The 55,714-nt window shown below is 72.1% G+C and carries 46 protein-coding genes, 5 pseudogenes and 1 riboswitch (1 of these 52 cut by a window edge); of the genes and pseudogenes, 23 read left to right on the top strand and 28 right to left on the bottom strand.

Annotated features, from left to right (window positions below):
- Positions 1-112 precede the first annotated feature (112 nt).
- Complete coding sequence (locus tag ACFVFR_RS18175) at positions 113-1,198, bottom strand: ribonucleotide-diphosphate reductase subunit beta (RefSeq protein ID WP_383702682.1); 1,086 nt, start codon at positions 1,196-1,198, stop codon at positions 113-115.
- Positions 1,189-3,672: a ribonucleoside-diphosphate reductase subunit alpha gene (locus tag ACFVFR_RS18180; protein WP_383702683.1), complete on the bottom strand. Its 2,484-nt coding sequence runs from the start codon at positions 3,670-3,672 to the stop codon at positions 1,189-1,191. Before ACFVFR_RS18180 ends, ACFVFR_RS18175 begins: the two co-directional genes overlap by 10 nt.
- 157 nt (positions 3,673-3,829) lie before the next feature.
- A riboswitch (cobalamin riboswitch) is annotated at positions 3,830-3,969 on the bottom strand.
- 278 nt (positions 3,970-4,247) lie between these two features.
- Here ACFVFR_RS18180 and ACFVFR_RS18185 point away from each other — a divergent pair.
- A complete protein-coding gene (locus ACFVFR_RS18185) occupies positions 4,248-5,753 on the top strand; it encodes a TolB family protein (protein WP_383702685.1) in 1,506 nt (501 codons plus the stop codon).
- A gap of 194 nt (positions 5,754-5,947) precedes the next feature.
- On the opposite strand, the gene ACFVFR_RS18190 is transcribed toward ACFVFR_RS18185, so the two are convergent.
- Both ACFVFR_RS18190 and ACFVFR_RS18195 read right to left on the bottom strand, forming a co-directional pair.
- Positions 5,948-6,160, bottom strand: coding sequence for a YbdD/YjiX family protein (locus ACFVFR_RS18190; RefSeq protein ID WP_383702688.1), 213 nt, complete (start codon positions 6,158-6,160; stop codon positions 5,948-5,950).
- A 99-nt stretch (positions 6,161-6,259) separates the two neighbouring features.
- The gene (locus tag ACFVFR_RS18195) at positions 6,260-8,422 is read right to left on the bottom strand and encodes a carbon starvation CstA family protein (RefSeq protein WP_383702691.1); all 2,163 of its coding nucleotides are present in this window, start codon (positions 8,420-8,422) and stop codon (positions 6,260-6,262) included.
- A 1,075-nt stretch (positions 8,423-9,497) separates the two neighbouring features.
- Between ACFVFR_RS18195 and ACFVFR_RS18200 the strand changes: the two genes are divergently transcribed.
- On the top strand, positions 9,498-10,289 hold the full coding sequence (locus ACFVFR_RS18200) for a PIG-L family deacetylase (RefSeq protein WP_383702693.1): 792 nt from the start codon (positions 9,498-9,500) through the stop codon (positions 10,287-10,289).
- A 94-nt stretch (positions 10,290-10,383) separates the two neighbouring features.
- On the opposite strand, the gene ACFVFR_RS18205 is transcribed toward ACFVFR_RS18200, so the two are convergent.
- Positions 10,384-11,178 carry a GntR family transcriptional regulator gene (locus ACFVFR_RS18205; protein ID WP_383702892.1) on the bottom strand — a complete coding sequence of 265 codons (795 nt, stop codon included), beginning with the start codon at positions 11,176-11,178 and terminating at the stop codon, positions 10,384-10,386.
- Between the two features lie 282 nt (positions 11,179-11,460).
- Between ACFVFR_RS18205 and ACFVFR_RS18210 the strand changes: the two genes are divergently transcribed.
- The 4 genes from ACFVFR_RS18210 to ACFVFR_RS18225 all read left to right on the top strand — a co-directional run bounded on the left by ACFVFR_RS18210 (position 11,461) and on the right by ACFVFR_RS18225 (position 16,286).
- Positions 11,461-12,732, top strand: a complete 1,272-nt coding sequence (locus ACFVFR_RS18210; protein WP_383702695.1) for an extracellular solute-binding protein — start codon at positions 11,461-11,463, stop codon at positions 12,730-12,732.
- Between the two features lie 105 nt (positions 12,733-12,837).
- Positions 12,838-13,827, top strand: a complete 990-nt coding sequence (locus tag ACFVFR_RS18215) for a carbohydrate ABC transporter permease (protein ID WP_383702697.1) — start codon at positions 12,838-12,840, stop codon at positions 13,825-13,827.
- Positions 13,824-14,654 (top strand): carbohydrate ABC transporter permease, encoded by an 831-nt coding sequence (locus tag ACFVFR_RS18220; protein WP_383702699.1) that lies wholly within the window; start codon positions 13,824-13,826, stop codon positions 14,652-14,654. The genes ACFVFR_RS18215 and ACFVFR_RS18220 overlap by 4 nt, the downstream gene beginning before the upstream one ends.
- Positions 14,655-14,693: 39 nt before the next feature.
- The gene (locus tag ACFVFR_RS18225; protein ID WP_383702701.1) at positions 14,694-16,286 is read left to right on the top strand and encodes a glycoside hydrolase family 3 protein; all 1,593 of its coding nucleotides are present in this window, start codon (positions 14,694-14,696) and stop codon (positions 16,284-16,286) included.
- A gap of 555 nt (positions 16,287-16,841) precedes the next feature.
- Here the strand turns inward: ACFVFR_RS18225 and ACFVFR_RS18230 are convergent.
- Complete coding sequence (locus tag ACFVFR_RS18230; protein WP_383702703.1) at positions 16,842-17,597, bottom strand: SDR family oxidoreductase; 756 nt, start codon at positions 17,595-17,597, stop codon at positions 16,842-16,844.
- Positions 17,598-17,677: 80 nt separating this feature from the next.
- Between ACFVFR_RS18230 and ACFVFR_RS18235 the strand changes: the two genes are divergently transcribed.
- Together ACFVFR_RS18235 and ACFVFR_RS18240 are read left to right on the top strand one after the other, a co-directional pair.
- A complete protein-coding gene (locus ACFVFR_RS18235; RefSeq protein ID WP_383702705.1) occupies positions 17,678-18,322 on the top strand; it encodes a TetR/AcrR family transcriptional regulator in 645 nt (214 codons plus the stop codon).
- A gap of 371 nt (positions 18,323-18,693) precedes the next feature.
- A complete protein-coding gene (locus tag ACFVFR_RS18240; protein WP_383702894.1) occupies positions 18,694-20,163 on the top strand; it encodes a sensor histidine kinase in 1,470 nt (489 codons plus the stop codon).
- A 677-nt stretch (positions 20,164-20,840) separates the two neighbouring features.
- Here the strand turns inward: ACFVFR_RS18240 and ACFVFR_RS18245 are convergent.
- Both ACFVFR_RS18245 and ACFVFR_RS18250 read right to left on the bottom strand, forming a co-directional pair.
- Entirely contained in the window at positions 20,841-21,098 is a 258-nt protein-coding gene (locus ACFVFR_RS18245; protein WP_003953983.1) for a WhiB family transcriptional regulator, read from the bottom strand.
- A gap of 316 nt (positions 21,099-21,414) precedes the next feature.
- A complete protein-coding gene (locus tag ACFVFR_RS18250; protein ID WP_383702707.1) occupies positions 21,415-22,383 on the bottom strand; it encodes a diacylglycerol/lipid kinase family protein in 969 nt (322 codons plus the stop codon).
- Positions 22,384-22,512: 129 nt separating this feature from the next.
- Between ACFVFR_RS18250 and ACFVFR_RS18255 the strand changes: the two genes are divergently transcribed.
- Positions 22,513-23,130 carry a hypothetical protein gene (locus tag ACFVFR_RS18255; protein WP_383702709.1) on the top strand — a complete coding sequence of 206 codons (618 nt, stop codon included), beginning with the start codon at positions 22,513-22,515 and terminating at the stop codon, positions 23,128-23,130.
- 196 nt (positions 23,131-23,326) lie between these two features.
- On the opposite strand, the gene ACFVFR_RS18260 is transcribed toward ACFVFR_RS18255, so the two are convergent.
- The 4 genes from ACFVFR_RS18260 to ACFVFR_RS18275 form a co-directional block, all read right to left on the bottom strand.
- Positions 23,327-24,208, bottom strand: coding sequence for an RNA polymerase sigma factor SigF (locus ACFVFR_RS18260; protein WP_383702896.1), 882 nt, complete (start codon positions 24,206-24,208; stop codon positions 23,327-23,329).
- A gap of 40 nt (positions 24,209-24,248) precedes the next feature.
- The gene (locus ACFVFR_RS18265) at positions 24,249-24,662 is read right to left on the bottom strand and encodes an anti-sigma regulatory factor (protein WP_277320042.1); all 414 of its coding nucleotides are present in this window, start codon (positions 24,660-24,662) and stop codon (positions 24,249-24,251) included.
- Positions 24,663-25,022: 360 nt separating this feature from the next.
- Positions 25,023-25,544, bottom strand: coding sequence for a GNAT family N-acetyltransferase (locus tag ACFVFR_RS18270; protein WP_383702712.1), 522 nt, complete (start codon positions 25,542-25,544; stop codon positions 25,023-25,025).
- A 113-nt stretch (positions 25,545-25,657) separates the two neighbouring features.
- Positions 25,658-25,918, bottom strand: coding sequence for a UBP-type zinc finger domain-containing protein (locus tag ACFVFR_RS18275; RefSeq protein WP_383702714.1), 261 nt, complete (start codon positions 25,916-25,918; stop codon positions 25,658-25,660).
- A 265-nt stretch (positions 25,919-26,183) separates the two neighbouring features.
- Between ACFVFR_RS18275 and ACFVFR_RS18280 the strand changes: the two genes are divergently transcribed.
- Positions 26,184-27,782 (top strand): Na+/H+ antiporter, encoded by a 1,599-nt coding sequence (locus ACFVFR_RS18280; RefSeq protein ID WP_383702716.1) that lies wholly within the window; start codon positions 26,184-26,186, stop codon positions 27,780-27,782.
- A gap of 73 nt (positions 27,783-27,855) precedes the next feature.
- On the opposite strand, the gene ACFVFR_RS18285 is transcribed toward ACFVFR_RS18280, so the two are convergent.
- Both ACFVFR_RS18285 and ACFVFR_RS18290 read right to left on the bottom strand, forming a co-directional pair.
- The gene (locus ACFVFR_RS18285) at positions 27,856-28,827 is read right to left on the bottom strand and encodes a 1-aminocyclopropane-1-carboxylate deaminase/D-cysteine desulfhydrase (RefSeq protein ID WP_383702898.1); all 972 of its coding nucleotides are present in this window, start codon (positions 28,825-28,827) and stop codon (positions 27,856-27,858) included.
- Positions 28,828-29,232: 405 nt separating this feature from the next.
- Positions 29,233-29,823, bottom strand: coding sequence for an N-acetylmuramoyl-L-alanine amidase (locus ACFVFR_RS18290; protein WP_383702718.1), 591 nt, complete (start codon positions 29,821-29,823; stop codon positions 29,233-29,235).
- 355 nt (positions 29,824-30,178) lie between these two features.
- Between ACFVFR_RS18290 and ACFVFR_RS18295 the strand changes: the two genes are divergently transcribed.
- On the top strand, positions 30,179-31,090 hold the full coding sequence (locus ACFVFR_RS18295; RefSeq protein ID WP_383702720.1) for a glutaminase: 912 nt from the start codon (positions 30,179-30,181) through the stop codon (positions 31,088-31,090).
- 55 nt (positions 31,091-31,145) lie between these two features.
- On the opposite strand, the gene ACFVFR_RS18300 is transcribed toward ACFVFR_RS18295, so the two are convergent.
- The 3 genes from ACFVFR_RS18300 to ACFVFR_RS18310 form a co-directional block, all read right to left on the bottom strand.
- Positions 31,146-32,084, bottom strand: a complete 939-nt coding sequence (locus ACFVFR_RS18300; RefSeq protein ID WP_383702722.1) for a beta-ketoacyl-ACP synthase III — start codon at positions 32,082-32,084, stop codon at positions 31,146-31,148.
- A gap of 258 nt (positions 32,085-32,342) precedes the next feature.
- A complete protein-coding gene (locus ACFVFR_RS18305) occupies positions 32,343-32,639 on the bottom strand; it encodes a hypothetical protein (protein WP_383702724.1) in 297 nt (98 codons plus the stop codon).
- Positions 32,640-32,910: 271 nt separating this feature from the next.
- Entirely contained in the window at positions 32,911-34,098 is a 1,188-nt protein-coding gene (locus ACFVFR_RS18310; protein WP_383702726.1) for a magnesium and cobalt transport protein CorA, read from the bottom strand.
- 236 nt (positions 34,099-34,334) lie between these two features.
- On the opposite strand from ACFVFR_RS18310, the gene ACFVFR_RS18315 reads away from it, so the two are divergent.
- Positions 34,335-34,703 (top strand): hypothetical protein, encoded by a 369-nt coding sequence (locus tag ACFVFR_RS18315; RefSeq protein WP_383702728.1) that lies wholly within the window; start codon positions 34,335-34,337, stop codon positions 34,701-34,703.
- A 93-nt stretch (positions 34,704-34,796) separates the two neighbouring features.
- On the opposite strand, the gene ACFVFR_RS18320 is transcribed toward ACFVFR_RS18315, so the two are convergent.
- A complete protein-coding gene (locus ACFVFR_RS18320; protein WP_383702730.1) occupies positions 34,797-35,405 on the bottom strand; it encodes an NADPH-dependent FMN reductase in 609 nt (202 codons plus the stop codon).
- A 124-nt stretch (positions 35,406-35,529) separates the two neighbouring features.
- Here ACFVFR_RS18320 and ACFVFR_RS18325 point away from each other — a divergent pair, with 124 nt between their 5' ends.
- Positions 35,530-36,168 (top strand): TetR/AcrR family transcriptional regulator, encoded by a 639-nt coding sequence (locus ACFVFR_RS18325; protein ID WP_383702732.1) that lies wholly within the window; start codon positions 35,530-35,532, stop codon positions 36,166-36,168.
- A gap of 282 nt (positions 36,169-36,450) precedes the next feature.
- On the opposite strand, the gene ACFVFR_RS18330 is transcribed toward ACFVFR_RS18325, so the two are convergent.
- Positions 36,451-37,677 carry a DNA sulfur modification protein DndB gene (locus tag ACFVFR_RS18330; protein WP_383702734.1) on the bottom strand — a complete coding sequence of 409 codons (1,227 nt, stop codon included), beginning with the start codon at positions 37,675-37,677 and terminating at the stop codon, positions 36,451-36,453.
- 525 nt (positions 37,678-38,202) lie between these two features.
- On the opposite strand from ACFVFR_RS18330, the pseudogene ACFVFR_RS18335 reads away from it, so the two are divergent.
- From ACFVFR_RS18335 to ACFVFR_RS18350, 4 genes and pseudogenes are all read left to right on the top strand, one after another.
- Positions 38,203-38,385, top strand: a pseudogene (locus tag ACFVFR_RS18335) (hypothetical protein); the annotation flags it as partial.
- Between the two features lie 75 nt (positions 38,386-38,460).
- Positions 38,461-39,372, top strand: a complete 912-nt coding sequence (locus ACFVFR_RS18340) for a phosphotransferase family protein (RefSeq protein ID WP_383702736.1) — start codon at positions 38,461-38,463, stop codon at positions 39,370-39,372.
- A gap of 1 nt (position 39,373) precedes the next feature.
- The gene (locus ACFVFR_RS18345; RefSeq protein ID WP_383702738.1) at positions 39,374-40,102 is read left to right on the top strand and encodes a class I SAM-dependent methyltransferase; all 729 of its coding nucleotides are present in this window, start codon (positions 39,374-39,376) and stop codon (positions 40,100-40,102) included.
- 35 nt (positions 40,103-40,137) lie between these two features.
- Positions 40,138-40,662, top strand: a pseudogene (locus ACFVFR_RS18350) (HAD domain-containing protein); the annotation flags it as partial.
- A gap of 270 nt (positions 40,663-40,932) precedes the next feature.
- Here ACFVFR_RS18350 and sodN read toward each other — a convergent pair.
- Positions 40,933-41,328, bottom strand: coding sequence for a superoxide dismutase, Ni (sodN, locus tag ACFVFR_RS18355; RefSeq protein ID WP_383702740.1), 396 nt, complete (start codon positions 41,326-41,328; stop codon positions 40,933-40,935).
- 142 nt (positions 41,329-41,470) lie between these two features.
- Between sodN and sodX the strand changes: the two genes are divergently transcribed.
- Positions 41,471-41,980: a nickel-type superoxide dismutase maturation protease gene (gene sodX, locus ACFVFR_RS18360; protein WP_383702742.1), complete on the top strand. Its 510-nt coding sequence runs from the start codon at positions 41,471-41,473 to the stop codon at positions 41,978-41,980.
- Between the two features lie 44 nt (positions 41,981-42,024).
- Here the strand turns inward: sodX and ACFVFR_RS18365 are convergent.
- A pseudogene (locus tag ACFVFR_RS18365) lies at positions 42,025-42,513 on the bottom strand (CGNR zinc finger domain-containing protein); the annotation flags it as partial.
- A gap of 98 nt (positions 42,514-42,611) precedes the next feature.
- Between ACFVFR_RS18365 and ACFVFR_RS18370 the strand changes: the two are divergent.
- Positions 42,612-43,397 carry a class I SAM-dependent methyltransferase gene (locus ACFVFR_RS18370; protein WP_383702744.1) on the top strand — a complete coding sequence of 262 codons (786 nt, stop codon included), beginning with the start codon at positions 42,612-42,614 and terminating at the stop codon, positions 43,395-43,397.
- Between the two features lie 354 nt (positions 43,398-43,751).
- On the opposite strand, the gene ACFVFR_RS18375 is transcribed toward ACFVFR_RS18370, so the two are convergent.
- Genes ACFVFR_RS18375 through ACFVFR_RS18385 form a run of 3 tightly spaced genes read right to left on the bottom strand, consistent with a single transcriptional unit; the run spans position 43,752 to position 46,457 of the window.
- Entirely contained in the window at positions 43,752-44,504 is a 753-nt protein-coding gene (locus tag ACFVFR_RS18375) for an amino acid ABC transporter ATP-binding protein (protein WP_383702900.1), read from the bottom strand.
- Between the two features lie 5 nt (positions 44,505-44,509).
- A complete protein-coding gene (locus ACFVFR_RS18380) occupies positions 44,510-45,460 on the bottom strand; it encodes an amino acid ABC transporter permease (protein WP_383702746.1) in 951 nt (316 codons plus the stop codon).
- A 40-nt stretch (positions 45,461-45,500) separates the two neighbouring features.
- Positions 45,501-46,457, bottom strand: a complete 957-nt coding sequence (locus ACFVFR_RS18385) for an ABC transporter substrate-binding protein (RefSeq protein ID WP_383702748.1) — start codon at positions 46,455-46,457, stop codon at positions 45,501-45,503.
- 527 nt (positions 46,458-46,984) lie between these two features.
- Here ACFVFR_RS18385 and ACFVFR_RS18390 point away from each other — a divergent pair.
- Entirely contained in the window at positions 46,985-48,193 is a 1,209-nt protein-coding gene (locus tag ACFVFR_RS18390; protein ID WP_383702750.1) for an NADP-dependent malic enzyme, read from the top strand.
- Positions 48,194-48,289: 96 nt separating this feature from the next.
- On the opposite strand, the gene ACFVFR_RS18395 is transcribed toward ACFVFR_RS18390, so the two are convergent.
- Positions 48,290-49,675 (bottom strand): hypothetical protein, encoded by a 1,386-nt coding sequence (locus ACFVFR_RS18395; protein WP_383702752.1) that lies wholly within the window; start codon positions 49,673-49,675, stop codon positions 48,290-48,292.
- A gap of 223 nt (positions 49,676-49,898) precedes the next feature.
- Here ACFVFR_RS18395 and ACFVFR_RS18400 point away from each other — a divergent pair, with 223 nt between their 5' ends.
- Entirely contained in the window at positions 49,899-50,861 is a 963-nt protein-coding gene (locus ACFVFR_RS18400) for a zinc-binding dehydrogenase (protein ID WP_383702754.1), read from the top strand.
- Between the two features lie 151 nt (positions 50,862-51,012).
- On the opposite strand, the gene ACFVFR_RS18405 is transcribed toward ACFVFR_RS18400, so the two are convergent.
- The 3 genes and pseudogenes from ACFVFR_RS18405 to ACFVFR_RS18415 form a co-directional block, all read right to left on the bottom strand.
- Positions 51,013-52,134, bottom strand: coding sequence for a hypothetical protein (locus ACFVFR_RS18405; RefSeq protein WP_383702756.1), 1,122 nt, complete (start codon positions 52,132-52,134; stop codon positions 51,013-51,015).
- A gap of 501 nt (positions 52,135-52,635) precedes the next feature.
- A pseudogene (locus ACFVFR_RS18410) lies at positions 52,636-52,887 on the bottom strand (CGNR zinc finger domain-containing protein); the annotation flags it as partial.
- Between the two features lie 195 nt (positions 52,888-53,082).
- Positions 53,083-53,400 (bottom strand): annotated as a pseudogene (locus ACFVFR_RS18415) (ABATE domain-containing protein); the annotation flags it as partial.
- A gap of 266 nt (positions 53,401-53,666) precedes the next feature.
- Between ACFVFR_RS18415 and ACFVFR_RS18420 the strand changes: the two are divergent.
- Complete coding sequence (locus tag ACFVFR_RS18420) at positions 53,667-55,073, top strand: MFS transporter (RefSeq protein ID WP_383702758.1); 1,407 nt, start codon at positions 53,667-53,669, stop codon at positions 55,071-55,073.
- 222 nt (positions 55,074-55,295) lie between these two features.
- Positions 55,296-55,714 carry the 5' portion of a hypothetical protein gene (locus ACFVFR_RS18425; RefSeq protein WP_383702760.1) on the top strand. The gene runs 55 nt beyond the window's last position, so the window shows 419 of its 474 coding nt (coding positions 1-419); its start codon is at positions 55,296-55,298; its stop codon lies beyond the right edge, outside the window.

Genomic DNA, 55,714 nt, shown 5'->3' on the forward strand with positions numbered 1-55,714 from the left:
CCGGTACGCGACCGGTGGGCGGCGGCCCGCTGACGTGGTGCCCCGGGTGGGGCGGGCCCGTGACTCACCGCGCCCGCCCCGCCCGTGGCCGGGGACGGTCAGAGATCGAGGCTCAGAACTCGTCGTCGAAGGAGACCGAGCCCTCCACGGCGACCTGGTACGCCGAGGGGCGCCGCTCGAAGAAGTTGGTCAGCTCCTGGACGTTCTGCAACTCCATGAAGGAGAACGGGTTCTCCGTGCCGTAGCGGACCGGCAGGCCGAGGCGCAGCAGCCGCTGGTCGGCGACGCACTCCAGGTAGGCGCGCATGGACTCGGTGTTCATGCCGGGCAGCCCCTCGCCGCACAGGTCGCGCGCGAACTGCAGCTCGGCCTCGACGGCCTCCTCCAGCATCGCCGTGACCTGGCGGCCCATCTCCTCGTCGAAGAGGTCGGGCTCCTCCGCGCGGACCGTGTCCACCACCGAGAACGCGAACTCCATGTGCATGGACTCGTCGCGGAAGACCCAGTTGGTGCCGGTCGCCAGGCCGTGCAGCAGCCCGCGCGAGCGGAACCAGTACACGTAGGCGAACGCCCCGTAGAAGAAGAGCCCCTCGATGCAGGCCGCGAAGCAGATCAGGTTGAGCAGGAAGCGACGCCGGTCGGCCTTGGTCTCCAGCCGGTCGAGCTTCTCCACCTCGTCGATCCACCGGAAGCAGAACTGCGCCTTCTCGCGGATGGAGGGGATGTTCTCGACGGCGTCGAAGGCCGCGGCGCGGTCCTCCGGGTCGGGGAGGTAGGTGTCCAGCAGCGTCAGGTAGAACTGGACGTGCACGGCCTCCTCGAACAACTGCCGCGACAGGTACAGCCGCGCCTCGGGCGAGTTGATGTGCTTGTACAGCGTGAGCACGAGGTTGTTGGCCACGATGGAGTCACCCGTGGCGAAGAAGGCGACCAGCCGGCCGATCATGTGCTGCTCGCCCGGCGAGAGCTTGGCCAGGTCGGCGACGTCGGAGTTGAGGTCCACCTCCTCGACGGTCCAGGTGTTCTTGATCGCGTCGCGGTAGCGGTCGTAGAACTCCGGGTAGCGCATCGGCCGAAGGGTCAGTTCGAAGCCCGGGTCGAGCAGGTTCTTCCGCTGCCTGACCGCCTCGTCGGCGGGTCGGGCGGCGTCAGGGGTGGCGCTGGTGGCCGGGGTGGTGGCCGGGCTGGTCACTGGCATGCCTCGCAGGATTCGGGGTTCTCGAGAGAGCAGGCGACCGCGTCGGCTTCGGCGGGCGTCTGCTGGGCGGGTACGGGGGCACTGGCCGCCGCCTCGCCACCGCGCGCCGACTGGGCGATGCGGGTGGCCGGGCGCGAGCGCAGGTAGTACGTGGTCTTGATGCCGCGCTTCCAGGCGTACGCGTACATCGAGCTGAGCTTGCCGATGGTGGGCGAGGCCATGAAGAGGTTGAGCGACTGGCTCTGGTCCAGGTACGGCGTGCGGTCGGCCGCCATGTCGATCAGGGCGCGCTGCGGGACCTCCCAGGCCGTGCGGTACAGGTCGCGCACCTCCTGGGGGACCCAGCCGAAGTCCTGGATCGAACCGTTGGCCTCGCGCAGCGCGTCGCGGGACTGCGCGTCCCACACGCCCAGCTTCTTCAGGTCCTCCACCAGATAGCCGTTGACCTGGAGGAACTCGCCGCTGAGCGTCTCGCGCTTGAAGAGGTTGGAGACCTGCGGCTCGATGCACTCGTACACGCCGGCGATCGAGGCGATGGTCGCGGTCGGCGCGATGGCCAGCAGCAGCGAGTTGCGCATGCCGGTCCTCGCGATCCGCGCGCGCAGCGCGTCCCAGCGCTCGGGCCAGTGCGCGGCGGCGCTCGGGTAGTGGTCCGGGTGCAGCACGCCGCGCGCGGTGCGGGTCGCCTCCCAGGCCGGGTGCGGGCCGACGGGGGCCTGCCCGTCGGCGCCCCCGCCCGGGCGCTCGGCCAGGTCGGCGGAGGCCTCGTACGCCGCGAGCATGATCCGCTCGGACAGTCGGGTGGACAGCTCGGCGGCGCGCGGCGAGTCGAACGGCAGCCGCAGCCGGAAGAAGACGTCCTGCAGGCCCATGACGCCCAGGCCCACCGGCCGCCAGCGGGCGTTGGAGGTGCCGGCCTGCTCGGTCGGGTAGAAGTTGATGTCCACCACGCGGTCGAGGAAGGTGACCGCGGTGTGCACCGTGCTGTCCAGCTTCGCCCAGTCGACGGCGTCCAGCGGGTCGGCCAGGGACGCGGGGTCCACGTCCTCGCGCAGGTGCGCGGCGAGGTTGACCGAGCCGAGGTTGCACACCGCCGTCTCGCCGTCGTCGGTGACCTCAAGGATCTCGGTGCACAGGTTGGACGAGTGGATGACCGCGCCGGGCTCGGCGGTCTGGTTGGCGGTGCGGTTGGCGGCGTCCTTGAAGGTCATCCAGCCGTTGCCGGTCTGCGCGAGGGTGCGCATCATCCGCGCGTACAGTGTCCGGGCGGGCACCGTCTTGCTGGCTCTGCCCGCGGCCTCGGCGGCCCGGTAGGCGGCGTCGAACTCCTCGCCCCACAGGTCCACCAGGTCCGGCGCGTCGGCCGGGGAGAACAGCGACCAGTCCTCGTCCGCCTCGACGCGGCGCATGAACTCGTCCGGAATCCAGTGCGCGAGGTTCAGGTTGTGCGTACGCCGCGCCTCCTCGCCGGTGTTGTCCCGCAGTTCGAGGAACTCCTCGATGTCCGCGTGCCAGGTCTCCAGGTAGACGCAGGCCGCGCCCTTGCGCCGGCCGCCCTGGTTGACCGCGGCGACCGAGGCGTCCAGCGTGCGCAGGAAGGGGACGATGCCGTTGGAGTGGCCGTTGGTGCCACGGATCAGCGAACCACGGGACCGGATGCGCGAGTACGACAGGCCGATGCCGCCGGCGTGCTTGGACAGCCGCGCGACCTGGTGGTACCGGTCGTAGATCGAGTCCAGCTCGTCCAGCGGCGAGTCCAGCAGGTAGCAGGAGGACATCTGCGGGTGCCGGGTGCCGGAGTTGAAGAGCGTGGGCGAGCTGGGCAGGTACGCCAGCGAACTGGTCAGCCGGTACAGCTCGCTGACGTCGGCCAGCGCCCGCGCGGACCCCGCCTCGGCCAGACCACAGGCCACCCGCAGCAGGAAGTGCTGCGGGGTCTCGATGACCTGGCGGGTGATCGGGTGGCGCAGCAGGTAGCGGCTGTGCAGGGTCCGCAGGCCGAAGTAGCCGAAGCGGTCGTCGGCGCGACCCACGCCGTGCCCGTGCTGGGGCGCGTTCGTCCTCTTCAGCAGCGCGTCCAGGGCCGCGGCGTGGGCCCGGACGAAGTCCGCCGTCTCGTCCGCGATCAGCCCCTCGCGGTGCCCGACGGCCACCGACGTGGAGAAGGACACCGCGCCCTGCCCGGCGGCCTCCTCCGCGATGGCCCGGGTCAGCAGCCGCGCGGCCAGCCGCGAGTACTGCGGTTCCTCGGCGATCAGACCGGCCGCCGCCTCGGTCGCGAGCGACCGCAACTCCGCCTCGTCAGAACCGGGATGGCGGCCCCGCAACGCGGCGGCGGCGACCTTTCCGGGGTCGGTGGCGGGCAGGTCGGCGGTGAGGTCGGTCAGGACGCGCAACAGCGCGGTACCGGCTCCCTCGACCGCTGACTCTGAGACGGACTCGCGTGAAACGGGGTCCGCTGGCGCGATGGTCACGTGTGGCTCTCCCTCGCTCGGCAGGGGGCCACGCGGGAGAGGCGGAAGGCGCGCACGGGCGGGCCGCGACCTGAAGGTCGGGCCTGTCACGCGGCGTCCACCGGCCCAACCCGCGGGGCCCGGACGTTTGCGACGCCCAGGGCCGGCAAGCGTGTCCGGCCGTGGGCGCGCTGTCGGCAGGTCCTCGGACTAGCGGCGCGCAAAACGGCACACGTACACCGTTGCGGGACAGTTCCGGATTCGCACCGGATTCCCCTGCGGCGACAGCGAGCACGAGCATACATCTTGTGTCGGCAGCCGCGTGTCCCCCCACATCTTGTGTCGCGGGCGAGGAAAAGCCGTACGGATGTGCTAACCGATCGAGGGGTGTGCGGGCCCGTCGAGCCTGTCATGAAGGGCCGGACGGCTCGGCCGCGCACCCGGGGATTGGTGGCTTGTCACAGTCCCCGGCGTGTTGACGCCCCTCGCGACGCGGAGTTGGGTGCGGCGCACGCCGCCCGTGGACGGCGACGGACATCACCAGTCGAAGGGGTGGGAAACGGATGCGGAGCATCAGGCGAAGAACACGGCGCGCGGTGGCGGGTGCGCTGGGTGCCTGGCTGGCCGTCGGACTGCTGCCGGGCGCGGCGGCGGCCGTCGGACCCGGTGGCGCGGAGCGTGGCGCGGCCGGACGGACCGGCGTGGAGCGTGCCGTCGGGAAGCGCGGCGGCGGCGAACGTGTCGGTGCGGCCGGGCGGGTCGGTGGGGGACGGGAGGCCGGGCGGTTCGCCGCGGGGCGGACGGAGCGGGTCGGCCTGGCCCACGACGGCGCCCAGTTGAACCGCGACGCGCACGGCTACGCCCTGCGCGCCGACGGCCGGTCGCTGATCTTCACGACCGAGGCCGACCACGTGGTGCCCGGCGACACCGACGGCCGCGCGGACACCTTCGTACGCGACCTCGACAGCGGCCACGTCGAGCGGCTGGACCTCATCGGCTCCCAGTGGGAGGTCGTCGAACTGTCGGCCAGCGCGGACGGCAGGTTCCTGGCCTTCGCGGCCCGGCGCACCGAGGCCCCGCCGGACGAACTGCCCGAGGAGGACCTGTTCCTGCACGACCGCCACACCCACCGCACCGAGCCGCTGCTGCCGACCAGTCCGGACCCCGGCAAGGGCCTGCAGATGGTGGAGATCAGCGCCAACGGTCGCACCGTGGTGTTCCAGTCCGTCCGTCCCGACCTGGTGCCCGGCGACACCAACGGAGTCGCCGACATCTTCGCGTACGACCGCTGGCAGGGGAGCGTGCGGCGGGCCAACGTCTACAGCGACGGCACGCAGGCGCCGCGCGCGGCCACCCAGCCGGTGGTCAGCGGGGACGGGCGGCGCGTCGGGTTCATCTCCCGCACCCCGGTGGGCGACCCGCGTCCGGGCCCGGCGCGCGGGCCGGCGGCGCCGTCGGCGACCCCGCAGGCGTCGGGATCGGCGAAGCCCCCGGAGTCGGTGGAGCCCCCGGGGCCCTCGGGGTCGCGTAAGCCGCGCTTCGAACCGCTGTACGTCCACGACCTGGACACCGGGAGGACCGTGGCCGCCAGCACGACATCCGATGGCACGGACGTCGGCGCCACGCGGGGCTCGCTCAGCGCGGACGGCCGCTTCGCGCTCTTCGCCTCGCGCTCGCACCTGGTGGTGCCGGGCGATGCCAACGGCGTCCACGACCTGTTCCTGCGCGACCTGGAGCGCGGCACGACCGAGCGCGTCAGCCTCACGCCCGGGGGCGGCGAGGCGAACGGGGAGAGCGTCTACGGCGTCCTGAGCCCCGACGGCCGCACGCTGCTGTTCACCTCCGACGCGAGCAACCTGGTCCCGGGGGACACCAACGAGGTGGCCGACCTCTTCGCCCGCGACCTGCGGACCGGCGCGGTCGAGCGGCTCACCATACGCGCCGACGGCACCCAGTCGAGCACGGCGCCGGAGGAGTACGCCGGCGCCGTGCTGACCGACGCCGAGGCGCGTCAGGTGGTCTTCGTCTCCGCCGACGACCACCTGGTGCCCGGCGACACGAACGCGGTCAGTGACCTGTTCGCCCGCCACCGGGGCGACTGAGGCCCGCGGAGGCCGGGCGCCCCGACCGGGTCGGCCGGATCGGGCGCCCGGCCATGGCGCGGGCGCGGCGGGTGGGGTGTGGCGTGCCCGGTGGGGCTGGTGGTGCGGCCGGTGTGGCTGGTGGTGTGGTGGGCCCGGTAGGTCGGCGTGCCGGGTGGGGCGGTGCGCTCGGTGGGGCGGCGTGCCCGGTGGGCTCAGCAGCAGCGGAAGCCGCTGCGGGGGTCCGCCTCGCGTTCGTCCATCCGCCGCCGCTCGAACTCGGCGCGGCTGGCGGGCTCGGTGTCGGGATGTTGGCTTCGGGTGTGCGCGACGTACCGGTCGTACGTCCCCTCGCCGGTGAACTCGCGTACGTAGTGGCGCACGCGGCGGCCCCAGTGCGCGGCCCGGCTCGTGGTGCGGGTGATCATCGCGATCGGTTCCCTTCGCGGAGGTGGTGGGAAAGGGGGCGGAGGGTGCCGGGGGCGGCGGTGTCCGGCTGGGGCGCCGCCCCCGGCGCGCGGGCTCCGCTACGAGGAGCGGTCCGCCTCCGGTGTGCGGTCGGGCCCGCCGCTCGCGGCGGCCGCCTCGGCCAGCTCGCGCTTCTCCTCGCGGGTGGGTACGAGGCCGGCCGGCGCGACGATCCGCGACTCCACGTACGGCGCCTCGTGCAGTCGGGCGGTCTCCGGGTGACGGATGGCGCGCACGCAGGTGCGGGCCGCGTCCAGGAGGACGATCACCACGAGGACGGCCAGCAGCGCGGAGAGCACGCCGTCCACCGTCGAGTTGGTGACGACGGTGTGCATCTCGTCCATGTTCTTCGCGGGCGGCAGGACCTTGTCCGCGTCGATGGCGTCCTGGTAGCGGTCGCGCTGGCTGAAGAAGCCCACCCGCGGGTCGTCCGAGAAGATCTTCTGCCAGCTCGCGGTCAGGGTCACCACCACGTCCCACACCAGCGGAACCGCCGTCACCCAGGCCCACTTGAGCCGCCCAGACTTGACCAGCAGCGTGGTGCACACCGCCAACGCCACGGCGGCCAGCAGCTGGTTGGCGATGCCGAAGATCGGGAAGAGCTGGTTGACGCCGCCCAGCGGGTCGTGGACGCCCACCCACAGGAAGTAGCCCCACAGGGCGACCACGAGGGCGCTGCACAGCCAGATGCCGGGCTTCCAACTCACGTCACGGAAGGGCTTGTACACGTTGCCCAACATGTCCTGGAGCATGAACCGCCCGACCCGGGTGCCCGCGTCCAGGGCGGTCAGGATGAACAGCGCCTCGAACATGATCGCGAAGTGGTACCAGAACGCCCGCATGCTGTCGCCGCCGAACACGTCGGAGAAGATCTCCGACACCCCCACGGCCAGGGTGGGCGCGCCACCGGTCCGCGAGAGCAGCGAACTCTCCTCCACGGCCTTGGCCGCGGCGGCGAGTTGGTCGGGCGAGATGCTGTACCCGAGCCCGGCGACCGCGTCCGACGCGGACCGCACGCTGTCACCGACCACGCCCGCCGGCGCGTTCATCGCGAAGAACAGGCCCGGGTCGATGATGGACGCCGCCACCATCGCCATGACGGCCACGAACGACTCCATCAGCATGGCGCCGTAGCCGATCATCCGGACCTGGGTCTCCTTCTCGATCATCTTCGGCGTGGTGCCGGAGGCGATGAGTGCGTGGAACCCGGAGAGCGCACCGCAGGCGATGGTGATGAACACGAAGGGGAACAGCGACCCGGCGAACACCGGCCCGTCGCCGCGCCCCGCGAAGTCGGTGACCGCGTCCATCTTGAGCGTCGGCAGCGTGCACACGACCCCGACGGCGAGCAGGCCGATGGTGCCGATCTTCATGAAGGTGGACAGGTAGTCGCGCGGCGCCAGCAGCATCCACACCGGCAGCACCGACGCGATGAACCCGTACGCCACCATCCAGAGCACCAGCGTGCTGTGGTCCAGGGTGAACGCGTCGGCCCACGAGGACTCGGCGACCCAGTTGCCGCCGACGATGGCCAGCAGCAGCAGGACGAGGCCGATGAGTGAGACCTCGGTGACCCGGCCGGGCCGCAGCACGCGCAGGTAGAAGCCCATGCCCAGCGCGATGGGGATGGTCATCGCGATGGAGAAGGTGCCCCAGGGCGACTCGGCCAGCGCGTTGACCACGATCAGGGCCAGCACCGCGAGCAGGATGATCATGATGATGAACACGGACAGCAGCGCCGCCGCGCCGCCGATCGGACCGATCTCCTCGCGCGCCATCTGTCCGAGCGACTTGCCGTCCCGGCGGGTGGAGAAGAACAGCGTCACCATGTCCTGCACGGCGCCCGCGAAGATCACGCCGACCACGATCCAGATGGTGCCCGGCAGGTATCCCATCTGCGCGGCCAACACCGGGCCGACCAGCGGGCCCGCGCCCGCGATCGCGGCGAAGTGGTGTCCGAGCAGCACTCGGCGGTCGGTCGGGTGGAAGTCGACGCCGTCGTTGCGCCGCTCGGCCGGGGTGGCCCGCGTCTTGTCGGCGCGCAGCACCTTGGTGGCGATGAAACGCGAGTAGAAGCGGTACGCGATGGCGTACGAGCCCAGCGCCGCCATCACCAGCCAGGCGGCGGAGACCTCCTCGCCCCGGGACAGGGCGAGCACGGCCCAGCCGAGGGCGCCGGCGAGCGCGACGGCCGTCCATATGAGGACGGAGCGGGGGGACACGGCTCTTCTCGTGGGTGTGCTCACCGGGTGTGCCCTCCGTCGATCCGAGTCGAGGCCGCCGCGCGTGCGGCGCCCGTCGGCGTGGTGGCCGTCAGCGTGGTCGCGGGGGCGGCGGGCGCGGGGGCGGTGGCCGGCCGCGCCGCCGGGCTCGTCGCCGCCCCGTCGGCCCAGGTCAGAGGTCGTGGCCGGCGGGCCACGAGGGTGGCGCGGCCGGTTGGCTGGTCGCCTGGTGTGGTCTGGACCAATTTCTCGCGAGCTCGTACGATCGCCTTCATCTGGTTCAACTCCGCTTCCCCACGCCTGCGATGGGACCCGACCGTGCTCGACATCGTGGTGGTACTGCGGGCTGAGGATGTCCCTCGTGGCGTCCGTTCCGTCCGCAACCGGAACGCACAGACGCCTCTCGTCCTCACCGACACCGGATCATCCTTCCCTGTGGCCTCACACGTCACGCGTGCACCAGATGCGGCGGTCCGGACCCGAACCACGCGCCCTCTGGAGCCCGCCGGACCGTCCTCTCCGTTCGCTCGTGCCGCACGCGCCGGGCGGCAGGCGGAAATCCTCGCGCGGTTGACCATGAGATGGGAAGCCTTGGCCCGCCCCCACTCCGGGACCGGCGGCCGACACTCCGGCGCCCGGCCCGCGACGCCGGCAGACGCCGGGTGTGGCGCGATACCTGGCCGAAAAGCAGCCGTCGGGCCGACGCGGTCTTGCCTTGTCGGAGTGGTGCGTGCAAGGCGTCGCGTGGCGGGGGAGGTGGTCGGGTCCGGCCACCGCGGGCCGCGAACCGACCACTCTTGACCAACCCTTTGCCCTGTCCGGCGGCCGATGACCGACGATCGATCCAGCGCCGCGGCAGCTCGCGGGGGTCGCGAGGCGTGCGCGGCAGGGGCCACCCCCGTGTCGCGCGACCCGTCGCCGCGTACCGGAGGGAACGGGTCCGCGCCACCCAGTGGACCCCCGCCGTTCCGCTGCCGCCGCGCGTGACGTATCACGGTGTCGTGCACCCCCGCGCGGCCCCGCCCGCCGACGATGCCGCCCGCGGCGCGTTCCCCCGAGAAAGGACCGCACGCCCATGCCCGAGACCGCCCCGACCGCATCGACGTCCGCCACGCCCCCGCCCGGCGCGCCGCCGTGGGGCACCGTCGTGATCTCTCCGCACTTCGACGACGCCGTGCTGTCGCTGGCGGCCGTGCTCCCCCAGCTACGTGGCCCGGTCGTGGTCGTCACGGCCTACGGCGGGGCGCCCGGACCCGAGGCCACCGTCTCGGAATGGGACGACATGTGCGGGTTCACCACGCCGCACGAGGCCCACGCGGCCCGCGTGGTCGAGGACGCGCAGGCCCTTGCCCTGGTCGGGGTCGCGCAGGTCACGCTGCCGCACCCGGACGGCCCGTACGGTGGCGCGGACCAGCTCGGCCACCTCGACCAGTGGTTGCGCGACCTTCCGCTGGACACCGAGGTACTCGCCCCGATGGGCACCCGGCAGGCCCACCACGCGCTGGTACGCGAGCAGGTGTTGGCCACCCGTGCCGCGCAGGGCGCCGCGACGCCGCTGATCTACGCCGACCTGCCCTACACCGGACACACCCCGGGCTGGCACACCGACGGGGCCGAGGCGGCGCTCGCGGCGGAGCCCGAGCGCGGCGAGTCCTACCGTGACCTGGCCGAACGCTTCCGCCTCAGCCCGCGCTGGGAGGTGCGGCTGGACGACGAACAGTGGGCCGCCAAGCGCCTGGCCGTGCAGTGCTACGGCTCCCAGCTCGCTCCGCTCGGCGTCGGTCACGGGCTGTTCCTGTCCCGGACGGGGCCGCTGCGCACCGAGCGGGTGTGGGCCCTGGAACCCCGCACGGCGCCCGCCGCGTAGCGGGGGCACGGTGGCGAGTGGGCGCCCGGACGCGGGGCGGGCCCCGACGGCGCCGGCCGGCCCGAGCCCGCTGGTCGGGCTCGGGCGCGGGCGGTCAGTCCGTGGGGCGACGCAGGCGGGCGACGAACTTGTACCGGTCGCCCCGGTAGACCGAGCGCACCCATTCCACGGGCTCACCGTTGTCATCCAGCGAGTGGCGGGAGAGCATCAGCATGGGCAGCCCGACGTCCGTGCCGAGCAGCCCCGCCTCGCGCGGGGTGGCCAGCGAGGTCTCGATGGTCTCCTCGGCCTCGGCCAGGCGCACGTCGTAGACCTCGGCCAGCGCGGTGTACAGCGAGGCGTACTTGACCAGGCTGCGCCGCAGGGCCGGGAAGCGCTTGGCGGACAGATGCGTCGTCTCGATGGCCATCGGCTCGCCGCTGGCCAGCCGCAGGCGTTCGATACGCAGCACCCGACCGCCGGTGGTGATGTCGAGCAGTCCGGCGAGCCGGTCGTCGGCCGTGACGTAGCCGATGTCCAGGAGCTGGGACGTGGGTTCCAGTCCCTGGGCCTTCATGTCCTCGGTGTAGGAGGTCAGTTGCAGCGCCTGCGAGACCTTGGGCTTGGCGACGAAGGTGCCCTTGCCCTGGATGCGCTCGAGTCGCCCCTCGACGACCAGCTCCTGCAGCGCCTGGCGCACCGTCGTGCGGGAGGTGTCGAACTCGGCGGCCAGGGTGCGCTCGGGCGGCACCGGCGTGCCCGGGGGCATGGTTTCGGTCATTTCCAGCAAGTGGCGCTTGAGTCGGTAATACTTGGGGACGCGCGCGGTGCGCGTACCGCTCGCGGTCGTCCCGTTCCCGTTGCCCAGTGCGCCGCCGGCGCTCTGGGCGGTGCCCCCGTCGGTCCCCATGGCGTGACGTCCCGACTCCGATCCTGTTGCCGTCACCGGCTCCTCCGTTACTTCGGCTGGAGGTACGGGGGGTCTCCCCGGACAACGCAGCGCGGCTCACATCGTGGCATGGGTGGGCCCCGGGGCACCCTCATCAACGTGCCAGCGGGCCCCAGGTGTCGGTCCGATAACGGACCTGACAGCGACTCTTATACACCCTTGACACCCCTAAAGGTCTAGGCCAAGCTGCGGGAACTGGTCTAAACCATTAAAGACCAATTCCGGTTCTTTGAGGAGAGTGCTGTGAAGCGTGGGCTCATAGCGGCGACGGGTGTCGCGGCCATGTTGGTGAGCGTCGCGGCCTGTGGGTCTGACAGCGACGACAACAAAGGCTCCGGCAAGGACGGCTGGAAGGGCGAGACCCTGACCGTCTGGGCCATGGACGGTTCCACACCTGACGGGTGGACCAAAGATGTGACGGCTGCCTTCGAAAAGAAGACCGGAGCCAAGCTGAAGTTTGAGGTTCAGCAGTGGAACGGAATTCAGCAGAAGATAACCACGGCACTCTCTGAGTCGAATCCGCCGGACGTCATCGAGCTCGGCAACACCCAGACGCCTGCCTACGCGCAGACCGAGGGCCTGGCCGACCTGTCGGACCTGAAGAAGGAGATCGGGGGCGACTGGACGGAGAACCTCAACAAGTCCTCCGTCTTCGACGGCAAGCAGTACGCCGCGCCGTGGTTCGGCGTCAGCCGCGTCGTCCTCTACAACAAGAAGATCTGGGACGAAGCCGGCATCAAGGAAACGCCGAAGACGCGCACCGAGTTCTTCAAGGCGCTTGACACCATCGAAAAGAAGACCGACGCCGAGCCTATCTACATGCCCGGCCAGAACTGGTACTTCTTCGACGGTCTCACCATTGGCACCGGCGCCGAACTGGTGAAGAAGGACGGCGACAAGTACGTCTCCAACCTGGCCGACCCGAAGGTCGGTAAGGCCATGGACATCTACAAGCAGTACGCCGCCTTTAGCGACGCCCCCAAGGACAAGGACGAGGCCACTCCGCAGCAGGCCGAGGTCTTCGCCCAGGGCAAGACCGGCGCCTTCATCGGCATGGGCTGGGAGGCGGCCACCGCCATCAAGGCGAACCCGAAGATCGAAAAGGACATCGGCTACTTCACCGTCCCGGGTGAGACCGCCGACAAGCCCGAGGGCGTCTTCCTCGGTGGCTCCAACCTCGCCGTCGCCGCGGGCAGCGAGAAGCAGGAGCTGGCGAAGGAATTCCTGCGCATCGCACTCTCCGACCAGCACGAGGGCCAGCTCGCCAAGGAAGGCGGCGTGATCCCGAACAAGGACTCGCTGCAGAGCCAGCTCAAGGGCAACCCGGCCGCCGAGGCCATGGCGCCGGCGACCGTCGGTGGCACGACCCCGCTGATTCCCGAGTGGGCCTCGGTCGAGAACACGCCGAACCCGATCAAGACGTACATGACCGCCGTGCTCAACGGCAAGTCGCACGAGGAAGCCGCCAAGTCCGTCGAGGGCGAGCTCAACAAGCGGCTTGGCCAGGCTCTCTAGTCGCTGACCGCTAGCCGCTAGATAACACGCGCACGCTGCCGGGGGTGGTGAGACACCACCCCCGGCAGCGCATCGAGTACGTCCGGCCAGGAAGAGAAGACGAGCATGTCAGTGCAGACCGAACGTGCGGAGGCGGCACCGGGAACTGCCGTCCGCAAGAGCGGAGGACCGCCGCACGGCGGACCCGACGCGAAACGGAAGGGGATCAGAGGCAATCTCCTGCCGTACGTGCTGCTCCTTCCCGCGCTAGCCGTGACCCTGGTGTTCCTGGGCTGGCCGATGGTGAAGAACGGCCTTCTGTCCCTGCAGAACATCAACCGACGGCAGTTGATCCTCCGGCTCACCGAGTGGACCGGGATCGACAACTACGAAGCGACTCTCAAGAGCGAAGAGTTCTGGCGCGTCGTCGGCCGCTCGATCGTCTTCACCGCAGTCAACGTCATCCTGATCATGGTGGTCAGCACGCTGATCGGCCTGCTGCTCGCCCGGCTCGGCAAGAAGATGCGGCTGACGCTCCAGATCGGTCTGGTGCTGACGTGGGCCATGCCCATCATCGCCGCGACCACCGTGTACCAGTGGCTGTTCGCCTCCCGCTTCGGCGTCGTGAACTGGGTGCTGGACAAGCTGGGTTGGCACTCCATGGCGGACTACAACTGGATCGGCTCCCAGTTCTCCGCCTTCTTCGTCATCTCCCTGCTGATCGTCTGGCAGTCCGTGCCGTTCGTGGCCCTGAGCCTGTACGCCGCGACCACCACCATCCCCAGCGAGCTCTACGAGGCCGCCTCGCTGGACGGCGCGGGTGCCTGGAAGAGCTTCACCGCGGTGACCTTCCCCTTCATCAAGCCGTTCCTCTTCGCCACGACGTTCCTTGAGGTCATCTGGGTCTTCAAGGCACTGCCCCAGATCTACGCCATCAGCGGCGGCGCGCCCGACCGGCTCACCGAGACCCTCCCGGTGTACGCCTTCGTCGAGGGCGTCGGAAACCAGCACTTCGGCATGGGCGCGGCGATCTCGCTGCTCACCATCCTGGTCCTGCTGGCCCTCACGTCGTACTACCTCCGCATTGTCCTGAAGCAAGAGAGGGACGAGCTGTGAAGCGTTCACTCCTCGGCCGTATCTGGCCCAACGCGACGGCGATCGTCCTGTTCATCGGGTTCGTCTTCCCCGTGTACTGGATGTTCAACACGGCTCTGAAGCCGACCGGCGACATCCTCACCGAGGACCCGGTCTGGTTCCCGACCTCGCTGACGTTCGAGCACTTCAAGACGGCTGTCAACGCGGACAACTTCTGGACCCTGGTCGGCAACTCCCTCACGGTCACCTGTCTGGCCGTGGGCCTGTCCCTGCTGATCGCGCTGTGCGCCTCGTTCGCCATCGCGCGCATGCGGTTCAAGGGCCGGCGCGGCGTCATCCTGGTCTTCATGATCGCCCAGATGGCCCCCTGGGAGGTCATGGTCATCGCGATCTACATGCTGGTGCGCGATGCTGACATGCTCAACAGCCTGGTCCCCCTCACCCTCTTCTACATGGTCATGGTGCTGCCCCTGACCATCCTCACGCTACGGAACTACATCGCGGCGGTACCCAAGGAACTGGAGGAGTCCGCCATGGTCGACGGCTGCTCCCGGTCCCAGGCGTTCCGCAAGGTGATCTTCCCGCTGCTCGCCCCGGGACTGATGGCCACCTCGCTGTTCGGCTTCATCACCGCCTGGAACGAGTTCCCGATGGTGCTGATCCTCAACAAGGAGGAGCACGCCCAGACGCTGCCCGTGTGGCTCTACAGCTTCCAGAGCAACTTCGGCAACGACTGGGGCGCCACCATGGCCGCCGCCTCGCTGTTCGCCCTCCCGATCCTGATCCTCTTCCTCTTCCTCCAGCGCCGGGCCGTCGGTGGCCTGACCTCCGGCGCGGTCAAGGGATAACGGGACAACGCGCCTCCACCGCAAGGGACACACCGCACGATGAGCACCACCACCTCCGCCTCCGCCCGCACCGACTCCCTGACCCGGGACGCCCTCGCCGTCCTCCAGCCGGGGTTCAGGGGCACCACCACCGCCCCCGACTGGCTGCTCCGCACGATCGACGAGGGGCTGGCGTCCGTCGCCCTGTTCGGCCGGAACATCCAACGGCCCGAGCAGGTCGCCGCGCTCACCGAACAGCTGCGGGCGGAACGCGGAGACCTTCTGGTGGCCATCGACGAGGAGGGTGGCGACGTCACCCGCCTCGAGGTGAACGAGGGCTCCTCCTTCCCCGGCAACCTGGCGCTCGGCGCGGTCGACGACCCGGATCTCACCCGGGCCGTCGCCCGCGAGATCGGTCGTCGCCTCGCCGAGTGCGGCGTCAACCTCAACTGGGCGCCCTCCGCCGACGTCAACGCCAACCCCGACAACCCGGTCATCGGCGTCCGCTCCTTCGGCGCCGACCCGAAGCTCGTGGCCCGGCACACGGCGGCCTACGTCGAAGGCATGCAGGCGGCCGGCGTGGCCACCAGCGTCAAGCACTTCCCCGGACACGGCGACACCGCCGTGGACTCCCACCACGACCTGCCGCGCATCGACGCCGACCTGACCGTCCTGGCCGACCGCGACCTGGTGCCCTTCCGGGCCGCCGTGGCCGCCGGCACCCAAGCCGTGATGAGCGCGCACATCCTGGTGCCCGCCCTCGACCCCAACCGCCCCGCCACCCTCAGCCCCCAGGCTCTCCACGGCCTGCTGCGCCGCCCCGTGGCCGACGGCGGGTTCGGCTTCGACGGGCTGATCATCAGCGACGCCATCGAGATGAAGGCCATCTCCGCGGCGTACGGCGTGGAGCGCGGCACCGTACTCGCCCTTGCCGCCGGCGTGGATGCCATCTGCGTCGGAGGCGGGCTGGCCGACGAGGAAACCGTGCGACGACTGCGCGATGCCCTCGTCCAGGCCGTGCGCTCCGGCGAGCTGAAGGAGGAGCGGCTCGCCGACGCGGCGGCCCGGGTCCGCGCCCTGGGTGACTGGGCCCGTCTGGGCACCCAGGGCGCGGGGTCGGCGGCGACCCCCGCCGGCCGGGCGTCCGCTCCCGTACCGGCCGCCCCCGAGGTGGGACTCGCCGCCGCCCGCCGCGCGGTCCGCCTGACCGTCGGCGAGCAGGGTGGCGAACGGGGTTACGCCCCCCTCACCCGCCCCGCCTACGTCGCCGCCTTCACCCCGATGGCGAGCATCGCGGTGGGCGACGACACCCCGTGGGGTGTCGCGGCCGAACTGGCCCGACTGCTCCCCGGCACCGAGACCGAGACCCTGAACAACGCCCGGGTGACCGAGGACGGCGTCCGCGAGACGGTCGCGCGGGTGTGCGCGGCGGCGGGGGACCGCCCCGTCGTCGCCGTCGTCCGCGACGTCCACCGGCACGCGTGGATGACCGAGGCCCTGGCCGCCCTGGTCGCCGCACGCCCCGACACCGTCGTCGTCGAGATGGGCGTGCCCCAGGCAGCACCTATCGGCGCGCTGCACATCGCCACCCACGGCGCCGCCCGAGTCTGCGGGCGGGCCGCCGCGGAGGCCATCACCGGCGAAGCCCGGTAGCCCCCCAGCACCCGACGACCCGGCCCGGCGACACGACCGGCCCGGGCCGTCGGCGTTCAAACCCCCACCGACACCCCGCACCCGGCCGCACCCGCCGCACCCGCACCCGCCGCACGCGACCGCACCTCGCCGCACCTGTCGTACACGTCGCGCCGCCGCTCATGCCGGCCGCACGCGCCCGAGCCCCACCCCACACGCCGTGCCCGCCGAGCGCGACCGCACCCCCACGCGAGCACACCCGCGTGCGACCACACCCCCACGCGACCGCACCCGCGCGCGACCGCATGCCGCCGCGCCCGCCGAAGGTGATGGCCCCCCGCCGTACGCGCCCCCACCCTCGTCACCTCCTGGGCGCCATGCCGCGCCGCCCGCTCGCATGAGCCCCGCTCGCCGGCGTGCGCCGTGGTGACCAGTCGATACGGCCCGAGCGGTCGGGTCGGCGTGCGGCCGGGCGCCCGGCCGTCCCCACCCGGGCGCGTGCCGCCCGCGACGCCGTACGGCCTCCGCGCCGTACGCCCTCGCCACGGGCGACCCGCGAGACCGCCGGTTCCGGACCTACAGCAGCGCACCCCCTGTCGCGTCGATCCACTGACCGGTCACCCAACGGCTGTCGGAGGATGCGAGGAAGGCCACGATGCCGGCCACGTCGTCAGCCTTGGCCACGCGGTTGAACGGGGACTCCTCGGCGACGGCCTGCCACACCTGAGGGTCGTCCCGCAACCAGTCCGCGTTCATGTCGGTGTCCACCACGCCCGGTGCGACCGCGTTCACCGTTATGCCGCGCGGGGCCAGCTCCTTGGCGAGGGTCAGGGTCAGCACGTCGATGGCCCCCTTGGTCATCGAGTAGGAGATCAGGCTCGGTGTCGCGCTGCCTCGCGTGAGCCCCGTGGAGATGTTGACGACCCGCCCCCCGTCGCGCAGTCGCTCGATCCCCAGCTGGGTGATGAAGAACGGTGCCTTGGCGTTGACCGCGAAGACGTGGTCGAACGACTCCGGCGTCACCGCCGCGATCGGCTTGTCGGCCTCGACGATGCCCGCGTTGTTCACCAGGATGTCCAGGCCCTCCGCCTGTTCGTCGAAGGCGGCCCACAGGGCCTGTGCGTCTCCCGGCACGCCCAACTCGGCACGCAGCGCGAACGCCCGCCCGCCCGCCGCCTCGATGGCCGCCACCGTCTCCTTGGCCGCCGTCTCGTTGTGGCCGTAGTGCACCGCGACCCTGGCGCCGTCTCGCGCCAGCCGCTCGGCGATCTCCCGTCCGATGCCCCGGCTACCGCCGGTGACCAGCGCTGTCTTGCCATCGAGCGCGCCCATGGCTACGCCCCCCTCTTTCTTTAGGAGTTGCTACAGAAAGACCGTAGCACATTGCTTAGCGACCGCTATAGAATGGCCGCATGGCTACCACGAACGAGGGATGCGACGAGGCGGTGAAGCGCGGAAGGCCCCGTTCCTTCGACCGGGACGCGGCGCTGCGGGCCGCGACCATAGAGTTCTGGGACCGTGGCTTCGAGGCGGTCTCCATCGCCGACCTGACCCGGGCCATGGGCGTCAAGGCGCCGAGCCTCTACGCGGCCTTCGGTGACAAGAAGACGCTGTTCGAGGAGGCCATCGAGTCGTACGTGCGGGACTTCGGCGGCTACCGGGACCGTGCGCTGGAGGAGGAGCCGACCGCGCGTCGAGCCGTGGCCCGCCTGCTCCACGAGGCCGCGACCTGGCACACGCTTCCGGGCTACCCGCGCGGGTGCATGCTGATCAGCGCCGCGACCAACTGCACCAGCCAGTCCGCCGAGATCGCGCAGGGGCTGGCGGAGCGGCGTAGCGAGGGGCTCGCGGAGGTGGAGCGGCGCATCGACGCCGACGTCGCGGCGGGAATACTCCCGGCCGAGACCGACGCGCACGCCCTCGCCGTCTACTACACGGTGGTGTTGCACGGCATGGCCCAGCAGGCCCGGGACGGTGCCGACCAGGCGATGCTGGAGACCGTGGCGCACACCGCGATGACGGCCTGGCCGGCGGAGACGGGCGAGATAGCGGACTGAGGGTCCGGCTCGGCCGCTGTGGGAGCGGTATCCGGCCCCGGGGCCGAGGCGTGGCCGGCGCGGCGCCGGAGTCCGGAGCGGCGCTCACGGGCGGCGACAGAGCCCCTGACACACCCGCGGGCCGCGGCGCCAGGGCGGGACCCTCAACCCACCCGGCACCGCAGCCCGGAGTTGCATCGGCCGGTGCGGCCGACCTGATGAGGCTTCGGCGCGGTCAGGGCAGAGAGCGCCGTGAGCCTCGGTCCACCCTCCTGTGCGGGGAGGGCGGAGGTCACTGTGCAGTCATTGTGGACTAGACCATTCACGGCTGTCTACGGCTGTGCGCGCACTGGCTCACGGGAGGGCGCGGGTAGGCTCGCGGCGTGCCCTCCATGAACGATCTCGTACGCCAGCACACCGCTCTGGACGATTCCGACCTTGAGTGGCTTCACCTGCTGGTTTCGGAGTGGCAGCTGCTCTCCGACCTCTCCTTCGCCGACCTGGTGCTCTGGGTGCCCACGCGGGACGGGACGCGCTACGTCTCGGTCGCCCAGATGCGACCCAACACCGGACCCACCTCGTACCAGGACGACATGGTGGGTCATCTCGTCCCGCGCGGACGTCGACCCCTGCTGGACGCCGCGCTCGACGAGGGGCGGATCGTGCGCGAGGGGGACCCGGAGTGGCGCGAGGAGGTGCCGGTGCGCGTGGAGTCGATCCCGGTCCGCCGCGAAGGCCGTGTCCTCGGCGTCATCGCCCGCAACACCAACCTGCTCACCGTGCGCACCCCGAGCCGGCTGGAGCTCACCTACCTGCAGAGCGCCTCCGACCTGGCCCAGATGATCGCCGCCGGCTCCTTCCCCTTCCCCGGGCAGCAGGTGGACATGGACGCCTCGCCGCGCGCGGGGGACGGGCTGATCAGGCTCGACGCGGAGGGTCTCGTGCAGTACGCGAGCCCCAACGCGCTCTCCGCCTACCACCGCCTCGGCCTGGCGGCCGACCTGGTCGGGCACCACCTGGGCCGCACCACCGCCGAACTCGCCCCCGCGCGCGGCCCGGTGGACGAGGCTCTGGTCAAGCTGGCGAGTGGCTGGGCACCCCGGGAGTTCGAGGTCGAGGGGGAGGAGGGCGTCATCCAGGTCCGCGCCATCCCGCTCAAGCCCAAGGGCACCCACATCGGCTCGCTCGTCCTGCTGCGCGACGTCACCGAACTGCGGCGTAGGGAGCGGGAGCTGATCACCAAGGACGCCACGATCCGCGAGATCCACCACCGCGTGAAGAACAACCTCCAGACCGTGGCCGCCCTGCTGCGCCTGCAGGCCCGTCGCATGGACTCGGAGCAGGGCCGCGAGGCGCTCAACGAGGCGGTGCGCAGGGTCGGTTCGATCGCGATCGTGCACGAGACGCTCTCGCAGAACCTGGACGAGCGCGTGGAGTTCGACGAAATCGCCGACCGGGTGCTGGCGATGGTCGCCGAGATCGCGCCGGGGACGGTCACCGCCCGACGCACCGGGCGATTCGGCATCCTGGACGCCGAGGTCGCCACGCCGCTGGCCATGGTCCTCACGGAGGTGCTGCAGAACGCCCTGGAGCACGGCTTCGGCCCGGGGGAGCACGGCACGGTCGAGGTCAGCGCGGTACGCGGCGGCACCAGGGCCGACGGCCGACTCCTGGTCACCGTGCAGGACGACGGGCGCGGGCTGCCCGAGGGCTTCGACCCCCACAAGGCGGGGAACCTCGGCCTCCAGATCGTCCGCACCCTGGTGGAGGGGGAGTTGGGCGGTACGTTCGCCATGCTCCCGGCGCCCACGGGCGGCACCCGCGTCGTCCTTGACCTGCCGGTGCGCGCCGAGAAGAGCTGAAACGCGCCGGGGGCGGTCATCGCCGTCACCCCGCGCCGACTCGCGGCACCGAGAGCCCGGTCCGCGCGCCGGACGCCGCGCGAGGACGCGAGGCCCGGTTCGCCGCCGGGGCCGCGTCGCGCGACGTGGGGGATCGACAGTGTGATCACCGTATGCGCTGCCAAGGGATATTCAACGGGCCGACGGGTGTAAGCGGAAGCGATACCCGACAACGGAGTTGACGTCGCGTCAGGCAAAGTCGCCCATTCGTTATGCGATTCCGCGCCGATAAAGCGACTTGATGGTGAGCGTGGAAGATCGAGGGCCGTTGTCCGCCGAGTGCGCGGGGATGTGCCACGGGCGATCGATATCGGACTGTTGCCTACGTCCCCCGCTTTCGGGCATCGCGCAGATCGATTTCGGGCGCGGCTGTCCGGACATTACGTCAGCGCTCAGGTGGTCTCTCGCCCGCGACGGCGTACGCGATGTCGCGGGCGCGGCGCTGCTCGGGCGGCGCGGGCATCCGTGCGGTCGCCGTACACAGCACTGAGCCCCGGACCCATCTGGTCCGGGGCTCAAAGCTCACGTTGCTGTGGGGGCACCGCCCTTGGCACCTCCCGGTCTCGCGACCGGGGGCGGAGCCTGGCAGAGCATTGGGGGTACTGCGCGCTGCGGCTCGGGGGCCGAGGGGCTGCGGGTCAGGCGCTGGCGTTGCGCGCCCGGTTGCGAGCGGCGCGGCGCTTCATCGCGCGGCGCTCGTCCTCGCTGAGGCCACCCCAGACGCCGGAGTCCTGGCCGGACTCAAGCGCCCACTGCAGGCACTGCTCCATGACGGGGCAGCGGCGGCAGACGGCCTTGGCTTCCTCGATCTGCAGCAGCGCAGGACCGGTGTTGCCGATGGGGAAGAACAGCTCGGGGTCTTCCTCGCGGCAAACGGCGTTGTGACGCCAGTCCATGGCTGCTCCATCTCCTCGTATTGCGGGTTCGTTGCTTGTGAATGTGAACGCTTTCACGAATCCCCCCGCAATGGAAGGGCCGCCGCCCAGTTGCCCGGTGCGGACCTAAAGTCATAAGGAGGGGGATTCGGGCTCTCAAGGGGGCCTTGTGCGGCCGTCCCGATCGCCATGAAGAGACTCGCAAACCTCGGCGACGGATACAACCCCTTCCGGAAAGTTTTTTTTGAATCCACGGTGTCGCCTCAGTCACAGCCGTACTTCCACAGGGTGGAAGCCAGGCTAAACGTTCGAGTGGAAGGAGTTTTGCCCCTGCCACTCACACAATCACACGCAGTGCATGGCGTACGCCTGTGAACGTCACGCTCGTACGCAGTCCCAGGTGGTCACCGTCCATCTGGAGGGGCAGTGGCGCCTGCGATTGCAAGGTGAAGTCGGCGAGGTCGTGCAGTGACACCGCGTGCTTGCCGTGCGGCCCGCGCTCGGGGGTGGACGTCAGCAGATGCGTCGCGTAGCGCGTCACCGTGGCCGTCGTCAGCTTGGTCAGTCCGAGCACGTCAAGGCCGGTGTCGAAGGACGCCTGCGGTGAGGCGTAGATCGGTCGGTTGCCGAAGTACGTCCACGGCGAGGTGTTGCAGACTATCGAGAACGCCAGGTCAGTGATGGGATCCTCGCCCGGCCGCTCCAGCGTGATGATGCCCTGGCGACGGTGCGGCTCGCCGACGAACTGCCGGAGGGCCTGGCGCACGTACAGCGCGTGCGTCGAGCGCTTGCCGCGCTCGCGCTGCTGCTCGACCCGGCCGATGACCCCGGCGTCGAACCCGAGACCCGCGCAGAAGGTGAACCAGCGCGCCGGAACCGCCTCGTCCGCCGAGCCCGGTGTGCCGGCCGCGAGGCCGAGGCCCACCGTGCGTTCGCTGCCCTCACGCAGCGCGGCCAGCAGGGCGCCGGTCGCCTCCACGACGTGGTTCGGCAGGCCGAGCGCTCGCGCGAAGACGTTGGTGGAGCCGCCTGGCACCACCGCGAGGCGCGGCAGGTCGCTCGGCGCGGGGCCGTGGTGCAGCAGGCCGTTGACCACCTCGTTGACGGTGCCGTCGCCACCGAGGGCGACCACGACGTCGTAGGTGCCGCTCTCGGCCGCCCGGCGGGCCAGGTCGCGGGCGTGTCCCCGGTACTCCGTGTTCGCGACCTCCAGTTTGAGGTCGCTGGCGAGTGCGTGGATCAGCACATCACGGGTGCGAGCACTGGTGGTGGTAGCTGCCGGGTTGACCACGAGAAGCGCGCGCATGCGATGCAGACTACCTACCTGCTGGTACCCGTCTCACCCCCCGGGTCGGCCCGCCGAGCCCCGGACCGGCCCCGCGGGCCCGGCCCGGGGGCCACGGGGCGCGGGCGGTGGACGCACTACGCTGCTGGGGTGAGCAGCAAGCAGAACCGTGGTCCCGCGCAGCGCGGCAAGAAGGCGGCCAAGAAGACGCGGCCGGCGCGGAGGACCGCCGCTGGCGAGGCCGCGCCCCAGTCGGCCACGGGTGACGCGCCCTCGACGGCGTCCGCTCGGACCGGCTCCACGACGGGTGCCGCCGCCACCGCGAGCGCGGACCAGGCAGGCAGGGAAGCGTCCGCCGCGTCGCGGACGCCGGCCGGGCCGCGACCGGCTCGGATCACCGGCGCCGCGGTCATCACCGCCGCCGAGGGCGTGCTCCTCGCCGCGTACGGGGTCTACCTGATGGTGATGGGGGTGGCGGGCGACCCGGACAGCCCGAAGCAGACGGAGATCCTCGCGGTCGTGTTCTTCGTACTGGCGGCGCTGCCGCTGGTGGCCGCGCGTGGGCTGTGGCTGCGCCGGCACTGGAGCCGGGGGCCGGCGATGATCACGCAGCTCATGGCGTTGCCGGTGGCCTGGACGCTGGTCAACTCGGGCGGCGGGCTGATCGCGGGCGGGATCGGCATCGGCGTGGTGGCCGTCGCGGCCCTCGTCCTGCTCGTCAACCCCACGGCGACCGAGGCGCTGGGCATCGGGCCACGGGACGCCTAGACGCCTGCCGCCGGGCGTGGTGTCGCGCGTGTGCCGCGCGCCGCGAAACCGTACGGGGGGTGTGGGGCTCGCCACGTGGCGGGTGTGGGAGTGAAGGACCCCTCGCGTGTGAGCTGTCTCGCGTGCGGGTCGTGTGGCGTGCCGGGACGCGGCTCCGGCGCCCCGCTGGGTGGGGGCGCCGTCGCCGGAGTCCGGCCTACTCCTCGACGAGCAGCTTCTCCCGGAGCTGGGCGAGGGTGCGCGCGAGGAGTCGGGAGACGTGCATCTGGGAGATGCCGACCTCCTGGGCGATCTGCGACTGGGTCATGTTGCCGAAGAAGCGCAGCAGCAGGATCTTCTTCTCGCGCGGGGGGAGGTCCTCAAGCAGCGGCTTGAGGGACTCGCGGTACTCGACGCCCTCCAGCGCCTCGTCCTCCGCGCCGAGGGTGTCGGCGACCGCGGGGGACTCGTCGTCCGTGTCGGGTACGTCGAGCGAGAGGGTGCTGTAGGCGTTGGCGGACTCCAGTCCCTCCAACACCTCCTCCTCGGAGATACCGAGGTGCTCGGCCAGCTCGTGCACGGTGGGGGCGCGGCCGTGTCGCTGGGAGAGCTCCGCCGTCGCCGTGGTCAGGGCCAGCCGCAGCTCCTGGAGGCGCCGTGGCACGCGCACGGCCCAGCCCTTGTCCCGGAAGTGCCGCTTGATCTCGCCGACGACGGTGGGCGTCGCGTACGTCGAGAACTCCACACCACGGTCGGGGTCGAACCGGTCGACCGACTTGATCAGTCCGATGGTGGCGACCTGGGTCAGGTCGTCGAGTGGTTCCCCGCGGTTGCGGAAGCGTCGCGCGAGGTGCTCCACCAGGGGGAGGTGCATGCGCACGAGGTGGTTCCGCAGTTCGGCCCGCTCGGGGGAGCCGTCGGGGAGCTGGCGCAGCTCTATGAACATCGCTCGCGCGCCGCTTCGGTCCTGTGGATCGTGGGTCCGCTGCTCGTGTTGGTGCTGATCCATGTGGTCCGCCCGCTCTGGTCCGTCGCCGGCCGGCTCCGGGTCCGCAGGGTGCGGCCCGTCCGGCTGCTGCGGGATGGCCGGGGCGCGCACCCCCCGCGATGATGCAGTGCTCACGGAGCCCCCCTTTCCGTTACGGCTGCCCGGGTCCGGCGCCGCGCTTCTTGTGCAGGCTGATGCTGACCGTCCGGTCGTCGGCGACCGTGGAGTCGACCTCGCCCGCCAGCGCGGAGAGCACCGTCCAGGCGAAGGTGTCGCGCTCGGGAGCGCGGCCGTCGGTGGTGGGTGCGGACACGGTCACCCGGAGCGCGTCGCCGACCAGCCGAAAGACACAACTGAGGACGCTGCCGGGAACCGCTTGTTGCAGGAGGATCGCGCACGCCTCGTCGACGGCGATGCGTAGGTCCTCGATCTCGTCGAGGGTGAAGTCCAAGCGGGCCGCTAGGCCGGCTGTGGCCGTACGCAGCACCGACAGGTAGGCACCCTCAGCGGGCAACCGGACTTCCACGAAGTCCTGGGTCCCGGGCTCGCCTGCGATCTGGGACACCCTCACCTCCAAGGTGACACAAACTGGTTGAGCTGATATGAGCGCCGGCCGTCAGCCCTTATGGTGGAGGCGGACGATCCGGCGCGGCACACGGTTCGCCTGCGACGCTATCGCGATCTGCGGCCCCGTGTCGCCCGGACGGAGCATGGCTCGCCCAGGGTGAGTACGAGGCCAGAGGCACGCGACTGTCACTCATGGTAAGCATATGAGTACGCACAGTGGCTAGGGGTTGGCGGCCCCAAATCGAAAGAGATGCCGTCGCGTTGCTCACGCGGCCCTCCTCCACGCCGCGCATTTCATGACGTACGTCCTGGTCAGCGCGGTGTGGTGCGGATCGGTGGCAATCGCTTCCGGTATCGGTCAGGCGTTCTTCCCGGCGAGCGCCGCGAGGTCCCGGAGCGGGGCGCCGGTCAGGCGGCGCACCGTCCACTCGTCCATCGCCTTCGCCCCGATGGAGTCGTAGAACGCGATCGAGGGCGCGTTCCAGTCAAGAACCGACCACTCGCAGCGCTCGTACCCACGCTCCACGCAGATCCGCGCGAGTTCGGCCAGCAGCGCCTTGCCGTGTCCGGCGCCGCGCGCCGACGGGCGGACGTACAGGTCCTCCAGGTAGACGCCGTGGGTGCCGGTCCAGGTGGAGAAGTTGCGGAACCACAGGGCGAAGCCGACGGGCTCGCTCGCGGTGGCGTTCGCCGTGTCGTCCGTGGGCCGGGTGGCCTGCTCGGCTATCAGGCCGAAGACGGCCGGGTGCGCGCCGAAGAGCGCCTCGCGCAGCTGGGCCTGGGTGGCCTTGGCCGCGTCGGGCTCGCGCTCGTACTCCGCGAGTTCGCGGATCATCGTGTGGATCACGGGGACGTCGGCGGGCGTGGCGGGTCGGATCATGCGGCCAAAGGTAGCGGGAGCCTCTGACAAGTGGCGGGTTGGGCCGGGTCACGAGGGTGCGCAGGCGTCGGCGGGGGCACGGCGCGGGGGCGCGGGCCGTGCTGCGGGCGGGGTCAGACCAGGCTCTGGTCGACGAAGCACCAGCGCCAGTCCTCGTCCGGCTCGAAGGAGCGCATGACGGGGTGGCCGCTGTCCTGGTGGTGCGCGGACGCGTGGCGTAGCGGTGAGGAGTCGCAACAGCCGACGTGTCCGCAGGTCAGGCAGAGTCGCAGGTGGACGGGGTGGGTGCCGGCCGCCACGCACTCCGGGCAGGTCCGGCTCTGGGCGGCGGGCTCGGGGGTCGGCAGCTCGGAGACGTGTGCGCATTCGCTCATGACGGCCAGATTAGGCCGGTTCGTCCGATGGGCGGCGGAGCGGCCCGGGACGGCGGGGCGGGGGCGGGGCCGCGCCCGGTCGTGGCGCGGTGGTGGCCGGGTGACGGCGGTGGCGGGCGGCGGCGGTGCGGGTGGCGGGAAACAGGTGGGTCGCCGGAGCCGTTCGGGCGCGTGGCGCGGGTAGGGGGCGCACGGTGTGGGGGAGGCATGGGCGATCAGGGTCGTACGAGGCGTGCGGGCCGCGAGACGGGATGGGCGTGGGCCGATGGACGTCGTTCCGCTGTTGATGCTGATCGCGGGCAGCGCGGCGATCGCGGGCGCGGCCCGGCGGACCTCGGTGCCGGGGCCGCTGCTGCTGGTCGCGGCCGGGCTGGTGGCCTCGTATCTGCCCGGCGTCCCCGCGTACGTGCTCAACCCGCACATCGTGCTGCCGCTGCTGCTGCCGCCCCTGCTGCACACGGCGGCGCTGGACAGCTCGTACCTGGATCTGCGCGCCAACATCCGATCGGTCGCGCTGCTCTCGGTCGGCTATGTGCTCTTCGCGACGCTCGCCGTCGGGTGGATCACCCATCTCCTGGTGCCCGGCCTGCCGCTGACCTCGGCGTTGGTGCTCGGGGCGGTGATCGCGCCACCGGACGCGGTGGCCGCGACCGCCATCGCGCGCAAGGCGGGGCTGCCCTCCCGGATCACGACGATCCTGCAGGGCGAGTCGCTGGTCAACGACGCGACCGCGATCACGGCGTACAAGGTGGCACTGGCCGCGGCGGTGGGGGCGGGGGCGACCTGGGGCTCGGGCGTGCGGGAGTTCCTGGTGGCCTCGGTGGGCGGGGTCGGCGTCGGGCTCGTGCTGATGGTCCCGCTGCACTGGCTGCGCACGCGGCTGACGGAGCCGCTGTTGCAGAACACGCTCTCGCTGCTCATCCCGTTCGTGGCGTACGCGGTCGCCGAGCAGGTCGGGGCGTCGGGGGTGCTGGCCGTGGTGGTCGTGGCGTTGCGTCTGGGGCACCAGCTGTGGCAGGTGGACTTCGCGACCAGACTGCAGGAGCGCGCGGTGTGGACGATGGTCTCCTTCGTGCTGGAGGCGGCGGTCTTCGCGCTGATCGGCCTGCAACTGCCCGTGGTGCTCCGTGGCCTGGACGGGTACGGGGCGGGCGAGGTGCTCTGGTACGCCACGGCGGTGTTCCTGGCCGTGGTGGTGGTGCGCTACCTCTGGGTCTTTCCGGCCACCTTCGTACCGCGCGTGCTCTCGGCGCGGATCAGGGAGCGCGAGCCCGACGTGGACTGGCGGGCCCCGGTCGTCGTGGGGTGGGCGGGGATGCGTGGCGTCGTCTCGCTGGCCATCGCGTTCTCGATCCCCACGGCCGCCCACGGCGGGGACCACTTCGCGGCCCGCGACCTGGTGCTGCTGCTGACGTTCAGCACGGTCATCGCCACCCTGGTCGTGCAGGGGCTGACGCTGCCGGCGCTGATCCGCGTGCTGGGGCTGCCGGGGCGTGACGTACGGGCCGAGACGCTGGCCGAGGCGCAGGCGCAGAGCGCGGCCTCCCAGGCGGCCGAGGAGCGGCTGACCGCGTTGCTGGCCGACGAGCGCAACCGGCTGCCGCCGCCGCTGGCCGACCGGCTGCGGACGGTCGTCGAGCGGCGGCGCAACGCGGTGTGGGAGCGGCTGGGCACGGTCAGCGAGGCGACGGGGGAGTCCGCGGACGAGACCTACCGGCGCCTGTCGCGCGAGGTGATCGAGACCGAGCGGGAGGTGTTCGTGCGGCTGCGGGACGAGCGGCGCATCGACGACGAGCTGCTGCGCACGCTGCTGCGCCGGCTGGACCTGGAGGAGGCGGCGGCCTACCGGGAGGGCGAGGAGTAGCGCGCGGCGGGGTGGGGGTCGGGCATGGCGCGCGGGCGCTCGCCCCCGGGCGCGCGTGGGGGCGAGCGCCCGGTCAGGTCGCCGGGGCCGGTCCCGTGACGACCGCGGTGACGGTGCTGCCGCGCGCGAAGGCGCCCGCCTCGACCAGGGACGTCAGGCCGTAGAGCAGCTTGGCGACGTAGATCCGGTCCAGGGCCAGGCCGTGCCGGTCGGCGAAGTCGGTGGTGAACGCGTCGAGCTCCGGCGTCGTGCGCGCGTACCCGCCGCAGTGGAAGCGGCCGTCCAGTTCCCAGTCGCCGACCCGTCCGCCGAACGCCTCGGTCTGCAGCGCGAGGATCTCCGCCGCCAGGAAGTCGCCCCGGAGCACCGGGAACCCGAGGGCGCGGGGGTGTGGCGCGGGGCCGTCCGCGAGTCCGGCGGCGAGCCCGGCCAGGGTGCCGCCGGTGCCGCACGCGACGCCGACGACGTGCGGCCCGTCGGCCGGGTCCAGCTCCGCGCGCAGCTCGCGACCGAGGGTGCGGCAGCCGGCGGCGGCCAGGGCGTTGCTGCCGCCCTCGGGTATGACGTAGCAGTCGCCGAACCGGGCCCGCAGGGCGTCCCGGACCTCGGGCTCGGCCTTGCGCCGGTAGCTGGACCTGGTGACGAAGTGCAGGCGCATGCCGTCGGCCGCGCACCGCGCGAGGACGGGGTTGAGCGGCCGGTCGGCCAGTTCGTCGCCGCGTACGACGCCGATGGTGGCCAGGCCGAGGAGGCGGCCGGCGGCGGCCGTCGCGCGCAGGTGGTTGGAGTAGGCGCCGCCGAACGTCAGCAGCGGACGCGGGCCCGACTCGGCGGCGGCGCGGAGGTTGAGCTCCAGCTTGCGCCACTTGTTGCCGGGCAGATCGGGATGGATGAGATCGTCTCGCTTCAGCAGTAGGCGTACGCCACGGCGCGCGAACCGGGTGTCCGCGACCGTTCGCAGCGGCGAGGGCAGCGCGGGGCGTAGGGCGGCGAGCCGACCATCGCCATCGCCCCCGGCGTCGCCACCGACTCCGCCCGTGTCCAGGCCCCCGGTTCCGCCGGTGTGCCCGCTGGTGCCCGCGCCGCCGGGGCCGCCGGCGGCCGCGTCACCGGTGCGGCCGGTGCGGACGATGTCGCTCCGGTCGCCGGGCGCGTCGGCACCGGGGCGGGGCGCGGGGGAGGAAGACGGGCGGAAGGCGTCGCTGCTCACGGTTCCATTGTCGGCTGGCCGGCGACGGGAGGCGTACGGGGAGCCCCGGCGTACGCGGTGGCGGGGCCGGGGGGCGTACGGGGTCGGGCGGCGCGCGGGCATGGGCGTGCGGGCCGGGCGGCGTACAGGTGGCTCGGGTCCGCGGTGGTCGGGGCGGTGGGGACGGGGTGCGCGGGGCGGGGCGCGGGGCACAGCGCCGTGGGCTGGGGCGGTGGGGGTGACGGTGCTGTGCCCGGTGCGCTACTTCAGCCGCTCGCGGATGCGTTCACGCAGGTGGTCCATGGTGAAGCCCTTCGGATCGACCTTGCCCGGCTGCCATTCCAGGTGGCCGATCACGGAGCGCTCGGTCCACTGGTGGTGGCGGCACAGGGCGGCGGCTGCGCGTTCGATGGCCTCCACCTGCGCCGCTGGCCAGGGGTCTTCGCCGTCGCCCAGGTTCTCGCACTCGAAACCGTAGAAGTAGCGGTTGCCGTCCGTGTTGGCCTCGTTGTCGGGTGGGAGGCGCTTCTCGGCGATCACGGCCCGCAGGACGTCGTCGTCGCCGGCTCCCGCGTGGTTGGCGCGGCCGTGGCCGACCAGGTGCACCGTGCCGTCCTTGGTGATCACGCCGTGACACAGCGGACCCGGCAGGTTCGGGTGGCCGTCGCGGCAGAGTCTGACCGTCTCCTCGGCGCCGGAGGTGACGGTGTGGTGGATCATGACGCCGTGCACCGGGCCCCAGGGGCCCTTGTGGTCGCGGTTGTGGTGTTCCCAGTCGCCGACTTCCCTGACGCGCAGACCCTCGTCGCGCAGTGCGTTGATGAAGTCCCGCGCGGACATGGGTGGGGACATGGCCGCCTCCGTTCGGTGCGCGGCGGTCGCCGTTCGCGAACCGCCTCTATGACCTGCTTGTACCGGAACGTTCGCTGGTGGACTAGCCGTTCGGGTGCCGTGCGAACCCATTCGGCCGGTTGGCCGGCGAGGGGGACGGACCCCGCCCCAGGTCGGTGGCCTCCCGGCCCAGCGGGGCGGGCAGTTGTCCGATGGTGGATGGGTGGACCGGGGGGCGCGCGCGACAGGGGCGTACGCCGGTGTGGTTGGTGGTGCCACGCAGTGCATGATGGCGCCGACATCTCGCGGCGAGCCTGCCCGGGGTGCGCACGCGTCGCGGCCACGCCGCGCGCACGAACGACAGCACGGGGGGCACGTGGACTACCAGGGAGCGTTGGAAGAGGTGGCCGCCGCGGTCCGACCGCAGGTCGGACAGGGACAGGTGGCGCAGTACATACCGGCGCTGGCCACGGTCGACGCCGGCCGCTTCGGGATGGCGGTCGCCGACGTGGACGGCGGTGTCTACGGGGTGGGGGACTGGCAGGAGTCGTTCTCCGTCCAGTCCATCTCCAAGACCTTCAGCCTGGCGCTGGTGTTGGCGCAGGACGGCGAGGCGATCTGGGAGCGGGTCGGCCGGGAGCCGTCGGGCAACGCGTTCAACTCGCTGGTGCAGCTCGAGTACGAGAACGGCGTGCCGCGGAACCCGTTCATCAACGCCGGGGCGCTGGTCGTCACCGACCGGTTGCAGACCCTCACCGGCGACGCCAGCACCGCGCTCCTGGACTTCCTGCGGGCCGAGAGCGACAACCCGGACCTGGCCTTCGACCCGACCGTGGCGCTCTCGGAGACCGAGCACGGGGACCGGAACGCCGCCCTGGCCCACTTCATGGCCAGCTACGGCAACCTGGAGAACCCCGTGCCCACCGTTCTCCAGCACTACTTCTGGCAGTGCTCGGTGCGCATGAGCTGCCGTGACCTCGCGCTGGCCGGCAGCTTCCTGGCCCGCCACGGCGTGCGCTCGGGCGGCGGGCGGCTGCTCACGCGGCGCGAGGCCAAGCAGGTCAACGCGGTCATGCTGACCTGTGGCACCTACGACGCGGCGGGCAACTTCGCCTACCGCGTCGGACTGCCGGGCAAGAGCGGCGTCGGTGGCGGGATCGTCGCGGTCATCCCCGGCCGGTGCACGCTGTGCGTGTGGTGCCCCGGCCTGGACACGCGGGGCAACTCCGTGGCCGGGGTCGCCGCGCTCGACCACTTCACCACGCTGACCGGCTGGTCGGTCTTCTGAGCCGCCCGGCCCCGGCCCCGGCCCGTCGCGGGGTCGGGGTCGGGGCGGGCCCGGGTCAGGGGGAGTCGATGACCTGGCCGGCGTAGGAGAGGTTGCCGCCGAAGCCGAAGAGCAGGGTCGGCGAGCCGGGCGGGATCTCGCCGCGCTCGACCAGCTTGGACAGGGCCAGCGGAATGCTGGCCGCCGAGGTGTTGCCGGAGTCGACGACGTCCCGGGCGATGACGGCGTTGGTCGCGCCGAGCTTGCGCGCCACGGGCTCGATGATCCGCAGGTTGGCCTGGTGCAGGACGACCGCCCCGAGCTCCTCGGGCTCGATGCCGGCCCGCCGACAGGTCTCCCTGGCCAGCGGTGGCAGTTGCGTGGTGGCCCAGCGGTAGACGCTCTGGCCCTCCTGCGAGAAGCGGGTCGGGGTGCCCTCGATGCGTACCGCCTCGCTCATCCGTGGCATCGAGCCCCAGAGCACCGGGCCGATGCCGGGGGTCTCGGAGGCCACCACGACGGCCGCGCCCGCACCGTCGCCCACCAGCACACACGTGCTGCGGTCGGTCCAGTCGGCGACCGAGGTGAACGCCTCGGCGCCGATGACCAGCGCCTTGGTCGCGGAACCGGCCCGCAGCGCGTGGTCGGCGGTGGCCAGGGCGTGGGTGAAGCCGGCGCAGACCACGTTGAGGTCCATCACGGCCGGCGAGTCGAGGCCCAGCCGGGTGGCGACCCGGGCGGCGGTGTTGGGGCTGCGGCCCTCGGCCGTACAGGTGGCGACCAGGACCAGGTCGATCTCGGAGGGCGCCAGGCCGCTGTTGGCCAGCGCCTTGGCCGCCGCGTGCGCCGCCATCATGTCGACGGTCTCCTCCGCGCCGATGATGTGGCGGGTGCGGATGCCGACCCGGCTGCGAATCCACTCGTCGCTGGTGTCGACCATCGTCGCCAGGTCGTCGTTGGTGAGCACCCTGGCGGGCTGGTAGTGGCCGAGGGCCAGTACGCGTGATCCGGGCATGACGGACGCGCCCCTTTCTCCGTGCTGGCGGCGGGACGCGGGGGACGTCAGTGGTGCCGTCCCACCGTTGCGGTACCTACCAGTTTGCGGGCCGCTCGGCGGGGTGGGGGTGTGCGATCCGCCAATGTTCCGGGGCGAGATCTGGAGTCTTCGGCAGTCCTGGACCGTCGTACAGGCCCTGTGGACGTGGTGCCGAGTTCGACCGGATGTCGTGTGCGCGTCGACCTGGCACCCGCGCGCGGGGAGGTCACGGACTGGCTACGGGGCGTTTCGGGCGCGGGTGGGCCCGGGGCCCAGGGGTGCGCCGGAGGGTACCGCGCGGTGGGGCGCGCCCCGCTCGACGCGCGGGCGGGAGCCGCTGTCCGCGCCGTCGGGTACGCCCTCGGTACGACCGTCGCGTACGTCGCTGGTACGGCGATCGGCGGGGGTGGGGTGGCCGCTGCCGGCGGGTGGCGCGTCGGTGGCCGTGAGGGCGATGGTGCCAAAGAGCCCGGCCAGCGCCGCCAGGGTGACGGCGGCGGGGCCGAGTCGGCCGATGTGGCGCTGTAAGGCCATCGGTGGGTCTCTCGTCTCGCGTGGGGCGCGGTGCGGGCGGCCGGGCCGCGCTCTCGCCCGGTGGCCCGGTGGGGTGGGGACGGTGGCACGGTGTCGTACGGAGCCGACACGGTGCGGCGTTCCTCGTACAGATGTTCACGGCCGCCGGTGGACACGGGGCGGCGCGAGCATGGCCGGCGGTTAACGGTCTGGGACCCTACCGGGGCCGCGGCGGAGTGTGCCACGCGGGGGCGGCGGGCTCGGCGGGCGCGGTGGGGGGCGTGACGCCGGGTCAGAGCCAGCCGCTGCGGCGGAACGCTCGGCGCAGCAGGACGCACAGGGCCGCCAGCGAGGTCAGGGCGGCGGGGTAGCCGAAGGTCCAGCCCAGCTCGGGCATGTGGTCGAAGTTCATGCCGTACAGGCCGCAGACCATGGTGGGCACGGCGATGATCGCCACCCACGCGCTGATCCGGCGCATCTCCTCGTTCTGGGCGACGCTCACCTGCGCGAGGCTGGCCTGGAGGATCGAGTTGAGCAGGTCGTCGAAGGAGGTGACCTGCTCGGTGACGCGGGACAGCCGGTCGGCCACGTGGCGCAGATAGGTGCGGACGTCCTCGTCCACGAGCCGGGAGGGCTGGGTGGACAGCGTGTGCAGCGGGCGTTCCAGCGGGGCCACGGCGCGCTTGAGCTCCAGGAGTTCGCGTTTGAGCTGGTAGATCCGCTCCACGTCGTCGACGCGGCCGGCCCGGCCCGGCTGCCCGGCGCGCCCGGCGCGGCGGGTTCGCGGGTTCGGGGCGAAGACCTCCGTCTCCACGACGTCGATGTCGTCCTGCACGGCGTCCGTGACGGCGAGGTAGTCGTCCACCACGTGGTCGGCGATGGCGTACAGCACGGCGGCCGGTCCGTGGGCCAGCAGTTCGGCCCGCGACTCCAGCTCCTCGCGCACCGGGCCGAGCGAACCGTGCCCGCCGTGCCGGATGGTGATGACGAAGTCGGGCCCGACGAAGGCCATGATCTCGCCGGTCTCCACGATCTCGCTGGTCGCGGTGAGCCGGTCGTGCTCCACGTAGCGCACCGTCTTGAACACGGCGAACAGCGCGTCCGCGTCGTACCGTTCCACCTTCGGGCGCTGGTGCGCCTGGAGGGCGTTGGCCACGGCCAGCGGGTGCAGCCCGAACAGCTCGGCGATGTGCGCGAACTCCTCGTACGCGGGCTCGTGCAACCCGATCCACACGAATCCGGCCGGCCGGCCGCCGCGCCGGCCCGCCGCGCCCTGGACCGGGACGGCGGGCCGGCCCTCGCGTACGCGTCGGATGGCGTCGGCGGCGGGCAGGTCGCCGGCCCGGCGCTGTCCGTCGCGGTAGACCGCGCAGTTGACGACGGCGCTGCCGAGTGGGTGGCGCGCCGGGTGACTGAGGTCGACGCCGCGCGGGCGCCGCCGCCCGATGCGGACCGCGGCGGTCCGAAGGGTGCGGATCATCGACACGGCGTCTCCTGCGGGATGAGGGGGCGCTCAGTATGCCGGCTGCGGATGACGTGCTGTGGGCGGCGGCCGGGGGGCCGGCCGTGGGGGGACGAATCGGGCGCGGCCCAACCGGCTGCTCTCGCCCCCTTGTCGTAGCGGCCGAGCATCGGAAAGATCACCCCGGAGAGCGGCGACGTACGCCGACGTCGTCGCCGCCACCGCATCGTTGGCTTCCCGGAGAGGGCCCCGCCATGAGCGAGCAATCAGCGGCTGACGGCAGCAGCGTCGACCTGCCCGCCCCGGAGATCGACGACGTGGTCGACGGGGCGCTCGCGGTGGCGGACGCGCCGTACGGAGCCACCGTCCGGGTCGCGCCGTACGCGGGCATGGCCAAGGGCGACGTCATCACCGTCACCTTCGGCGCCCTCTACACGGACGTCTCACCCGTCTCCACCTCCTGGGTGGGCCGCGAGATGGCCTTCGTGGTCCCGACCGAGGTGCTCGCGACGGCGCACGCGCCGGTCGACGTCGCCTACTCGGTGGAGCGCAGCGGCGGCGGTTCGGTCAGCTCCGAGGCGACGACGATCGCCGTCGTGCCGCGCCAGCGCACGGCGGACTGACGCGCGCCGTGGTCGATACCGGCGCCACCCCACGCGGGGCGCGGCGCCGGCGCCCGGCCCTGAGCCGTCCCGGCCGATGCCCGTCGGGACGGCTCAGACCGCCGCGCCGGCCGTGCCGGCCGTGGCGGCGCGAAGCGGCTGGAGCGCCCGCGACCAGGCGATGACCTCGTCCAACAGCTCGCCCAGCGCGGCTTCCTGGTCCTGACCGGGCGTCCACGCCCCGGGGTCGGTGAACAGCTCGACGTCGGTGTACTTGGAGAGCGCGACCTGGGTGCGCACGGTGGCCACGCGCAGCTCGGCCAGCGTCAGTCGCAGCTGCTCCACGGCCCGCGTCCCACCCAGCCCGCCGTACCCCACGAAGCCCGCCGCCTTGTCGCCCCACTCGGCGTAGAGGAAGTCGAGGGCGTTCTTGAGCGCGGCGGGGAAGGAGTGGTTGTACTCCGGTGTCACGAAGACGAACCCGTCGTACGCGGCGATCGTCGACGCCCAGCGTCGGGTGTGCTCGTGGCGGTAGTCGCCGACGATCGCCGGCACGGGCTCGTCGAGCAGCGGCAGTCCGTACGCGGCCAGGTCCACCACCTCGACGCTGACCCCCGACGCCACGGTCGGATGGCGGGCGGCGACCTCGGCGACCCACGCGGCCACGGTGGCCGCCCGGCGGCCGGGACGGGTACTGCCCACGATGACGCCGATTCTGGTCATGGCTGTTCCTCCTGCGCTGGGTTCCGCTCGGGATGTCGCTTGGCCGTGTCGGCCGTGCCACGTAAGGTACAACGAGCGTTGTAGTAAGTGCAACGCTCGTTGTAATTTCCTCGGAGGAGCGGCGATGAGCAGCGACAACACCCGACGGACGGCGCCACGCGGAGGGCCGGCCGACAAGCGTCGCGCGATGCTCGCCGGGGCGCTGACGGTGTTCGCGCGGGACGGCTTCACGCGCGCCGGGGTGGACGTGATCGCGGCCGAGGCCGGGGTGTCGACACGCACCCTCTACAACCACTTCCGCGACAAGGCCGGGCTCTTCGAGGCCGTCATCCAGGAGAGCGCCACCCGCGTCGCTGACGCCCAGATCGCCCTGATCGACCGCCATCTGCACCGGGTCACCGACCTGGAGGCCGACCTCATCGCGTTCGGCCGCGCCTGGGTCACCCCCCTCGCGGACTACGCCGAACACGCGGCACTCGTACGCCAGATCAACGCCGAGGCCGCCCACATCCCCCCACCGGCCATCGATGCCTGGCAGCGCACCGGCCCCCTGCGCGTACGCCACGAACTCGCCCGCCACCTGGAGCGACTGGCCGACCAGGGCCTGCTGCGCATCACCGACCCGCAACGCGCGGCCCTCCACCTCGGCCTCCTCATCGCCAGCCCCAACCTCTCCCACCCCGCCCCACCCCGCTCCGAGGCGGAGATCACCGAGACGGTCACGGCCGGCGTGCGGGCGTTCCTCTACGGATACGCGGGCTGAGGGGCGCCCTGCGGGCGCGCGGGGGGCCTTCTGGTGGGGGGCGCTGCGCGCGGGCGGGTGGTGGGGGTGCGGTTGGGGGTGCGCGGTGCGGGCACGCGGGCCGAGGCCGGTCGCCTCGGGGGCGGGGTGTGCGGTGGGTGTGCATGTGACCGCACCCGGTCCGCCGGGCCGTCGGGTGTGACGATTCTTGATCGGTGTCCTGCGGGCTTCGTGTGCAGGCGGCGGTGCTTCCTCCCCAGGGCAAGCAGGGAGGAAGCACCTGCCGTTGTGCGGGTGGTCTTTCTACGCAGTGGTCTGGTTGGGCACGAGACCACGGACCTGCTGGCCGGCGACCGATGTCGGGTCGCTGAGGGCGTCATACACCTTGTGCCCTGAGTCGCGAGCGCCGCCAGCCCAGGACACGACGCCCTTGCTGTTGACCTTGGCGGCAATGCCGCCCCAATAGGCTGCCTCACGCTTCCACTGCACGCTGTGCAGAAGACTCCCCGCCGTCTCCCCGGCGGGGAACGGCTCCTTGGTCCACGAGGTCTCGCGGTGCATGAGCGCCCCGAGCCCGGCCAGGACAGCGGGCGCGGTTATGGCGGTCTTGGCGCTGAACAGGTCCGCGTTGTCGCGCATGAACTCAGCCAGGAGTTCGACCGTCTCCCGCTTCACCGTCTGAGGGTCGGGCTCACCGGGAATATCGGAAGATTCCACGTCGCTGGATGCCGCGTGGATGCCGGATTTGCCGAGAATGGTCGTGACCACCAGAGTCCGCAGACCGGACAGAGTGAACCACTCGGGTGCGCTGGGGCCGACTTGGCGCTTTCCGGTGAGGATGAGATTCGCCAAGGGGGTCTCCACGCCGTCAACGGCGACGGTAGTGGAGTCAACAAGTGTCTGGGTAACGGAGGTGCCAAAGTCGCGCATGTCCATGGACATGGCGAGCGACTTATCCACGGGGGCACCCTTGAGGTTGCGATCATGGAAGATCTGTCGGGCCGACAGGGGGCTGATGCCGTGGTAGATCTCGAAGGCGATTACGGCACTGTCGAAGTCGAAGTCCTGGAGGTCGAACGCGCTGGGATTCTTCTTGATGCGGTGCATGGCGGTGATCTGAGTCTCGCCGTCGATGGTGATCAAGCCGTCTCGAATAGGGAAGAAGGCGCTCCCGTCTTCTTGGATTTCCAGCGGGCGAGGGCTCCATAGGGTGATCGGCGGGAGCGACCAGGCGTTGCCGAGGTCGCCTCTGAGGCCAGCGGCGATGTAGTCCGCGTAGCTGCCGATGTTCTTGGCTTTGGGACTGGCGGCGGTGCCGATCATCCGCTGGACCATGGCCCGCAGCTTGGCATAGTCATCGGGATCGTGGCCGGCTTTGGCGTCCTTGGCGGCGTCCTGCTCCACCTTCACGGGGTCGTTGACCATGTGGAGCAGGTTCTCGATGTCAAGCGTTCCGATGGCGAGCGTCTCGCGTACCTCGGTGAGCTTGACAGGAAAGCCTGTGGTGACGGGCTTGAGGGTGTTGGACACCTACGTCCTTCCTTGCGAGGCGCTGCATGCGCCGTGATGGGCCGTAACGCTAGCTGACGGCTACTCAAGCCTCAACCGCGGTTGAATTTCTGAGACGCATGGGATTGTCGCAGCTATGGTTGGACGGATTTTCAAAATGGATCGGGCAGTTCGATGACAGCTGCGGCGGGATTCGTCGCGCGATGCCTTCGGTTATAGAGGGGAATCTTGTAGTCCGTTTATGCGGGCAGCGTTGCATGTGCGCCGTACTCAGGTGGAATTCGCTGAGTTCGATGCCCAACGCGTCGCCATCCACGATTCGATCGGCGGGTGTCAGGCGGCCGATGATCAGGTGGGACGGTACTGAATCTTCATTCAACTCGGGTTTGAGCGCGCCGACCAGGTGGACGAGATCGGCGAAATGAGAGTCCTCGGTTGCCGCGCACCGAGTCGCGAAGGTCTCCGGTGATCGGTCGCGCCACGGTGGGTGCCTCTGTCGCCAGCCGTTGAGGGGGTCTTCACCATCGAGACCGCGACCGTCACGGTCGAAAGGCCCACGCCGCGCTCGGCGGCAGGCTCGTGCACGGTTGCCAGTCCGTGCCGGACCAGTCCGGCGGCGTGGTCGCGCCCTACGGTGCCTCGTTGGCGAACTTCCGCGACGACCTCGCGGCCTTCAAGGCGGGCTGGATCGGGCAGGTCTACGCCCGCCGCGTGAACCCCGCCGCGTAACCCCACCGATCAGGCTCCGGGACGGGCCGGCATCCCTCGCCCGCCCCGGAAGCCACCATCCCCTGGAGCCCTCCCGTGACCACGAACCCCAGCGCCGAACTCCTCGACAACCTGCTCACCGTGGCTGGCCTGACCACTGCCGTACGGGAGGCGGTACGCGTGTGGCCCATGTCCGGCGTCGAGCGCGTGACCTTCCCCGACAGTGCCACCGCCATCTTCAAATACGCAAAGAAGCCCTTCGACAGCGAAGACCAGGCCCTCTGCCTGGCGCGCACCCTCGGCGTGCCCGTCCCCCAGGTCCACGCCTCCGCCGTCCTGGACGGCTGGCTCGGTATGCTCATGGAGGACCTCGGACCGTCCGTCCGCGAGGCCGACGACCTCGACGGCGTCGCCGCAGCGGTGGTCCTGCACGGCACCCGTACGGCTCCGTCTTTGCCCGTACTCGACCAGGAGCGGCTGCAGACGCTCCCGGCCAGGGCGTTGGAGCACCTCGAACGGCTGCGCAAGGCCGACCGGTGGCAGGATGCCGGCGACGTCGAGGACGCGCTCGACCGAATCGCCCAGGCCGCCGAGGCCCGCTCGGCCGGAGCGACGCTGGAACCGTTCGGCTGGGTGCACTCCGAGTTCCACCCCACCAGCCTCCACATCGGCGAGCGCGGCTGGCGGCTGCTCGACTTCGCCCGCGCCTTCACCGGCCCCGGCCTGCTCGACCTCGCCAGCTGGCACGGCACCATCGAGCCCCCGCGCCCCGTGCGCCTGCGCGTCTTCCTGGAGCAGTACGTCACCGCCGGCGGCGCCCCCGACGCCCTCGCCCCGCGCGGCGGGCTCACCGCCGAGAACTGGGCCCTGGGCTGGCACCGCATGTGGGTCGTCGAGTGGTTCATGGAGCAGTCCATCCGCTGGATCAACGACCGGGCCACCGACCCCGCCTACCTCAAGGCGGTCCGTCGCCACCTCACCGACGTCCTCCACCTCCTGGAGATCTGACGTGCTCGCCCAGGCATCCCCATGGCACGCCCACGCCGCTCAGCGCACCGCCGCCAGACTCGCCGAACCCCTTTCCGTGCCCGCCCGGATGGAGTGGACCACGAGACCCGGCCAGGGGCCCGGAGCCGAGATCCTCGGCCCGGACCTGCGCGGCAAGCGACTCCTGGAACTCGGCTGCGGCCCCGGCCGCAACGCCGCCCACCTCGCCACCCTCCCCCAAGCTCTCGGCTTCGCTCAAGCAGGGGAGGCCCCCATCGGCGCCCAGGTCATCGGCGTCGACCTGGTCGACCTCCAGATCCGCCGCGCCCGCTCCCACTACGGACGGTTGGACAACCTCACCTTCGTCGCCGGCCACGCCCTGCACTACCTGCGCGCCACTGATGAGCATTTCGACGCGATCTACTCCGTCTTCGGCGCCGTCGGCCTCGTCGCTCCCGAGCTCCTGTTGCCGGCCATCGCACAGCGCCTCACGCCCGGGCGAGTGCTTGCCTTCTCCGTCCCCCACCCGCAGCGCGGCGGTCGAAGCGCCGGCGACGACCGGCCCCGCCGCGACTTCGTCACCCTCCCCGACCGCACCCGGCTCCCCATCGCCCGCTGGGAGTTCGACATCGACCGCTGGGAGAAGCACCTCAGCAGGACGGGCTTCGGGCTCACCTCGGCCCAGGAGTTCCACGACCCCCGCACGGGCCACTGGCCCACCACCCTGCTGATCCGCGCCCGCAAGCTCTGACCAGCCATTCGCCCCGGCTTCCCTGGGAGGAACCGATGCGCCCGCCCTACCTGCTCCTCGACATCGACGGCGTCCTCATACCCTTCCCCCATGCGGATGGCTCGACCCCGGCCACCCACACCCGCCACGACGTCGTCCCCACCGGCCGGAGCGCCGACAACCCCGTTACCGTCTGGCTTAACCCCGACCACGGCCGCCTGCTCATGGACGTGATCCACACCGGCCTGGTCACCCCGGTCTGGTGCACCAGCTGGCGGCAGGACGCTGCCACCCTGATCAGCCCGCTCCTGAACCTTCCCAGCTGGCCGTACGTCGACCTGCCGCGTCTGCGGATCACCACCAGCCATCCGAACGGCTACCTGTGGAAGCGCGACCACGTCGACGCCTGGCTGGGCGACGCCCCCGCCGTCTGGATCGACGACGACTTCACCCACCTCGATCGCACGTGGGCCGTCGAGCGTAGGGCCCGTGGCGCGGCCACTCTCCTGATCCAACCCGAACCCCGGGTCGGGCTCCAGGCCGACCATGTGGCCGATGTCCGGGAGTGGGCCGCGCGACTGCGCGGCCGTCCGTCGCGCGCTCTGCCGAGCGGGGTACTCCGAGCGGAGCCGAAGCGGCTTGGCGCGGCCGGTGCCGGTCGTCCGCCTGGGGTGGGGCCGGGGATGGCCGCACCCGGTCCGCCGGGCCGTCGGGTGTGACGGTGGGCGGGACCGGGTGCGGGGTGGGTGGCGCCTGTCTGGTGGGGTGGGCGCCGGCCCGGGAAGCGGGGTGCTCGCCCTGGGGGCGGGGTGCTTGCCGGGAAAGAGGCCGAAAGAAGCCGGCGGAGCGGCTCAGGCCTTCTTGGTCTCCCAGAAGATCTTGTCGATCTGGGCGATGTAGTCCAGGGCCTTCTGACCCGTGGCCGGGTCGGTGGAGCCCTTGGCCGCGCTCAGCGCCTTGAGCGTGTCGTTGACGAGCTGGTGCAGCTCCGGGTACTTCTCGAAGTGCGGGGGCTTGAAGTAGTCGCTCCACAGCACGGAGATGTGGTGCTTGGCCAGCTCCGCGCGCTGCTCCTTGATGACCGTGGCGCGGGCGCGGAAGTGTTCGTCCTCGTTGGCCTGGTACTTCTCCTGGACTGCCTTGACCGACTCGGCCTCGATGCGGGCCTGGGCCGGGTCGTAAATGCCACAGGGCAGGTCGCAGTGGGCGCTGACCTTTACCTTGGGGGCGAACAGGCGGGAAAGCATGAGCTGTCCTTCCTCGTGATCGTCTTCTCAGGTGCGAGATTACTCCGTGAGGGAAGGCTTTTCTCGGGTGGCCCGGGGGGCTTAGGACAAAAGTCCGGTGTCGACCTGAGACTGATGGAGCAACGGACCGGGAGGTGCCGTAATGCCGGAGCGCGTGCAGGAGCGTGGCCGCGAGCGCAGGCAGGGGGATGACGGCGAGCGTCACGGGCTGCTGCGCATCGGACTGGCCGAGGTGTACAACCCGTCGATGGTGCCGACGCTGCGGCCCGGCGACCAGCTCGTCATCCAGTACGCGGTGGCCGTGCGGCCCGGGGACGTCGTCGTCCTGCGGCACCCGTTCGCGCAGGACCTGCTGATCGTCAAGCGCGTGGTCGCGCGGCGGGGCGGCGGCTGGTGGGTCGAGGGGGACAACCCGTTCGTGCGCAACGACAGCCGCGAGTTCGGGCCGGTCCCCGACGAGCTGGTGGTCGCGCGGGCGCTGGCCCGGCTGCGCCCGCCGCCCGGCGCCGGTCAGCGCTCGCTGAGCGGCGTGCTCTCGTGGGCCGCGTCGGCGGTGCGGCCCGTGCGCTCGGGGCGGGGTCCGCTCGGCTGGCTGGCCGGCCGGTCCGTCCGCTCGGAGCGCTCGCTCTCCCGGCGCTTGCGGGCGCGGTAGGCCGCCACGTTCGCACGCGTGGCGCAGCGGTCGGAGCAGTAGCGGCGTGACCGGTTTGTCGATGTGTCGAGATAGGCGTTGCGGCACGGCGTCGCCTCACAGATGCCGAGCCGGTCGGCGCCGAGCTCGGTGAGGTGGAAGGCGAGCCCCATGGAGGCGGTGGCCGCGTAGCTCGCGCCCGCGTTCGCGGCGTAGTCCGCGATGTGCATGTGCCACTTGGGGCGCCCGTCCTCGTCGCGTACCTCGTGTCCCGAGATCTGCGGGCTCACCGGGAACTCCAGCAGCAGCGCGTTCAGCAGGTCCACGGCGAGCACCTCGTCGCCGTCGTCGGCCGCCTCGAAGACGGCGCGCAGCCGCCCGCGCACCCCGCGCAGCCGGGTGACGTCGGCGTCGGTGGCCCGACGCGCCACCTGCTGGCTGGGCCCGAACAGGTCCCGCACGTCCTCGACCGAGGTGAGCCCGTCGGTGCCGCGCTGGGGCTCCTCGCTGTTGACGAGCCGGACGGCAAGATCCGAGTAATAGGCCAGTTCCACTTGTAGTCCTTACGGAGGCGGTCTATGGTCGTCGGTGCAGTGAGGTAATGGCTGATCTGGCTATCAGGGTATTACGTGCGAGCCACGGGAGGGTCGCGATGACCGAGACGATCACGGCGGTGGGTGCTGACTGGCAGGCCTGGCAGGCCAGTTGGGACCGCCAACAGGAGTGGTACATGCCGGACCGCGAGGAGCGGTTCCGCGTGATGCTCGACATGGTCGAGGCGGCGGTGGGCACCGCCCCGCGCGTGCTCGACCTGGCCTGCGGCACCGGCAGCATCAGCGCCCGGCTGCTCGCCCGCTTCCCCGACGCCACCAGCACCGGCGTGGACCTCGACCCGGCGCTGCTGACGATCGCGCGCGGGTACTTCGCGGACGAGGGCCGCGTCGAGTTCGTGACCGCCGACCTGCGGGACGCCGACTGGCGGAGCCATCTGCCGCACGACTCGTACGACGCGGTGCTCACCGCCACCGCGCTGCACTGGCTGGACAGCGACGCGCTGCGCGCGCTGTACGGGCAGGTCGGGGACCTGGTGCGGGAGGGCGGGGTGTTCATGAACGTCGACCATATGCCGGCGCCCACCACGCCTCGGATCAACGCCGTGGAGCGGACGTTCCGCAAGGCCCGGCAGGAGCGGGAGCTGGCCGCCGGGGTGCAGGACTGGGTCGAGTGGTGGCGGGCGGTCGCCGAGGACGAGGTGCTGGGCGGCCCGGCGGCCGAGCGGTTCAAGATCTTCAACAACCCCACCAAGGCCAGCAACGACCACGAGGGCAACGACGAGCCGGTGGAGTGGCACGTGAGCGCCCTGCGCGAGGCCGGCTTCGACGAGGCCCGCCCGGTGTGGTCCTCGGTCACCGACGCCCTGGTGCTCGGCCTCAAGTAGGACCACCCGACCGGGCCCGTACCGACCCGTACCGCTCGACCCGGGCCCGGTTGTCCGGGGTCGTCCGTGGGCGTGTGGCGTCCGGCGTACGCCCCCGCCCACGGGGCCGCGCGCGGGGCGGTACCGGCCGCCGGCCTGTGCCGTCCGCCCCGTCGTCCTCACGCCAGGCCGCCGCCCCGCGCGTCCCCGCCGCCGATCCGCCGGGCTCGCCTATCTGCCCGGCCAAGCGCCGGACCCGCCGCGCGCGTCCCCGCCGCCGATCCGCCCGGCCACGCGTCGGACCGGCCGGGCGCCGAAGCGGCTAGGCCGCCGCCGGGCCGCGCGGGCCCGGGGCGGCCGGTGGGCGGCGGGGGCTCACAACACCTTGGACAGGAACGACTTGGTGCGTTCGTGCCGCGGGTTGGTGAGCACCTCGCGCGGGTGGCCGGTCTCGACGACCACGCCGTCGTCCATGAAGACCAGCGTGTCGCCGACCTCGCGGGCGAAGCCCATCTCGTGGGTGACGACGATCATCGTCATGCCGGACTCGGCGAGGTCGCGCATCACGTCCAGCACGTCGCCCACCAGCTCCGGGTCGAGCGCGGAGGTCGGCTCGTCGAAGAGCATCAGCTTGGGCTCCATGGCCAGCGCCCGCGCGATGGCCACCCGCTGCTGCTGGCCGCCGGAGAGCTGGGCCGGGTAGTTGCCCGCCTTGTCGGCCAGGCCCACCCGGTCCAGCAGGGTCAGCGCCCGCTCCCGCGCGGCGGCCTTGGACTCCCGCTTGACCTGGACCGGGGCCTCCATCACGTTCTCCACCGCGGTCATGTGCGGGAAGAGGTTGAAGCGCTGGAAGACCATGCCGATGTCGCGGCGTTGCGCGGCGACCTCGCGGTCGCGCAGCTCGTAGAGCTTGTTGCCCTGCTGCCGGTAGCCGACCAGGTCGCCGTCGACGTACAGCCGACCGGCGTTGATCTTCTCCAGGTGGTTGATGCAGCGCAGGAAGGTGGACTTGCCCGAGCCCGAGGGGCCGATCAGGCAGAACACCTCGCGCGGGGCGACCTCCAGGTCGATGCCCTTGAGTACCCGCACCGCGCCGAAGGACTTGTGTACGCCCTCGGCCTTGACCATGGCGGTCACGCGCCGCCACCTCCCTTCGTGCCGCCGCGGGTGCTCAGCGACCCCACGTTGGCCTTGATCTTCTGCCAGGGCGTCGGCGGCAGTTGGCGCAGGGAGCCGCGGGCGAAGCGCCGCTCCAGGTAGAACTGTCCGACGCTGAGCACGCTGGTGACGACCAGGTACCAGATCGCCGCGAGGAAGAGCATCTCGACCGTGCCGCCCGAGGTCTGGCCGACGTTGGTGGCGGCCTGGAGCAGGTCGTAGTACTGCACGGCGATCACCAGCGAGGTGGTCTTGAGCAGGTTGATGAACTCGTTGCCGGTCGGCGGCACGATCACCCGCATCGCCTGCGGCAGCACCACCCGGCGCAGCGTCTTGGCCTGGCTCATGCCCAGCGCGTGGGACGCCTCGGTCTGGCCCTCGTCCACCGACTGGATGCCGGCCCGGCAGATCTCCGCCATGTACGCGGCCTCGTTGAGTCCGAGGCCCAGCAGCGCCGCCAGGAACGGGGTCATGAAGTCCGACCACTCGTCCTGGTAGATGGGGCCGAGGTTGATGTACTCGAAGACCAGGCCGAGGTTGAACCACAGGAGGAGCTGGACGTACACCGGGGTGCCCCGGAAGAACCAGATGTAGGCCCAGGCGATGGACGCGGTGACCGGGTTCTTCGACAGCCGCATCACGGCGAGCACGACGCCGAGCGCCACCCCGAGCGCCATCGCGACGATGGTCAGCCAGATGGTGTTGCGGACGCCCTTGAGGATGTCCTTGTCGAAGAAGTAGTCGGGGACGGCGCCCCAGTTCACCTTGCCCTGCGCGAAGGCGTTGACCAGCAGGGCCAGCAGTCCGAGCGCGATCACCGCCGAGATCCAGCGGCCGTAGTGCCGGACCGGGATGGCCTTGATCGCCTCGGGGGCGGGCGCCGGGGCGCCCGATGGCCCCGTCACCTTGTCGATGTCAACAGTCACAGATGCTGCCTTTCAGCATGAACCGTCACGAAGGGTGCGGTCAGGAGCCGCCGTTGATCGTCGCCTCGGTGACGGCGCCGGCCTCGACGCCCCACTTCTTGAGGACCTTCTCGTACGCGCCGTTCTTGATGATCTGGTCGAAGGCGGCCTTGAGGGCGTCGCGCAGCTGGGTGTTGTTCTTGCTGAGCGCCACGCCGTACGGGGCGGCCTCGACCTGTTCGCCGACGATCTCGAAGTCGTCGCCGCCGCCCGAGGTCTGGACGGCGTACGCGGCGACCGGGAAGTCACTGGCCGCGGCGTCGGCGCCGCCGGCCCGCAGCCGGGTCTGGGCCTGCACGTCGTTGTCGAACGCCTCGATGGCGATCTTGCCCTGGCCCGTCTTGCCGCACGCCGTGGACTGGTCCTTGGCCAGGTCGTGGGAGACGGTGCCGCGCTGCACGACGATCTTCTTGCCGCACAGGTCGTCCCAGGTCTCGATGGACTGGGTCTTGCCCTTACGCGTGTAGATCGAGACGCCGGCCTGGAAGTAGTCGACGAAGTCGACGCCCTCGCTGACCTTCTTGCCCTTTTCGGGGTCGATGCCCTCCTGGCGTTCCCGGGTGTCCGTCATGGCCGACATGGCGATGTCGTACCGCTTGGAGCGCAGGCCGGTGAGCAGGGTGTCGAAGGTGCCGTTGGCGAACTCGAAGCGCACACCGAGCTCCTTGCCCAGCGCGTCGGCCAGGTCGGGGTCGATGCCGACGGTCTGTCCGCTCTTCTTGAATTCCACCGGCGGGAACGCGATATCGGAGCCGACCTTGATCACGCCCGCATTCTGGACATTTTTTGGCAGCTTGTTGAAGAGGCCCTTTCCGGAGGCCGAGCCGTCCACCTTGTCCCGCTGGTCGCCGCAGCCGGACAGCAGCAGCGCCCCGGTGACCGCGAGGGCGCCGACGGCGAGCCACCGGGATGTCCGAGGGGTGGCCATGCCCGGCCGGCGAGAGCGGCTGGCGGTCATACTGGTTCCTCCTGCGGATGAGGGAAGCACCGACGGGGCCGGCACACACCTTCGGGTGTCGCGGCCGTGTGTGATTGGGGCATCTTGCCATCCGGGCCAGCGGATACGGGGGGCCGGCGAGGTCAAAATCGGATAACGGGCGGCTCTCGCGACGTGACGCGCGAAGGACGTCGGGCATGACGTCCCGACGGCGCATCGGGAAACGCCCGGGTGGCGGAATGACTCCGTCCGCGTGGTGGTGATGTCGCGGTACGTGGATATTCGGTAGCGACTGGCCTGCTTTCGGCGTTAACGCGGGGTTACCGCGTCCCACAGCGACGGAACTCACTCGTCCAGGAGTCCGCTTCTCCGGTAAAAAAGACGGTTACACCCCTCACCCGGGGCTCAGGGCACGTGTGCGGCGTGCCCGGCGTTCGCCCACCTCCGCCGCGGATATCCGCGGGGCGGAAAGCGGACGCGGTGCCCGCCCGCTCCGCAACACAGGGGGCGGCTACCCTCACCAGATATACGACAAAGGGGTCAAGAAAGTGGCAGCGGAGATCGTGAATCCTCGCAGCGACAGCGACGGTACGACGGACGAAGAACTCTTCGACCCAGCCTTCGCGTTGCACCGGGGCGGCAAGATGGCCGTCCAGGCGACGGTGCCGGTGCGCGACCGGGACGACCTGTCCCTCGCGTACACACCGGGCGTCGCCAAGGTGTGCAGCGCGATCGCCGAACAGCCCGACCTGGTCCACGACTACACCTGGAAGTCCCAGGTGGTGGCCGTGGTGACGGACGGCAGCGCGGTGCTCGGGCTGGGCGACATCGGCCCGGAGGCCTCCCTCCCGGTCATGGAGGGCAAGGCCATCCTCTTCAAGCAGTTCGGCGGGGTCGACGCGGTGCCGATCGCGCTCGACTGCCGGGACGTGGACGAGATCATCGACACCGTCGCCCGGCTCGCGCCGTCCTTCGGCGGCATCAACCTGGAGGACATCTCCGCGCCGCGCTGCTTCGAGATCGAGCGGCGCCTCCAGGAGCGCGTCGACATCCCCGTCTTCCACGACGACCAGCACGGCACCGCCGTGGTCACCCTGGCGGCGCTGCGCAACGCGGCCCAGCTCACCGGGCGCCCGCTGGGCGTGCTGCGAGCCGTCATCTCCGGCGCGGGCGCGGCCGGTGTGGCCATCGCCAAGATCCTCGTCGAGGCCGGCATCGGTGACGTGGCCGTCTGTGACCGCAAGGGCGTGGTCTCGGCCGAGCGCACGGACCTGACCGACGTCAAGCGGGACCTGGCCGGCTTCACCAACAAGGCGGGCCTGACCGGCTCCCTGGAGGACGCGCTGGAGGGCGCGGACGTCTTCATCGGCGTCTCGGGCGGCACCGTTCCCGAGTCGGCCGTGGCGACGATGGCCAAGGACGCGATGATCTTCGCGATGGCCAACCCGAACCCGGAGATCCACCCGGACGTGGCGCACAAGTACGCCGCGGTCGTGGCCACCGGTCGCAGCGACTTCCCCAACCAGATCAACAACGTCCTGGCCTTCCCCGGCATCTTCGCCGGCGCCCTCCAGGTCCGGGCCTCCCGGATCACCGAGGGCATGAAGCTGGCGGCGGCCGAGGCGCTGGCGGCGGTCGTCGCCGACGAGCTGAGCGCCGACTGCGTCATCCCCTCGCCGTTCGACGAGCGGGTGGCCCCCGCGGTGACCGCCGCCGTGGCCGCCGCCGCGCGGGCGGAGGGCGTCGCGCGGCGCTAGCCGCGGCGCGCGAGCCGGCCGCTGGGCGCCGGGCGGGCCCACACCCCCGGGCCGGGGGGTGTGGGCCCGCCCGCGTGGGGAGGCCCGCACCCCACCTCAGGGGCGGGGCGGCGGCAGCCGGTGGACGAAGACGTCGCTCACGCCGTTGGTGTCGTCGGGCACCAGGTTGCCGGCGTCGCTGCCGAAGGCGACGGTGCGGCCCGCCGTGTCCACGTGCGTGCCGCCGACCGGGCCGTCGCTCTGCGCGCCGTCCGGCGCCACGTCCAGCCGTCGTACGTCCCCGGTGCGCAGATCGCGGACGAACGCGTCCTGGTGGCCGTTGGTGTCGTCGGGCACCAGGTTGCTGGCCGACGAGGTGAAGAACGCCCGCCGCGCGTCGGCGCTCAGGTGGACCTCGGACAGCGTGACGTGGTCGGCCTCGGCCCCGTCGTACGCCAGGCTCAGCCGACGGACCCGCCCGGTGGCCAGGTCCGTCGCGTACGCGTCGCTCCGGTCGTTGGTGTCTTCTGGGACGAGGGCGGTACCGGTGCAGTACAGGGCGTGGCGGCCGTCGCGGCTCAGGCCCGCCCCGCCGTACACCGACGCCGAGCCCCCCTCCCCGCGCGGTGCCCCGGGGACCGTCCGCCCGGTGCGCAGGTCGTGTACGTACAACTGGCGCGCGCTCGGACGGCTGCCCCGGTGCGCGGCGTCGAAGGCCGTGCTCGGGGCGGCGTCGGGGCCGGCCACGGTGCGAAAGGCCACCCGGCCACCGTCGGCGCTGAGGGTGGGGGCCGTCGAGAACCCGGTGAGCTGGGACCCGTCGTCGCCGACGCTGACCCGGCGGGTCACGCCGGTCCCGCGGTCGTGGACGAAGACGTCGGACCAGCTGTTGGTGTCGCCGGGCACTAGGTCGTCCCGGGTGGAGCTGAAGGCGACGTGGCGGCCGTCGGCGCTGATCGAGGGCCGGTCCGTGATGCCGGACGGCCGCGTGCCAGGCGGGAGCAGCGGCTCGGTCCGCCCGGTGACCCGGTCACGGACGTGGATCTCGGAGCGCGGCAGCGAGCCGTCGGGCCCCCGGTCCTCGACGAGGGACGCGAAGGCCACGTGACGGGCGTCGTGGCTGAGGGCGAACGAGAACACCTGGCCCTCCACCGGGGTGCCGTCGGTCGCGACGTTGACCTGCTCGACCGTGCCCGTGCGCAGGTCCTTCAGGAAGACCTCGGGGCCGCCGCGCCGGGCACCGGGCACCAGGTTGGTGGCCCAGGAGCGGAAGGCGACGTGGTGGCCGTCACCGCTGACCGTCGCGCTGTCCGAGGCGGCGTCGGCCTGCCCGCCGTCGGCCGCCACGCTCACCCGCTCGACGGCCGGCGGCGCCGGGGCGGCGGCGCGCGCGGCCGGCGGTAACGCCCCCGCCGCCAGCGCGGTCGCCAGCGCGGCGGTCAGCGCCGCCACCCGCCGGCCGCCGGGGTGGTGGGCGCCGTGGGTTCCTCGCCGATGGTGCATGACTCCTCCTCGCCTCGTACGGTGTGGTGCGGGCCCGGTGCGCACGAGCCTCGTGGTCGGACGCCGACGCACGGCGCGGGCGGCGTCGTTCCAGCCTGGCCCGGGCGGGCGGGTCGACGCGGCGTGACTTCGGGCCAACTCCGCGCCGGCCGGGCGGGTGGTGGGGGCAGCGTCACACCGGCACGTGGTTCCGCCCGGCTGGGCGCGCCCCTAGGGTCGGGGCATGTTCGCCGCCTACGCCGCACGCATCGATCCAGACCAGCCGCTGTCCGGGCTGGAGTTGGGTGACCGCCCCGAGCCCGCCGACCGGCCCGGTTGGACCACCGTCGACGTCCGGGCGGCCTCCCTCAACCACCACGACCTGTGGTCGCTGCGCGGGGTGGGGCTGGGCGAGGAGAGTCTGCCGATGATCCTGGGCTGCGACGCGGCCGGCGTGGACGCCGAGGGCAACGAGGTCGTGCTCCACTCGGTCATCGGCCAGAGCGGGCACGGCGTCGGCGTGGGGGAGCCCCGCTCCATCCTCACCGAGCGCTACCAGGGCACCTTCGCCGAGCGCGTCTCGGTGCCGGAGTGGAACGTGCTGCGCAAGCCGAAGGAGCTCTCCTTCGAGGAGGCCGCCTGCCTGCCCACGGCGTGGCTGACCGCGTACCGGATGCTGTTCACCAACGCCGGCGTGCGGCCGGGCGACGCGGTGCTGGTGCAGGGCGCCGGCGGAGGCGTGGCGACCGCGGCGATCGTGCTGGCGAAGGCGGCCGGGCTGCGGGTGTACGCCACCAGTCGGGACGCGGCCAAGCGCGAGCGGGCGCTGGAACTGGGCGCCGTGGCCGCGGTGGAGCCGGGCGCGCGGCTGCCGCGCCGGGTGGACGCCGTCATCGAGACGGTCGGCGCCGCGACCTGGTCGCACTCGGTCAAGTCCCTCAAGCCGGGCGGCACCCTGGTCATCTCCGGCGCCACCTCGGGGCCCAGCCCGCGGGCCGCCGAGCTGAACCGGATCTTCTTCCTGGAGCTACGCGTCGTCGGCTCGACCATGGGCACCAGGGACGAGCTGGAGGGCCTGCTGAACTTCTGCGCGACCACGGGCGTGCGCCCGGTGATCGACTCCGTGCTGCCGCTGGACCGCGCCCGCGAGGGCTTCGCGAAGCTGGCGCGGGGCGACGTGTTCGGCAAGGTCGTCCTGACCGTCTGACGCCGCCGACCGCGCGTCGAGCGGCGGCGCGCCCGGGACTCCGTACGGGCCGGCCCCGTGCGGGCCGGGTCCCGATCGACCGATGGCCCGCCCGTGGGGGCGGGCCGAAGCGGTACGCGGCCCCGGTGCCGCCGCGTCGGGTGGGCCGCGCTCAGAGCGTCAGCGCGTACGCCTGCCAGCGGCTGGTGATGCGCGCGCCCAGCAGTTCGGCGGCGCGCCGCAGCGGTGGGTCGGCGATCTCCCGGATGTCCAGGTCCGCCGCGTCGGCCTCGGCGGTGCGCAGGTGGTCTATCAACCCGGCGATGCCCGCGGCCAGTTCGGTCGGCGCCGCTTCGAGGGGCACCGTGACCTCCAGCAGGGCCCGACCGTCGACGAGGTCCGCCGCGAGCTGACCGGTCAGCGAGCCGTCGGCGCCCAGCAGGTCCAGCACGTGCCCCTGGGGCGCCCGGTCGGTCAGGTAGGCGTCGATGCCCGCGGCGTTCCAGGGCGGTTCGGGCGCGCCGCCCGCGCCCGGACAGGGCGGCGTGCCCGTGTCGCCCTCGGGCAGGGCGCCGGCCAGGTCGCCCGGGACGGGCCCGCCCTGGTGGTCGTGCTGGGCGTGCACGGTGTTGTAGAGCCGGACGTACGCGTCGACGGCCGGGTGCGGTCCGGTCGGAAAGGGGCGCGGCGTGGTGCGCAGGGGAGCCGGGGGCAGGCCGGGGGGCGGGGTCCACGCCTTGAGGTCGGGGACCGTCCAGTGCCGGCCGAGCTCCCCGTCGACGCGCGCCCCGAGCGCGCTGGCGGCACGGCCGACGGGGCCGGTGTCGGGCCCGCTCCAGTTGATGGTGGCGAAGCCGAGTTCCTTGGCGCGGGCGGCGGCGTGCCGCAGCAGCAGGGTGAGCAGCTCGACCTCGTGGGTCGGTTGGGGGGTGCCGGTCGTCGGTCCGTAGGACCCGGTGGGCGGGCGTCTGGGCACGCCGGTGACCAGGACGGGGTCGAAGACGACGGCCGCCGACTCGCCTGGTGGTTGTAACAGGCGGGCCCAGCACAGGAGATGGCCCTCGCGCCGGAGGACGACCACGCCCCGGCAGGCGAAGGCGCCGATCCTGACCGCGTCCGCCCGCGCGATCGCCGGTGGCGACTCCGGTGCGGTCGGCCGTCGGGTCGGCGTGCGCGCCGACGGCCACCCCCCGGCCAGGTCGTGGTCCACGAGGTCGGCCAGCTCCTGCGAGAGCAACTCGTCGGCCCCGGGGGCGGAGTCGAATTCCACCGTGATGGCGGCGGGCAAGGACATACGGTTCCCTCTTCCGCGTCATGCGCGCCGCACGATGCGGCACGGCCACTAGACCTCCCAGTACATCTCACGGGCGACGCATCCACGACCCGCCCAGGGCGGAGATACGCCTCCTCCGTAAGGCTGGCGTAGTGCGCCCTGCGGAGCGCACGGCGGGTGCCGCGGCGGGGGGACCGCGACCCGCCCGGCCGGGCCGTGGCCCGGCCCGCGCACGCCGGTTCACCGGACGCCGGCCCTCCACGACGTCGCTGGCCAGCGGGCCTGGGGCGGCGTCCCGCCCGGCCGTCGCGCATACCGGCAGGTCACCGCCGGGTGGGGGGACATCCGGCCGGTCCGGTGGGGAGCGGACCGATAGCGGCGGGGCGGCGCCGACGTGAACGACCCCATAACGCAAGGACGTTGCGTATGGGGCGCGACCGGGGGCGGCCGACCGCTGTTCCGCCGGGAGTGACGATCCGGCGTACCGGGGTCGGGTGCGGCCCAACACCGTTTCACACAGGCTTAGTTCGTCGGGCGTGTCGGCGGGGTGGTGGCGCGCTTGGCGGCGAAGCGGCGGGCCTTGTTGCGGTTGCCGCACACGCGCATCGAGCACCAGCGGCGGCTGCGGTTCTTCGACACGTCCCAGAACACCCAGGCGCACGCGTGCTCCGCGCACCGCTTGAGCCGCGCGGTGTCACCGGCGATCACCAACTCGCTCCAGGCCGCGGCCACCACGGCCAGGGCCCGCCGCACCGGGGGCAGCCCGGGGGCGGGGACCAGGGCCGGCCCCGTGTCGGCGGGCGCGGCGTCGACGGAGGCGTCGGCCGTCAGGGGGCGGGTGGCGGCCGGGGTGTCGGCGGCGGGGGCGGGCGGCGGCGTTCGGTTGGCTGTCTGGTCGGGCGCGCCCGAAGGGTCCGGCGGGCCCGCGCGCCCCGCCTCGCCCGCCGTCTCCGCTCGGGCGGGTACGCCCGGCGCGTCCGGGCGCGGGGCGCCGCCGAGGGTGGCGAGCAGGGGGAGTTCGCGCAGGGCCAGGTCCGCGTCGGCGAGCAGCGCGGCGGCGGGCTGGTCGCCGACCGGTACGCCCAGCCGCTCGCGCAGCCCGGCGCGCAGCCGGCGGGCCAGGGCGAGGTCGGTCGCGTCGGCGTGGTGGGGGCGGGCCAGCAGGCGCTGCTCGACCAGCCAGTCGGTGAGCCGTTCCGGCGTGCTCAGGTCGTCGGTGCCCTCCTCGACGTCGAGCGTGTTCGCGAAGTCCTCGATGAGTCGGGCCGTCGCTGGCTCCTCGTACACGTGCCGTCGCCTCCTTCGCGAGTCGCCCCGCGCCGGCCGGGTGGTCCCGGCGGTGGGGTGTCGGTGTCGCGCCCGGGCGCGTCGCGCTGCGCCCGATGCGAGCCCGTCGCGTGGGCGGGCTCGGGGCGCCTCCTCCAGCCTACCCCGCCTCTAACCGGCAAAGCGTTTGACCGGTTGACGGCTTCGGCGGGCCGTGCCAGGCTCCTCGCGATAACCAGTCAAAGTCGATAGCTGGTTACGCCGGTTTGATGGAGGGGACGACCTCGATGAGCGTTGACGCCGCGACCACCGCCGCACCCGCGACCGCCGACCCCCCGCGCGCCGCGCCACGCGGTGGGGCGCGGTCGCGCAACACCGCGGTCCTGCTGGTCTTCACCGCGATCACCAACCTCGCCGACGGCGTCACCAAGATCGCCCTGCCGTTGATGGCCGCCCGCATCACCGACTCGCCCGGTCGGATCTCGCTCGTCTCGCTCGCCCTGACCGTGCCGTGGCTGCTGGTGGCGCTGCACGTCGGCGTGCTCGTCGACCGGGTCGACCGGCGCCGGCTGCTGTGGCTCGCGGACGGCATGCGGCTGCTGGCCGTCGGCGGACTGCTGGCGCTCGCCGCGGTGGACGGGGTGACGCTGGGGGCGCTCGCGTTGGCCGGGCTGGTGCTCGGGGTGGCCGAGGTGATCGCGCTGACGTCGGCGGCGGCCCTGGTGCCGGTGGTGGTCCCGCGCGCGGAGCGCGAGCGCGCCAACGCGTGGCTGACCGGCACGGAGACCGTCGCCAACGAGTTCTGCGGCCCCTTCGTGGGCGGTCTGCTCGTCGCCGCGGGCACGGGGGTGGCCCTCGGCGCCACGTGGGTCACCTACGCCGCCGCCAGCCTGGTCCTGCTGCTGCTCACCGGCCGCTTCCGGGCCGTGCGGGACGTGGCGCAGCCCGGCCCCGTCGAGGCGGGCCCCGTCGAGGTGGGGCCCGTCGAGGTGGGGCCCGTCACCGACGGTCCGACCGACGCCGACACCGCGGGCGCCGTGCGGCCCGTGACCGTCGACGGCGGGCGGCCCCCGGCCGCGCCCGACACCGTCCACGCGCAGATCGCCGAGGGGCTGCGGCACCTGTGGGGGCACCGGCTCCTGCGCACCATGGCGCTCATCCTGACCGTGCTGTGCGCGAGCTGGGGTGCCTGGCTCGCGCTGATGCCGCTGGTCGCGACGCGGTACATGGGGCTGTCGCCGGACGCGTACGGCATCGTGCTGAGCGCGCTCGGCGTGGGCGGGCTCGTCGGGGCCGTCGCCACGACCTGGGTCAACCGGCTGCTCGGCCGTCGCTGGGCGATGTTCGCCGACCTGCTGGGCACCCTGGCGATGATGGCCGTACCCGCCCTGACGACGCGGCTGTGGGCGGTCGCGCTGGCGGCGTTCGTCGGCGGCATGGGCGGCACCCTGTGGACCGTCAACGCCCGCCTCATCGCGCAGAACCAGGTGCCCGAGGCGATGATGGGCCGCTACAGCGGCGTCGCCCGGCTGCTCAGCTGGGGCGCGCTGCCGGTGGGCGCCGGGCTGATGGGCGTGCTGGCCGAGTGGTGGGGCGTGCGGTGCGCGTTCCTCGTCTTCGCGGTGAGCGTGGCCGCGACCGTCCCGGTGTTCCTGCGCGTGGTCACCCCGGAGGCGCTGCGCGCGGCGGAGTGAGCCGGGGCGCCCGGAGCGCCCGGGCGACTCGCTCGCCCCTCGCCCCGCGCCGGGGGGCGCGCTCGGGTGCGAGGCCGGCGGCCAGGTGGCTCCACCGCCCGCCGCGAGCGGCGTGTTCGCGGGCTCTCGCCGGGTATGGGGGCCGCGGGTACGGTACCTAGGGGGGTGCGCGGGGTGCTGAGCGAGTCACAGAGATGGGTGAGGCGTACGACACCGGATGCGGTGCAGCCGACTCATGCCGGGCCAGCGAGGCGTGGGCGCCTCTCGGGGCTACTGTCCGCGACCGGACTGCTGCTGGCCGTGATCTGTGTGGTCGGGCTGTTCGTCGGCCGCCAGGCTCAGCAGCTCGCTACGGGGGAGAGCGCGACCGTGCGCACCGTGGCGCGCTGCGCGGAGGCCGGTGGGCCGGGCACGGAGCCCGAGCACTGCGAGGGGGAGTGGCAGTTCGCGGACGGGCGCGTCAGCATGGGCGAGATCGAGGGCCCGCAGGTCGCCAAGGGCGACACGGTGTTCGCCGGCAGCGGCTGGGCGTACGCCTCGCACACCCGGCTCAGGCTCCAGGTGTGGATTCCGGTGGGGCTGTGCACGGCGTTCGTCGGTCTCGCCGGGGCCTTCTGGGTCATATACCGCCGCGACCAGCG

Origin of the sequence: Streptomyces sp. NPDC057702 (genome assembly GCF_042799315.1) — a bacterium.
Lineage (GTDB): Bacteria > Actinomycetota > Actinomycetes > Streptomycetales > Streptomycetaceae > Streptomyces.

What these genes read in the sequence shown, in the direction of transcription:
- ACFVFR_RS18175 (WP_383702682.1), bottom strand. Translation starts at nt 1,198, where the DNA reads ATGCCAGTGACCAGCCCGGCCACCACCCCGGCCACCAGCGCCACCCCT.
- ACFVFR_RS18190 (WP_383702688.1), bottom strand. Translation starts at nt 6,160, where the DNA reads ATGATCACCCGCACCACGAGCCGGGCCGCGCACTGGGGCCGCCGCGTG.
- ACFVFR_RS18200 (WP_383702693.1), top strand. Translation starts at nt 9,498, where the DNA reads ATGCCCGAGACCGCCCCGACCGCATCGACGTCCGCCACGCCCCCGCCC.
- ACFVFR_RS18205 (WP_383702892.1), bottom strand. Translation starts at nt 11,178, where the DNA reads ATGGGGACCGACGGGGGCACCGCCCAGAGCGCCGGCGGCGCACTGGGC.
- ACFVFR_RS18215 (WP_383702697.1), top strand. Translation starts at nt 12,838, where the DNA reads ATGTCAGTGCAGACCGAACGTGCGGAGGCGGCACCGGGAACTGCCGTC.
- ACFVFR_RS18225 (WP_383702701.1), top strand. Translation starts at nt 14,694, where the DNA reads ATGAGCACCACCACCTCCGCCTCCGCCCGCACCGACTCCCTGACCCGG.
- ACFVFR_RS18230 (WP_383702703.1), bottom strand. Translation starts at nt 17,597, where the DNA reads ATGGGCGCGCTCGATGGCAAGACAGCGCTGGTCACCGGCGGTAGCCGG.
- ACFVFR_RS18235 (WP_383702705.1), top strand. Translation starts at nt 17,678, where the DNA reads ATGGCTACCACGAACGAGGGATGCGACGAGGCGGTGAAGCGCGGAAGG.
- ACFVFR_RS18240 (WP_383702894.1), top strand. Translation starts at nt 18,694, where the DNA reads ATGAACGATCTCGTACGCCAGCACACCGCTCTGGACGATTCCGACCTT.
- ACFVFR_RS18245 (WP_003953983.1), bottom strand. Translation starts at nt 21,098, where the DNA reads ATGGACTGGCGTCACAACGCCGTTTGCCGCGAGGAAGACCCCGAGCTG.
- ACFVFR_RS18250 (WP_383702707.1), bottom strand. Translation starts at nt 22,383, where the DNA reads ATGCGCGCGCTTCTCGTGGTCAACCCGGCAGCTACCACCACCAGTGCT.
- ACFVFR_RS18270 (WP_383702712.1), bottom strand. Translation starts at nt 25,544, where the DNA reads ATGATCCGACCCGCCACGCCCGCCGACGTCCCCGTGATCCACACGATG.
- ACFVFR_RS18275 (WP_383702714.1), bottom strand. Translation starts at nt 25,918, where the DNA reads ATGAGCGAATGCGCACACGTCTCCGAGCTGCCGACCCCCGAGCCCGCC.
- ACFVFR_RS18280 (WP_383702716.1), top strand. Translation starts at nt 26,184, where the DNA reads ATGGACGTCGTTCCGCTGTTGATGCTGATCGCGGGCAGCGCGGCGATC.
- ACFVFR_RS18290 (WP_383702718.1), bottom strand. Translation starts at nt 29,823, where the DNA reads ATGTCCCCACCCATGTCCGCGCGGGACTTCATCAACGCACTGCGCGAC.
- ACFVFR_RS18300 (WP_383702722.1), bottom strand. Translation starts at nt 32,084, where the DNA reads ATGCCCGGATCACGCGTACTGGCCCTCGGCCACTACCAGCCCGCCAGG.
- ACFVFR_RS18305 (WP_383702724.1), bottom strand. Translation starts at nt 32,639, where the DNA reads ATGGCCTTACAGCGCCACATCGGCCGACTCGGCCCCGCCGCCGTCACC.
- ACFVFR_RS18310 (WP_383702726.1), bottom strand. Translation starts at nt 34,098, where the DNA reads ATGATCCGCACCCTTCGGACCGCCGCGGTCCGCATCGGGCGGCGGCGC.
- ACFVFR_RS18315 (WP_383702728.1), top strand. Translation starts at nt 34,335, where the DNA reads ATGAGCGAGCAATCAGCGGCTGACGGCAGCAGCGTCGACCTGCCCGCC.
- ACFVFR_RS18320 (WP_383702730.1), bottom strand. Translation starts at nt 35,405, where the DNA reads ATGACCAGAATCGGCGTCATCGTGGGCAGTACCCGTCCCGGCCGCCGG.
- ACFVFR_RS18325 (WP_383702732.1), top strand. Translation starts at nt 35,530, where the DNA reads ATGAGCAGCGACAACACCCGACGGACGGCGCCACGCGGAGGGCCGGCC.
- sodN (WP_383702740.1), bottom strand. Translation starts at nt 41,328, where the DNA reads ATGCTTTCCCGCCTGTTCGCCCCCAAGGTAAAGGTCAGCGCCCACTGC.
- sodX (WP_383702742.1), top strand. Translation starts at nt 41,471, where the DNA reads ATGCCGGAGCGCGTGCAGGAGCGTGGCCGCGAGCGCAGGCAGGGGGAT.
- ACFVFR_RS18370 (WP_383702744.1), top strand. Translation starts at nt 42,612, where the DNA reads ATGACCGAGACGATCACGGCGGTGGGTGCTGACTGGCAGGCCTGGCAG.
- ACFVFR_RS18375 (WP_383702900.1), bottom strand. Translation starts at nt 44,504, where the DNA reads ATGGTCAAGGCCGAGGGCGTACACAAGTCCTTCGGCGCGGTGCGGGTA.
- ACFVFR_RS18385 (WP_383702748.1), bottom strand. Translation starts at nt 46,457, where the DNA reads ATGACCGCCAGCCGCTCTCGCCGGCCGGGCATGGCCACCCCTCGGACA.
- ACFVFR_RS18395 (WP_383702752.1), bottom strand. Translation starts at nt 49,675, where the DNA reads ATGCACCATCGGCGAGGAACCCACGGCGCCCACCACCCCGGCGGCCGG.
- ACFVFR_RS18400 (WP_383702754.1), top strand. Translation starts at nt 49,899, where the DNA reads ATGTTCGCCGCCTACGCCGCACGCATCGATCCAGACCAGCCGCTGTCC.
- ACFVFR_RS18405 (WP_383702756.1), bottom strand. Translation starts at nt 52,134, where the DNA reads ATGTCCTTGCCCGCCGCCATCACGGTGGAATTCGACTCCGCCCCCGGG.
- ACFVFR_RS18420 (WP_383702758.1), top strand. Translation starts at nt 53,667, where the DNA reads ATGAGCGTTGACGCCGCGACCACCGCCGCACCCGCGACCGCCGACCCC.